This is a genomic window from Azoarcus sp. DD4, assembly GCF_006496635.1.
Taxonomy (GTDB): domain Bacteria; phylum Pseudomonadota; class Gammaproteobacteria; order Burkholderiales; family Rhodocyclaceae; genus Azoarcus.
In genome coordinates this window covers 112,943-165,148 of sequence record NZ_CP022958.1, presented here as the reverse complement: position 1 = coordinate 165,148, position 52,206 = coordinate 112,943, and the positions used below count along the sequence as shown (strand labels likewise).

73 protein-coding genes (2 of these 73 only partly in view) are annotated in these 52,206 nt (G+C 67.6%); 29 read left to right on the top strand and 44 right to left on the bottom strand.

Annotated features, from left to right (window positions below):
* The 29 genes from CJ010_RS00850 to CJ010_RS00710 all read right to left on the bottom strand — a co-directional run.
* Positions 1-55, bottom strand: partial view of a hypothetical protein gene (locus tag CJ010_RS00850; protein WP_141016280.1) — the 5' end (the start) only. It extends 185 nt beyond the left edge of the window; 55 of the gene's 240 nt are visible here — the first part of the coding sequence; the start codon lies at positions 53-55; its stop codon lies beyond the left edge, outside the window.
* 10 nt (positions 56-65) lie between these two features.
* Entirely contained in the window at positions 66-539 is a 474-nt protein-coding gene (locus CJ010_RS00845; RefSeq protein ID WP_141016279.1) for a hypothetical protein, read from the bottom strand.
* Positions 536-1,036 carry an HK97 gp10 family phage protein gene (locus CJ010_RS00840; protein WP_141016278.1) on the bottom strand — a complete coding sequence of 167 codons (501 nt, stop codon included), beginning with the start codon at positions 1,034-1,036 and terminating at the stop codon, positions 536-538. Before CJ010_RS00840 ends, CJ010_RS00845 begins: the two co-directional genes overlap by 4 nt.
* Positions 1,033-1,719: a hypothetical protein gene (locus CJ010_RS00835; RefSeq protein WP_141016277.1), complete on the bottom strand. Its 687-nt coding sequence runs from the start codon at positions 1,717-1,719 to the stop codon at positions 1,033-1,035. The genes CJ010_RS00840 and CJ010_RS00835 overlap by 4 nt, the downstream gene beginning before the upstream one ends.
* A 78-nt stretch (positions 1,720-1,797) precedes the next feature.
* Positions 1,798-2,106 (bottom strand): hypothetical protein, encoded by a 309-nt coding sequence (locus tag CJ010_RS00830; RefSeq protein WP_141016276.1) that lies wholly within the window; start codon positions 2,104-2,106, stop codon positions 1,798-1,800.
* The gene (locus CJ010_RS00825; protein WP_141016275.1) at positions 2,106-2,945 is read right to left on the bottom strand and encodes a hypothetical protein; all 840 of its coding nucleotides are present in this window, start codon (positions 2,943-2,945) and stop codon (positions 2,106-2,108) included. Before CJ010_RS00825 ends, CJ010_RS00830 begins: the two co-directional genes overlap by 1 nt.
* Before the next feature lie 179 nt (positions 2,946-3,124).
* Complete coding sequence (locus CJ010_RS00820) at positions 3,125-3,619, bottom strand: hypothetical protein (RefSeq protein WP_141016274.1); 495 nt, start codon at positions 3,617-3,619, stop codon at positions 3,125-3,127.
* A 1-nt stretch (position 3,620) separates the two neighbouring features.
* Entirely contained in the window at positions 3,621-4,460 is an 840-nt protein-coding gene (locus tag CJ010_RS00815; RefSeq protein WP_141016273.1) for a hypothetical protein, read from the bottom strand.
* Entirely contained in the window at positions 4,460-4,873 is a 414-nt protein-coding gene (locus CJ010_RS00810; protein WP_141016272.1) for a hypothetical protein, read from the bottom strand. The genes CJ010_RS00815 and CJ010_RS00810 overlap by 1 nt, the downstream gene beginning before the upstream one ends.
* A 2-nt stretch (positions 4,874-4,875) precedes the next feature.
* The gene (locus CJ010_RS00805; RefSeq protein ID WP_141016271.1) at positions 4,876-5,382 is read right to left on the bottom strand and encodes a hypothetical protein; all 507 of its coding nucleotides are present in this window, start codon (positions 5,380-5,382) and stop codon (positions 4,876-4,878) included.
* Between the two features lie 122 nt (positions 5,383-5,504).
* Positions 5,505-7,805, bottom strand: a complete 2,301-nt coding sequence (locus CJ010_RS00800; RefSeq protein WP_141016270.1) for a hypothetical protein — start codon at positions 7,803-7,805, stop codon at positions 5,505-5,507.
* Positions 7,802-8,038 carry a hypothetical protein gene (locus CJ010_RS00795; protein ID WP_141016269.1) on the bottom strand — a complete coding sequence of 79 codons (237 nt, stop codon included), beginning with the start codon at positions 8,036-8,038 and terminating at the stop codon, positions 7,802-7,804. Before CJ010_RS00795 ends, CJ010_RS00800 begins: the two co-directional genes overlap by 4 nt.
* 80 nt (positions 8,039-8,118) lie before the next feature.
* Complete coding sequence (locus CJ010_RS00790) at positions 8,119-8,982, bottom strand: phage minor head protein (protein ID WP_141016268.1); 864 nt, start codon at positions 8,980-8,982, stop codon at positions 8,119-8,121.
* Complete coding sequence (locus tag CJ010_RS00785) at positions 8,979-9,188, bottom strand: Lar family restriction alleviation protein (RefSeq protein ID WP_141016267.1); 210 nt, start codon at positions 9,186-9,188, stop codon at positions 8,979-8,981. Before CJ010_RS00785 ends, CJ010_RS00790 begins: the two co-directional genes overlap by 4 nt.
* Positions 9,185-10,663 carry a hypothetical protein gene (locus CJ010_RS00780; protein ID WP_205754865.1) on the bottom strand — a complete coding sequence of 493 codons (1,479 nt, stop codon included), beginning with the start codon at positions 10,661-10,663 and terminating at the stop codon, positions 9,185-9,187. The genes CJ010_RS00785 and CJ010_RS00780 overlap by 4 nt, the downstream gene beginning before the upstream one ends.
* Before the next feature lie 137 nt (positions 10,664-10,800).
* Entirely contained in the window at positions 10,801-11,058 is a 258-nt protein-coding gene (locus tag CJ010_RS00775; protein ID WP_141016266.1) for a hypothetical protein, read from the bottom strand.
* A 17-nt stretch (positions 11,059-11,075) separates the two neighbouring features.
* On the bottom strand, positions 11,076-12,614 hold the full coding sequence (locus CJ010_RS00770; RefSeq protein ID WP_141016265.1) for a terminase large subunit domain-containing protein: 1,539 nt from the start codon (positions 12,612-12,614) through the stop codon (positions 11,076-11,078).
* Between the two features lie 61 nt (positions 12,615-12,675).
* Positions 12,676-13,053 (bottom strand): hypothetical protein, encoded by a 378-nt coding sequence (locus CJ010_RS00765; RefSeq protein WP_141016264.1) that lies wholly within the window; start codon positions 13,051-13,053, stop codon positions 12,676-12,678.
* Positions 13,053-13,361, bottom strand: coding sequence for a hypothetical protein (locus tag CJ010_RS00760; RefSeq protein ID WP_141016263.1), 309 nt, complete (start codon positions 13,359-13,361; stop codon positions 13,053-13,055). The genes CJ010_RS00765 and CJ010_RS00760 overlap by 1 nt, the downstream gene beginning before the upstream one ends.
* The gene (locus CJ010_RS00755; RefSeq protein WP_141016262.1) at positions 13,361-13,900 is read right to left on the bottom strand and encodes a DUF3486 family protein; all 540 of its coding nucleotides are present in this window, start codon (positions 13,898-13,900) and stop codon (positions 13,361-13,363) included. The genes CJ010_RS00760 and CJ010_RS00755 overlap by 1 nt, the downstream gene beginning before the upstream one ends.
* Before the next feature lies 1 nt (position 13,901).
* Positions 13,902-14,213 carry a hypothetical protein gene (locus tag CJ010_RS00750; protein ID WP_141016261.1) on the bottom strand — a complete coding sequence of 104 codons (312 nt, stop codon included), beginning with the start codon at positions 14,211-14,213 and terminating at the stop codon, positions 13,902-13,904.
* The gene (locus CJ010_RS00745) at positions 14,210-14,596 is read right to left on the bottom strand and encodes a hypothetical protein (RefSeq protein WP_141016260.1); all 387 of its coding nucleotides are present in this window, start codon (positions 14,594-14,596) and stop codon (positions 14,210-14,212) included. Before CJ010_RS00745 ends, CJ010_RS00750 begins: the two co-directional genes overlap by 4 nt.
* Positions 14,593-15,165 carry a hypothetical protein gene (locus tag CJ010_RS00740; protein ID WP_141016259.1) on the bottom strand — a complete coding sequence of 191 codons (573 nt, stop codon included), beginning with the start codon at positions 15,163-15,165 and terminating at the stop codon, positions 14,593-14,595. Before CJ010_RS00740 ends, CJ010_RS00745 begins: the two co-directional genes overlap by 4 nt.
* On the bottom strand, positions 15,162-15,383 hold the full coding sequence (locus tag CJ010_RS00735; RefSeq protein ID WP_141016258.1) for a hypothetical protein: 222 nt from the start codon (positions 15,381-15,383) through the stop codon (positions 15,162-15,164). The genes CJ010_RS00740 and CJ010_RS00735 overlap by 4 nt, the downstream gene beginning before the upstream one ends.
* Positions 15,384-15,549: 166 nt before the next feature.
* Positions 15,550-15,903: a hypothetical protein gene (locus CJ010_RS00730; protein WP_141016257.1), complete on the bottom strand. Its 354-nt coding sequence runs from the start codon at positions 15,901-15,903 to the stop codon at positions 15,550-15,552.
* Positions 15,893-16,456: an N-acetylmuramoyl-L-alanine amidase gene (locus tag CJ010_RS00725; protein ID WP_141016256.1), complete on the bottom strand. Its 564-nt coding sequence runs from the start codon at positions 16,454-16,456 to the stop codon at positions 15,893-15,895. The genes CJ010_RS00730 and CJ010_RS00725 overlap by 11 nt, the downstream gene beginning before the upstream one ends.
* 77 nt (positions 16,457-16,533) lie before the next feature.
* Entirely contained in the window at positions 16,534-17,016 is a 483-nt protein-coding gene (locus CJ010_RS00720) for a DUF4124 domain-containing protein (protein WP_141016255.1), read from the bottom strand.
* A 427-nt stretch (positions 17,017-17,443) separates the two neighbouring features.
* On the bottom strand, positions 17,444-17,686 hold the full coding sequence (locus CJ010_RS00715; protein WP_141016254.1) for a hypothetical protein: 243 nt from the start codon (positions 17,684-17,686) through the stop codon (positions 17,444-17,446).
* 52 nt (positions 17,687-17,738) lie between these two features.
* Entirely contained in the window at positions 17,739-18,218 is a 480-nt protein-coding gene (locus CJ010_RS00710; RefSeq protein WP_141016253.1) for a helix-turn-helix domain-containing protein, read from the bottom strand.
* A gap of 130 nt (positions 18,219-18,348) precedes the next feature.
* Between CJ010_RS00710 and CJ010_RS00705 the strand changes: the two genes are divergently transcribed.
* A complete protein-coding gene (locus CJ010_RS00705; RefSeq protein ID WP_141016252.1) occupies positions 18,349-18,594 on the top strand; it encodes a DNA-binding protein in 246 nt (81 codons plus the stop codon).
* A 174-nt stretch (positions 18,595-18,768) separates the two neighbouring features.
* Here CJ010_RS00705 and CJ010_RS00700 read toward each other — a convergent pair whose 3' ends face one another.
* Positions 18,769-19,008 (bottom strand): hypothetical protein, encoded by a 240-nt coding sequence (locus CJ010_RS00700; protein WP_141016251.1) that lies wholly within the window; start codon positions 19,006-19,008, stop codon positions 18,769-18,771.
* Positions 19,009-19,117: 109 nt separating this feature from the next.
* On the opposite strand from CJ010_RS00700, the gene CJ010_RS00695 reads away from it, so the two are divergent.
* The 21 genes from CJ010_RS00695 to CJ010_RS00600 all read left to right on the top strand — a co-directional run bounded on the left by CJ010_RS00695 (position 19,118) and on the right by CJ010_RS00600 (position 32,110).
* Positions 19,118-19,582: a hypothetical protein gene (locus tag CJ010_RS00695; protein ID WP_141016250.1), complete on the top strand. Its 465-nt coding sequence runs from the start codon at positions 19,118-19,120 to the stop codon at positions 19,580-19,582.
* Positions 19,582-19,812, top strand: a complete 231-nt coding sequence (locus tag CJ010_RS00690; protein ID WP_141016249.1) for a hypothetical protein — start codon at positions 19,582-19,584, stop codon at positions 19,810-19,812. Before CJ010_RS00695 ends, CJ010_RS00690 begins: the two co-directional genes overlap by 1 nt.
* Positions 19,802-20,113 carry a helix-turn-helix domain-containing protein gene (locus CJ010_RS00685; RefSeq protein ID WP_141016248.1) on the top strand — a complete coding sequence of 104 codons (312 nt, stop codon included), beginning with the start codon at positions 19,802-19,804 and terminating at the stop codon, positions 20,111-20,113. Before CJ010_RS00690 ends, CJ010_RS00685 begins: the two co-directional genes overlap by 11 nt.
* A gap of 12 nt (positions 20,114-20,125) precedes the next feature.
* Positions 20,126-21,106 carry a hypothetical protein gene (locus CJ010_RS25240; RefSeq protein WP_205754864.1) on the top strand — a complete coding sequence of 327 codons (981 nt, stop codon included), beginning with the start codon at positions 20,126-20,128 and terminating at the stop codon, positions 21,104-21,106.
* A 10-nt stretch (positions 21,107-21,116) separates the two neighbouring features.
* On the top strand, positions 21,117-22,886 hold the full coding sequence (locus tag CJ010_RS00675; RefSeq protein ID WP_205754863.1) for a DDE-type integrase/transposase/recombinase: 1,770 nt from the start codon (positions 21,117-21,119) through the stop codon (positions 22,884-22,886).
* A gap of 98 nt (positions 22,887-22,984) precedes the next feature.
* A complete protein-coding gene (locus tag CJ010_RS00670; protein WP_141016247.1) occupies positions 22,985-23,233 on the top strand; it encodes a hypothetical protein in 249 nt (82 codons plus the stop codon).
* Positions 23,221-24,453, top strand: coding sequence for an ExeA family protein (locus CJ010_RS00665; protein WP_205754862.1), 1,233 nt, complete (start codon positions 23,221-23,223; stop codon positions 24,451-24,453). The genes CJ010_RS00670 and CJ010_RS00665 overlap by 13 nt, the downstream gene beginning before the upstream one ends.
* 2 nt (positions 24,454-24,455) lie before the next feature.
* On the top strand, positions 24,456-24,773 hold the full coding sequence (locus CJ010_RS00660; protein WP_141016246.1) for a hypothetical protein: 318 nt from the start codon (positions 24,456-24,458) through the stop codon (positions 24,771-24,773).
* Positions 24,770-25,189, top strand: a complete 420-nt coding sequence (locus CJ010_RS00655; RefSeq protein WP_141016245.1) for a hypothetical protein — start codon at positions 24,770-24,772, stop codon at positions 25,187-25,189. The genes CJ010_RS00660 and CJ010_RS00655 overlap by 4 nt, the downstream gene beginning before the upstream one ends.
* Positions 25,186-25,803, top strand: coding sequence for a DUF3164 family protein (locus CJ010_RS00650; RefSeq protein WP_141016244.1), 618 nt, complete (start codon positions 25,186-25,188; stop codon positions 25,801-25,803). The genes CJ010_RS00655 and CJ010_RS00650 overlap by 4 nt, the downstream gene beginning before the upstream one ends.
* Before the next feature lies 1 nt (position 25,804).
* Positions 25,805-26,233: a hypothetical protein gene (locus CJ010_RS00645; RefSeq protein ID WP_141016243.1), complete on the top strand. Its 429-nt coding sequence runs from the start codon at positions 25,805-25,807 to the stop codon at positions 26,231-26,233.
* On the top strand, positions 26,233-26,478 hold the full coding sequence (locus CJ010_RS00640) for a hypothetical protein (RefSeq protein ID WP_141016242.1): 246 nt from the start codon (positions 26,233-26,235) through the stop codon (positions 26,476-26,478). The genes CJ010_RS00645 and CJ010_RS00640 overlap by 1 nt, the downstream gene beginning before the upstream one ends.
* Positions 26,471-26,959, top strand: a complete 489-nt coding sequence (locus CJ010_RS00635) for a hypothetical protein (RefSeq protein WP_141016241.1) — start codon at positions 26,471-26,473, stop codon at positions 26,957-26,959. Before CJ010_RS00640 ends, CJ010_RS00635 begins: the two co-directional genes overlap by 8 nt.
* Entirely contained in the window at positions 26,956-27,168 is a 213-nt protein-coding gene (locus CJ010_RS00630) for a hypothetical protein (protein ID WP_141016240.1), read from the top strand. The genes CJ010_RS00635 and CJ010_RS00630 overlap by 4 nt, the downstream gene beginning before the upstream one ends.
* Before the next feature lie 13 nt (positions 27,169-27,181).
* Complete coding sequence (locus tag CJ010_RS25075) at positions 27,182-27,358, top strand: hypothetical protein (RefSeq protein WP_168224879.1); 177 nt, start codon at positions 27,182-27,184, stop codon at positions 27,356-27,358.
* 151 nt (positions 27,359-27,509) lie between these two features.
* On the top strand, positions 27,510-27,890 hold the full coding sequence (locus tag CJ010_RS00625; RefSeq protein ID WP_141016239.1) for a hypothetical protein: 381 nt from the start codon (positions 27,510-27,512) through the stop codon (positions 27,888-27,890).
* A gap of 5 nt (positions 27,891-27,895) precedes the next feature.
* Complete coding sequence (locus tag CJ010_RS00620; protein ID WP_141016238.1) at positions 27,896-28,912, top strand: DUF5131 family protein; 1,017 nt, start codon at positions 27,896-27,898, stop codon at positions 28,910-28,912.
* Complete coding sequence (locus CJ010_RS00615; RefSeq protein ID WP_141016237.1) at positions 28,899-29,417, top strand: hypothetical protein; 519 nt, start codon at positions 28,899-28,901, stop codon at positions 29,415-29,417. The genes CJ010_RS00620 and CJ010_RS00615 overlap by 14 nt, the downstream gene beginning before the upstream one ends.
* Positions 29,414-30,043: a regulatory protein GemA gene (locus CJ010_RS00610; RefSeq protein ID WP_141016236.1), complete on the top strand. Its 630-nt coding sequence runs from the start codon at positions 29,414-29,416 to the stop codon at positions 30,041-30,043. The genes CJ010_RS00615 and CJ010_RS00610 overlap by 4 nt, the downstream gene beginning before the upstream one ends.
* Positions 30,043-30,390, top strand: a complete 348-nt coding sequence (locus CJ010_RS00605; RefSeq protein ID WP_141016235.1) for a Mor transcription activator family protein — start codon at positions 30,043-30,045, stop codon at positions 30,388-30,390. Before CJ010_RS00610 ends, CJ010_RS00605 begins: the two co-directional genes overlap by 1 nt.
* A 220-nt stretch (positions 30,391-30,610) precedes the next feature.
* Entirely contained in the window at positions 30,611-32,110 is a 1,500-nt protein-coding gene (locus CJ010_RS00600) for an AMP nucleosidase (RefSeq protein WP_141016234.1), read from the top strand.
* Between the two features lie 28 nt (positions 32,111-32,138).
* Here CJ010_RS00600 and CJ010_RS00595 read toward each other — a convergent pair whose 3' ends face one another.
* The gene (locus CJ010_RS00595; RefSeq protein ID WP_141016233.1) at positions 32,139-33,137 is read right to left on the bottom strand and encodes a pyridoxamine 5'-phosphate oxidase family protein; all 999 of its coding nucleotides are present in this window, start codon (positions 33,135-33,137) and stop codon (positions 32,139-32,141) included.
* A 2-nt stretch (positions 33,138-33,139) separates the two neighbouring features.
* Positions 33,140-33,787 (bottom strand): glutathione S-transferase family protein, encoded by a 648-nt coding sequence (locus CJ010_RS00590; RefSeq protein ID WP_141016232.1) that lies wholly within the window; start codon positions 33,785-33,787, stop codon positions 33,140-33,142.
* 102 nt (positions 33,788-33,889) lie between these two features.
* Between CJ010_RS00590 and CJ010_RS00585 the strand changes: the two genes are divergently transcribed.
* Positions 33,890-34,786 carry a LysR family transcriptional regulator gene (locus CJ010_RS00585; RefSeq protein ID WP_141016231.1) on the top strand — a complete coding sequence of 299 codons (897 nt, stop codon included), beginning with the start codon at positions 33,890-33,892 and terminating at the stop codon, positions 34,784-34,786.
* A gap of 9 nt (positions 34,787-34,795) precedes the next feature.
* On the opposite strand, the gene CJ010_RS00580 is transcribed toward CJ010_RS00585, so the two are convergent.
* On the bottom strand, positions 34,796-35,782 hold the full coding sequence (locus tag CJ010_RS00580) for a zinc-dependent alcohol dehydrogenase family protein (RefSeq protein WP_141016230.1): 987 nt from the start codon (positions 35,780-35,782) through the stop codon (positions 34,796-34,798).
* Positions 35,783-35,975: 193 nt separating this feature from the next.
* Here CJ010_RS00580 and CJ010_RS00575 point away from each other — a divergent pair, with 193 nt between their 5' ends.
* Positions 35,976-36,854, top strand: coding sequence for a pirin family protein (locus tag CJ010_RS00575; protein ID WP_141016229.1), 879 nt, complete (start codon positions 35,976-35,978; stop codon positions 36,852-36,854).
* A gap of 12 nt (positions 36,855-36,866) precedes the next feature.
* Here CJ010_RS00575 and dtd read toward each other — a convergent pair whose 3' ends face one another.
* On the bottom strand, positions 36,867-37,322 hold the full coding sequence (gene dtd, locus CJ010_RS00570; RefSeq protein ID WP_141016228.1) for a D-aminoacyl-tRNA deacylase: 456 nt from the start codon (positions 37,320-37,322) through the stop codon (positions 36,867-36,869).
* A 74-nt stretch (positions 37,323-37,396) separates the two neighbouring features.
* A complete protein-coding gene (locus CJ010_RS00565) occupies positions 37,397-38,581 on the bottom strand; it encodes a glycoside hydrolase family 2 TIM barrel-domain containing protein (RefSeq protein ID WP_371415718.1) in 1,185 nt (394 codons plus the stop codon).
* 151 nt (positions 38,582-38,732) lie between these two features.
* Between CJ010_RS00565 and CJ010_RS00560 the strand changes: the two genes are divergently transcribed.
* Positions 38,733-39,449: a queuosine precursor transporter gene (locus tag CJ010_RS00560; protein ID WP_141016226.1), complete on the top strand. Its 717-nt coding sequence runs from the start codon at positions 38,733-38,735 to the stop codon at positions 39,447-39,449.
* Here CJ010_RS00560 and CJ010_RS00555 read toward each other — a convergent pair.
* The 8 genes from CJ010_RS00555 to def all read right to left on the bottom strand — a co-directional run bounded on the left by CJ010_RS00555 (position 39,404) and on the right by def (position 46,081).
* Positions 39,404-40,333 (bottom strand): DMT family transporter, encoded by a 930-nt coding sequence (locus tag CJ010_RS00555; RefSeq protein ID WP_141016225.1) that lies wholly within the window; start codon positions 40,331-40,333, stop codon positions 39,404-39,406. The two genes, CJ010_RS00560 and CJ010_RS00555, sit on opposite strands and share 46 nt — an antisense overlap.
* A 95-nt stretch (positions 40,334-40,428) precedes the next feature.
* On the bottom strand, positions 40,429-40,929 hold the full coding sequence (tpx, locus tag CJ010_RS00550) for a thiol peroxidase (protein WP_141016224.1): 501 nt from the start codon (positions 40,927-40,929) through the stop codon (positions 40,429-40,431).
* A 52-nt stretch (positions 40,930-40,981) separates the two neighbouring features.
* Positions 40,982-41,860, bottom strand: coding sequence for a cache domain-containing protein (locus CJ010_RS00545; protein ID WP_141016223.1), 879 nt, complete (start codon positions 41,858-41,860; stop codon positions 40,982-40,984).
* Positions 41,861-42,009: 149 nt separating this feature from the next.
* A complete protein-coding gene (locus CJ010_RS00540; protein ID WP_141016222.1) occupies positions 42,010-43,119 on the bottom strand; it encodes a transglutaminase family protein in 1,110 nt (369 codons plus the stop codon).
* Positions 43,116-43,640 (bottom strand): TlpA disulfide reductase family protein, encoded by a 525-nt coding sequence (locus CJ010_RS00535; protein ID WP_141016221.1) that lies wholly within the window; start codon positions 43,638-43,640, stop codon positions 43,116-43,118. Before CJ010_RS00535 ends, CJ010_RS00540 begins: the two co-directional genes overlap by 4 nt.
* A gap of 19 nt (positions 43,641-43,659) precedes the next feature.
* The gene (htpX, locus tag CJ010_RS00530) at positions 43,660-44,502 is read right to left on the bottom strand and encodes a zinc metalloprotease HtpX (protein ID WP_141016220.1); all 843 of its coding nucleotides are present in this window, start codon (positions 44,500-44,502) and stop codon (positions 43,660-43,662) included.
* 61 nt (positions 44,503-44,563) lie between these two features.
* Positions 44,564-45,520 (bottom strand): methionyl-tRNA formyltransferase, encoded by a 957-nt coding sequence (fmt, locus tag CJ010_RS00525; protein WP_141016219.1) that lies wholly within the window; start codon positions 45,518-45,520, stop codon positions 44,564-44,566.
* A gap of 57 nt (positions 45,521-45,577) precedes the next feature.
* A complete protein-coding gene (gene def, locus CJ010_RS00520; protein ID WP_141016218.1) occupies positions 45,578-46,081 on the bottom strand; it encodes a peptide deformylase in 504 nt (167 codons plus the stop codon).
* 185 nt (positions 46,082-46,266) lie between these two features.
* Here def and CJ010_RS00515 point away from each other — a divergent pair, with 185 nt between their 5' ends.
* The 4 genes from CJ010_RS00515 (at position 46,267) to CJ010_RS00500 (ending at position 51,681) form a co-directional block, all read left to right on the top strand.
* A complete protein-coding gene (locus CJ010_RS00515; RefSeq protein ID WP_168224878.1) occupies positions 46,267-47,292 on the top strand; it encodes a LysM peptidoglycan-binding domain-containing protein in 1,026 nt (341 codons plus the stop codon).
* Between the two features lie 3 nt (positions 47,293-47,295).
* Positions 47,296-48,453, top strand: coding sequence for a DNA-processing protein DprA (gene dprA / locus CJ010_RS00510; protein ID WP_141016217.1), 1,158 nt, complete (start codon positions 47,296-47,298; stop codon positions 48,451-48,453).
* An 82-nt stretch (positions 48,454-48,535) separates the two neighbouring features.
* Entirely contained in the window at positions 48,536-49,003 is a 468-nt protein-coding gene (locus tag CJ010_RS00505; protein ID WP_141016216.1) for a DUF494 family protein, read from the top strand.
* A 110-nt stretch (positions 49,004-49,113) separates the two neighbouring features.
* Positions 49,114-51,681: a DNA topoisomerase III gene (locus tag CJ010_RS00500; RefSeq protein WP_141016215.1), complete on the top strand. Its 2,568-nt coding sequence runs from the start codon at positions 49,114-49,116 to the stop codon at positions 51,679-51,681.
* Between the two features lie 70 nt (positions 51,682-51,751).
* Here CJ010_RS00500 and CJ010_RS00495 read toward each other — a convergent pair whose 3' ends face one another.
* Positions 51,752-52,206, bottom strand: the end of a protein-coding gene (locus tag CJ010_RS00495) for a hydrogen peroxide-inducible genes activator (RefSeq protein WP_141016214.1). 484 nt of this gene lie beyond the right edge of the window; 455 of the gene's 939 nt are visible here — the last part of the coding sequence; its start codon lies off the right edge, out of view; the stop codon is at positions 51,752-51,754.

The following is a 52,206-nucleotide window of genomic DNA, read 5'->3' as shown; positions in this document are numbered from 1 at the left end:
GTTCGGCGCCGGCGGGTGCCGGTGCCGGGGCTGCTGCCTTGGTCTTGCTGGCCATGGCGTCTCTCCTACTCAAGGGTTTCGGTGGTCAGGACGAGGTCGGCGCTGTGGCACAGCACGCCGGCAAACATCACCGGCCCGCTGGCCTGCAGCTGGGCGCCGGCCTCTTTTTCAAACAGGGTGCTCATCACCGCACCGTCCAGCGTCGGGTCTGCATAGATGGCGCGGCGCACGGCGTCGATCAGCCCGTCGAAGACGATCTCGGACTCGTCCGCGTCGGCCAGCGCCATGAAGCCGCGGATGTGCCAGCTGGTCTGCACCAGCGCGCGGCCCGCGCCGTTGCGCGTTATGCGGGCCGCCAGCCGGCGGACGAACCAGCCGCGCAGCTGGTCGCCGCCCGAGAGCTGCACGGTGTAGAGCCGGCGCATCCCCGCGGTGTCCTTCACGTAGCGCTCGTAGGGATGCACCACGCCGATTTCCGGCACGGCGCGCATCACGGCCACGAGCGCGGCGCGGGTGGTCTCGGTGTTCTGGGTCGTCATTGGATGGTCCCGATGCGGGTGGTGATGCGGCGGACGCACTCGCCGAACTGTTCCAGCAGCTGCTGGCGGTTGGCGGCGAGCGCGCGGTGGAACATGCCCACGCCCAGGGTGCCGCGCTTGGCGATGGCCTTGGCGATGCCCCAGGCGGCGGATTCGGCCTCTTTGCCGCGCACGCCCAGCTTCTGCTTGGCCCACTCCACCAGCGGCTCCACCGGCGGCATGTGCGGGCCGCTGCCCAGCTCCACCGGCACCGCGTAGGCCAGCGACGTACCCACCACGCCCTCGATGCCGATGCCGGGCAGCACCCGTACGTCGCCGATGACCGAGGCGCGCAGCGTGCCGTGGGTGGTGGGGGTGCGCTCCTGCACCTCGGCCTGCAGGTGCATCGTCGCCGCGCGCATGAAGCGGCCCAGCTCGTCCTCGACAATCTCGGGGGATTGCTCCATTGCCGCGGCCAGCTTGGCCACGTCGGTGGCGTCGAATTCGATGGAAATCACCGGCCTTGCCTCCGGTACATGCGGCCGCGGCCGTGCAGCGTCGGCAGCTCCAGATCCACCACCACGCCGGCGGCATCCATGCTGGGCTTCTCGATGCCCTGGGCGGTGATCTCAACCCCCAGTGTCGCGAAGTAGCGGTTGCGGTACTCCTTCGCGCGCTTGGCCCACTCCCGGGCGGGGTGGGCGTGGTCGACCGTATCGGCGGCGATTGTGGAATCCGACGTGCCCGCGTGCGCGGTGGCGATCTGCTCGGCCAGCAACGACGCGGCATAGCAGGCAACGGCTTCGCGGTGCGCGCGGGGGATGGTGTTGTCGGTGTCGGAAACGACGTGCGGGGCGGAGTATGTCAGGCGGGCCACGTCGCCCAGCATCAGCACGTAGCCCTGCAGGCGGATCTCCTCGCCCGATGGCGCGCGGTACATGCGCCAGGCGTCCGACGGCAGCGGATCGGCGCCGAGGGGCGTTTCGATGCTGCGCAAAGTGCTTTCGCCCGGTTCCCACTCCGTGGGCAGCGGCAGGGCGGCGCCGCCAGCGCTGGTTACATCCTCGACGACCTCGCGCGGGCGGTCCGCGCTGTAGCGCACCAGCGCCAGCCCGATCGCACGCTCCCGCTGCTCGGGCGTGGCCCATGTGGCGCCATCGCGCACCAGGTCATCGATCAGGTCTCGGAGTTCAGAAAGCACGGCGGCACCATTGCAGCGGGGAGTGCCGCAATGGTGCCGCGCGCGCGCGGAGGCGCTGGATTAAAGGGCTTTACTCTTTCAGCGCGGGTTTGCCACCAGCAGCAGTGCATCAAGCTGGAGCAGCTGGCCGTCGGACGTAGGCGCCAGCGCAGTCAGCAGGTACTGCACGCCATCCAGGCCGCCGACAATGCGCACCAGCACGTTGGTGCCGGACACGGCCGGCGCACCCTCCACGATGTTGGCCGCAGCGGCATCCACCCCTTTGCGGACGGCGACTGCCACCGTCGCGCCACTGGCGAGCGTCACACCCTCGGCCAGATCTCGTGCGAATCGGAACGTGACCGTGATCTGTTCAGCCGGGCGCTTCTCGGGCAGCTGCTTGAGCATCACACCTCCCAGCGGCGGCCGGCCGCGTCGACCTCGTAGCGGCGCCCCGCAGCGTCGACCGTCCAACGCGGATGTGAGATCAGCACCAGCGACTCGCCTTCGACCAAGAGCGCAGCTCCACCGGCCGCGGCGCTGCCGGCAGCCTGCAACGGCACCTGAATGACCAGCGCACCAGCCCCCATCGCCTGCGCGAAGCCGGTCGCGGTAACGGTAACCGTCGCCGACAAGCCCCCGGCGCCGGAAGCCACGGCGCCACCCGTCGCGGCCAGGTCAGCCGTGGACGACAAATCGGCCGTGGCGCTACCACCAGCAGCGGCGCCGCCGGTGGCCTGCAGCTGTACGGTGATGGCGAGCAGCGCCGATCCACCGGCCACGGCGCCACCGGCTGCCGCCAGGTCGGTCGCCTGCCCGGCAGAGAGCGTCGCCGACCCGCCCGCCTGTGCGCTACCCGCCGCCGCGGCACGCAGCTCGGCCGCGACGGCCGCCTGCCCCGCAGTGGCCGCAACACCCGCAGCGGCGAGCAGCACATCGGCGGAGACGCCCGCAGTGCCCGCTGCCTGGGCAAGGCCGGCTGCGGACAGAGTGACGCTCGCAGATGTAATCCCCGAGCCGCCAGCAATGGCGATGCCGGTAGCGGACAAAGGGACGGCAACCGAGGCAGCGGCCGATCCGCCCGCGAGCGCCACGCCCACGCCAGCCAGGCCGACAGTGAGCGCTGCGGCGGCACTGCCCCCAGCGGTGGCACTGTCGGTGGCCGATAGTGGGATGGCGATTGCAACATCTGCTTGACCGCTGGCAAGCCCGGCTCCGACGCCGGACAGGGCGATGTCGGCGTGCATGCCTGCGTTACCGGCGGCTGATGCTGCACCGGACGCCGCAAGGCCCGCCGTTGCGGACGGCGTGGCCGTCCCGGCCGCAGTAGCACCACCTGTTGCCGCGAGGTCAGGCGTCGATCCGCCAGCGCCCGTGCTCGACAGGGTGCCGAGCGGCAGGGTGCCGAGCGGTGACGTACCGAGGATCACAGCGGCCACCCTCCAGTGACGTCATATGCGGCAACTGCCTCGAACGTGGTCAGCGCATCGATCTCGTCGCGCAGCTTGCCGTCAGTCCCGGCGATCGCAGCACGCACGGCCTGATACTGCGCCGCGTTGCTTTCGATCTTCGCGACCAGGTCAGCCACCGGGATGCCGCGCGTCTGGGCCTCGATGCTGATTGCCGTTGTGATGGTGCCATCCGCGGCGTATGCGGCAGCGCCTTCCAACAGGACCGGCCATCCCGCCAGCTCTCCAGGGCTGATACCGGCGACCGCGAGGTCGTACTTTTCGCGGGCGATGGCGCGGACCTCCGCCTTCTTCGTTGCTTTGGCTGTCGCCAGGCTGTAGCCGTCGATGATCGCCTGCACGGCAGCGTCGTCGGTGGATATCCACACGCCGTCGACCTGTCTCAAGCGATGCCCGGCAGCCTCGATTGCGTGATGGAGCCCGATGCCTTTTTCGATGTAGCTGATGGTCATCTCAAGCTCCAACCAGCGCGATGGCGAAGTCGCCGTTTGCGTTGCCCATCGTGCCGGGCGACGTTATCTGTGCGGGCAGGTCAGTCCATCCCGGAATGGCCTTCGTTACTGATCTAACCGTCAGCCCAAGAGGCGTGTAATGCCTGTTCTGAGTCGTGGCCCACGCATAGAAGGACGGGTAGGCATTACCCTTTGACGCAAAGGCGGTGTAGTACCAACCCGGCGGAATCGTCACTGGCGTGATGGCGCCAACCTTCGAGCCGGTAGAAGACGCATCGATGTCCGCGGTTTGAGCGATTCGAGCATCCGGATAGCCGTCGCCGCCGCAGGCATACAGCCCGAGTCGAACCGTTGCCGCAGCGCCCGCAGAGCAGTACGCCGACAGGGCATCAACACGCATCCGCCCCAACAGCAGGAAAGGCTGCAAGGTAATGTACTCGTCGAGGCTGGGGGCCAGTCCTCTGTTCGGTGCGCCGCTGACTATGTTGTGCGAGGAGTACAACTCAAGATCGGCGATTACCCCCGGGAAGCCGTTGAACAGATTCCCTTTGTCCGGGGTGATGAATACCGTGGCACTGCCGGACAGGCTGATCCCTGTGGCCGGATACTCCGAATACGCACCACCATCCAGCTTTGACAAGATGACAGTGCGTTCCAGCGTATTGCCAGCCGCGACCTTGCCAAGCCCCGTCTCCCGGTTGTTGCCCTCTTCGATCGCATACGAGACTAGCTGCCCCGCAGCGAACTGGTCACTGACGCGTGCAAAGCCGGCTACGGCACTCAGCGTCATCGTGCCGGTGCCGGTCGTGGCTGTCGTCTCTTTGACGAAGTTGCCCAGCATCACGCAGCCCCACCATATTGATCAGCCAGCATCCCAGGGGTCCAGATCTCGGGCCGATGCAAGCCAAGGGCGGTAGCGCACCACTCGGAGCAATACCAGCGGCTGCGATCATCAAACGGCGTGCGCAGCACCTGCTGTGTGAGCAGGTCCAGCCATCCGTAGCCGGCACCCCTGGTGTCCGCGAACAGCTGCGTGATCGCGATCGGATTGACGTGCGGCAGGTCGATGACGTCCCAGTTGCCGCTATCAAGGTCGATCACTTTCGCGCGCACACCACCGTCGCGGATGCTCGACGAGTAGCAGCGCGCACCGACGACGAGCTCGCAGTGGGAATACGGCGAGCGCGTCCACCAGCGGATCAGCGCGTTGCCGACGGTGCCGCGACCCTTGTAGAGCGCCAGCCGGACGGTCATGGTCAGTTATCCACCTGGAACTGCAGCGTGCCGGCGTTGAACTTGACTGTGATGCCGGCGGCGGAGACGTTGTATGCGGTCGTGAGGTCGAGGCAGATCCAGGCGTTGCCGGCGGTGGTGGCGTCGTACCAGCGCACGGCCTGCAGGTTGCCCCACGACGCCGTCGACTCCGGGAACGTGATCACACCGTTGTTGCTCGTGGTGCCGCTGGTGCCCGAGCTGGCGACCGTGGTGCCGGCGCCTTGCGTGCCGGCCCAGTTGGCCAAGCTGCTGGCGACCGACACGCGGGCATAGGCGCCGCCACTGGGCTCGGTTCCGGCGCCGGCGTCGGTGCAGGTGTCGGTGGTGAGGCCGATGTACCAGGTGGCCGGCGCACCGAGCGACTGGCCGCGCAGCAGGGCGTCGAGGCTCTTGTTTTCGCCGTGGTCGGTGAGTGCGCCGGCAGCAGCGGGCAGCGACGTGACAAGCGCGCAGGCCGCAAGGGCCAGCGTGAAAAGCTTCTTCTTCATGGGGTTCTCCGGGGTTCCAAGCGTGGGCGGCGTTTTCGCCGGGAGTCCCCTGCAGGCCAGCGGTTCCGACCGCCCGACGGCGCCGGCCTGCAGGATCAGCCTCCCCTTCGGGGATGTGTCCCTTACGCCACCACGGCCTTGTAGAAGCCGCGGTAGTCCATCACCGCGCCGCTGTAGATGTGGCGGATCTTGTAGGTGATCTTGTCGTTGCTGAACATGCTGCCGACGTTGGGCATGTCCTGGACGAACAGCTCGGGCTCCTCGCGGCCATCCAGGAAGCCGATCTCGATCGTGGGGATGCGGCGCGGATCGGCCACGGCGGCCCAGTCGTTCGCGTCCGTCCAGTACGGCACCCCGATCACCTCGGGGTTGATTGTCTGGACGAAGGTCTTGTCCAGATTCTGGTTGCGGACGAAGAGGTTGTAGGCGGCCTCCTGCAGCTCGAACGGCACCAGCACGGTGGCCGGGCCGATGTTCAGGCGCTTGCTGGAGCCGGCCCGCACCTGCTTGATCATCGCCAGGCGTGCCGCGGCGAAGCTGGTGGCATCCAGCGCGGCCGCGCCCAGGTTGCCGTGGGTGGCGTGGAACAGCGCGACGGTGTCGTAGATGGTGGGGTTGGTGCGGATGAAGTCGAACACGAACTCATAGAGCGTGTTGCCCGCGGCCAGCGCCAGCTCGGTAGGGATGCGGCGGATGGAACCGACGTCGTCGTTGCGCACCATCTCCAGGGTGATGTCCTCGGTACCGCCGCGCTTGGTCACCGCATAGGTGGCCTTTTCATCGCTCGGACTGGTGAGGGCGGTGTAGGCGCCAGACTGCGCGACGGCCGGCAGATTGCCATAGCCGCCAATGCGGACGCGTTCCTGGGTGCGGAAGTCATTCACCGGCACGGCGCTGGCGATGCGGCGCCACGCCTGCAGCTCGGTCATGTCCGCGTACTCGGCAAGCATCCGGCGGGTGATGGAGTCGCCCAGCGTGTTGGCCCAGCTCGCCGAGGTCAGCGACTCGACGAAGCGCGCGCCGAGCGACTCGCGCAGTCGCGAGAGATCGACATCACGCAGATCGCCGGTCACGCGACGGTCGCCGGTAGTCTCGATGTAGCACTCCTTGAAGCTGTGCACACCGTTCTCGCCGGCGAAGAAGTTATCGAGCATCTCGTTGATCTTGACGCTGCGGTCCTCCACCTGGATGACGTCGTCGAAGTTGAGCGCCGGCTTGCCGCTCTCGGTGAAGCGCGCCAGGTAGGCACGCTCTCCGTCGATCGCCTTCTGTACGTCCTCACGGGTGAAGACTTCCTTGGCCTCGACGAAGCGCTCCAGCAGCTTGTCCTTGGCGGGCTGCGGCAGCTTGGCGGAGGCGATGACTTCGCGGGCCACCAGGCGGCACTCCACCAGGCGCACTTCGGTGAGGGCCGCGGCGCCGGCGCCCTGGGCTTCGGTCACCCGCGCGCTGGCGGTGATTGCGGCCTGGTAGGCGGTTTCGATCTGCTCGTCGGTCGCGGTGGCGCCGTCGAAGTTGGGGTTGTGGGCCTGGATGGCCTCGATCATGCGTTGGCGCAGTGCCATGTCTTCATCCTCCTGGGACGCTTGGGCTTCGGTGATGCGCAGCAGGGCCCCGCCCGCACCGGGTTCGACGATCAGGTCCACGGAATGGACCTTGGTGAATTCGGTGGCCTGGCGCACCTTGCGCCCGCCACGGGTGACGACCTTGGCCTTGGCGTCGGCGTCGATCGAGAAGCCGAACAGGTTCGACAGGCCGCGCGCATGGGCTTCTCGCACGCGCACGGCCACATCGCCATCGGGCTGGATAAGGTGCAGGTCGGCATGGACTTCGCCGGTGTCGGTGTCCGTACCCTCGACAAAGCGCGCGTTCTTCAGCGCGCCGATCAGGTTGCGGAAGCTCTTGCCCGGCACCGCGCCGCCCTTGCCGGCGGCGATGTGTTCGGCGTCGCTCTTCTCGAAGACGCGCGCGCCTTCGATCAGGCGCACGGCGTTGCGCAGCACGTCGTCGGGGTAGTAGTTGCCGTTGCCGGACTCGCCCGCCTTGATGACGCGGATGGTCCAGATGCCGGTTTCGGGTTCGCCGACGGATTCGATGAAGACGGCGTCGCCCGAGGCGTCGCCCGATTCGGCGGCGCCTCGGGCGGCTTCGACGAGGCGAACAGGGGTGTGCGTCTGAACCACTTCTTGACGCGGCGACAGCTGCACCTGGTTGTCGTCGGTCAGCGTGTAGGGGTAGGCGTAGAGTCGGCCGTTTTCGGCGATGACGAGGCGGTCGGGATACACGGCCTGGACTTGCACCCAGTCCTTTCCCAGCGCGGTGCCCACGGCCTTCCGCACCAGATCGACCACCTGCAGCACCTCGGTGGAGGCCGCCTCGATCATCCGGGCGCCGACGATGCCCGCGGCGGGGATGATCTTCACTTCTCGGCCTTCGCCGGCGGCACGCGGCCGGTCAGCTTCTGGCCGTCGATGGTGACAACGGTCAGGACGTCACCGCGCACCCGGTTGGCGAAGACTTCGGCGGCCTTGACCGCGACTTCCTCGTCCTTGCCGGTCGGCTTGCCGTCCTTGTCCACAGCGGGGACGAGCCGCTTGACCAGCTTGGCCGCCTCGGCCGCCGGCAAGTCCATCGGGTTCTGGGATACCTGTTCCATCTCGCGCTCCGTCGTGTCGTGTTTGGGTATTGACGGGGAGATGGTCCGCCCGCGCGCGACGGGCGCTGGATTAAAGGGTTTTACTCTTTCTTGATCGCAGCGCGGGCGCGGGCAGCTTCGGCCTTGTCGTTCTCTTCGATCGGATCTTTGACGGTCCGCTTCCACCCCGGCACCACCGGCACCGCGACGCAGCCGCAGTTGATGGTGTGGCGGGCGGGCGCCTTCGGGTCGTGCGGGTACATCATCGTCACGGCGCCGCCTTCCAGCACGAAGGGCTTGTCCACCGGCTGTTCCTGGCCGTGGATGGCCATGTGCGTCACGCGGGGTTCGCGCTTGCCACTCTTCACCCAGCGCTTCTTCAGGCCGGGCACTTCGGCGCCGGCCTGCTCCATGCGGATCTGGTTGGCGGTGGAGTAGGCGCGCGCGAGTTCGGTACGGGTGATGGTGGTGGCGCGCTTGAGGGTGTCGGCCTTCAGCACCTTCGAAATGCCTTTCATGGCGTCGAAAGGCGTCTGCGCGCCGATCACCACCAGGCCAAGCTGGTTGTTGATGCTGGTGAGCGCGTCCGCCGCTACGTCCTTCATCTTCTCGGTGAGAAAGGACCGCATGGCGGTGAGCTGCTGCACGTCGATGGTCGGCAGCACCAGGCGCAGGCCGGCGGCGGTGGCCACGTCATCCACCAGCGCAGCGCCCAGGCGCCACGCTTCCACCTGGCCGACATCCACCGCGGCGGCGACGTCGGCGCCGAGCGTGCCGAGCACGCGGGCGATCGCGGCGCGCAGCTGGGGCAGGTACCACTGCTGGTAGTCGCTGGGCGCGCCGGCCAGGATGACGAGGATCTGGCGGTCGGCCTCCTCGAGGAGCTTTTTCAGCTCGGCGCCGGTGGCGTTGATGAGCGCGGTGCGGCCTTTGAGGGCGGCCACCGCGGCTTGCGTCGGGGTCATGCGCGGGTGTTCCAGGCGCAGGCGGCGGCGTAGTGGGCTTCATCCCGGGCACCGTCGTCAGGGCCGGGGCGGAACTGCACTTCCTTGCCGTGGGCGCCGCAGTCCAGGCACAGGCCGCGGGCGATGCGCACGCCGAACACCCAGGGCTCGTCCTCGACGGTCGCGGCGCCGCCGCAGAAGGGGCAGGGCAAGGCGTCGGGGATCATGCTTCGGCCGGCTCGGTGGCGTCTTCCGGCGCGACGGCGCCGGGGTCGGCGCTGCCGGGGAAGGCGTCGTCTTCGGCTTCGTCCTCGGCGCGCTTCGCCGCGGCCTTGCGGGCAGCGGCCAGTTCCGTGACCGGGTCGATCTCCACGCCGAGCTGGCCGGCAATGGCGGCGACCAGGGCGACGGCGGTTTCATCGGTGATCAGGCGCTTCTCCACGGCGAACGCCGCGCCGGTCACCACTTGGGCCAGCGCCGCGGCGTATCGGGTGGTGTCGCGGGCGGTCATCTCGGGGAAGCGGGCTTCGACCTTGAGGCGCTCGTCGTCCCAGTCGGGTTCGCCCTCGCTTTCGGCCTTGAGCTTCTGGCGAATGACGTAGCGGCCCATCACCTCCAGGATGTGCTTCAGGTAGCGCTGGCGAAGCGAGAAGGTCTTGAAGGTGGGTTCGCCCATGCTGTCGCCGGTGGCGCGATTGACGTCGCCCCCGCCGCCAAACCAGTGTTCAGGAATGGTGGCGCCGCCCAGCACGTGGTTGCGGAACAGCCGCGCGCCCTCGGCGGTGTCGCCGGCCTTGATGTCCGGGCTCTCGGCCTTCCAGATCTCTGTTTCGTTGTGCACGCGCACGCTGCCGGGCTTAGGTGCCTTGATCTGACGCGCCTTCTCTTTCACCTTGGCCTCGTCGGCGCTGGTGAGCGTCACGTCCCACACGAAGGCCCGCAGGAAGTTGTAGCGCTCGATCTCGCCGAACAGGAACTGGTCGTAGGCATCCACCCAGTCCGCCGGCGCGCGCAGGTCGCTGCGGCCGCGGCGGCTTACCGAGAGGTCGTTGACGGTGAAGAAGAAGCACTCGCCGTCGGCGAAGGTCTCGCGGATCTGCTGGGTGCGCTGGGTGAAGAGTTCGCCTTCCGGCCCGTTGACGATCACCCGGTACCGGCGCGCCACGCCCTTCCTGTCCTTGACGGTGACAATCCCGATCGGCTGCTCCGGGTTGTCCGGATCGACCACCACGGTGGCGATCAGCGCCGGGTCCAGGTAGCCCAGGCGAACGTGGCCACTCGTCTCATTCACGAAGGTCGGCCAGCACTGTTCGCCGAACAGCGCCAGCTCGCGCACCTTCTTGGGCAGCTTGACGTCCATCTGGTTGATGGGGTCGTCCCAGAAGCGGGTAATGACGGGCTGCATGGCTTCGTCCGCCGCCTTCAGCTCTACCCCCTCGCCGAGCATGTAGGCCAGCGGCAGCTCGATGATGCGGTTGGCCAGCAGGTTCGCGTCCCACAGGTAGAGCGCCGTCTCGCGCATGCGGTCTTGCGAGAGCGGCGAGAGGTCGCGCGACACGTCGCCGGAGAGGCGGCGCCAGCCGTCCTCGTCGTCCGGGTCGACGGTGGCGCCGGCGGCTTCGACCAGGCGCACCGTCTGCCCGGCCACCGCGGCCGGTTCGGCCCATGGGTTCAGTTTGTGGAGGAATTCGCGGATACCCATGGGTCGCTCACTGATCGGCGTGGTTCGTAACACGTGTTACGCGCGTTACAAGGCGGGTAACGCCCGGTGCGCCGTACGTCGCAGCCCGGCAGGGGTGCGATAGGGGCGCTACGGGCCGGATTTCGGGTTTGGTCATTTCACAGACGCCGGGCACAACGGACGTTCTCATAGACGTCAAATGCGCGAGTGCGCTCCGCGCCCACCTCGCAAAGCCCTGCGTACTCGTACCAGGCTTTCACCGCCGCATCCAACGCGCGATGAGCAGCCTCCTTCGCGGCGGCGATCTGCTGCGCCTCCGTTGCGGCCGGCGGGTCGCTCGCCTTGCCGGTGCAATAGCCGTTGCAGGCGTCGTCCCCCTGGTGGCAATCCACGCCACACACCATCACCTTCTTCATCATCCTTCTCCTCTTGCTTACCGGCGGCCCAGAAACCCGCCGCCGAAGATCCGCCGCAGCAGGCCGCCGGATTGCGGCCGCTCCGCGGCGTAGGTGTTGTCGTCCGGCTCCACCGTCTCGCCGGCGGCCGGCTCGGCCTCGGCGCAGCTGGCGGCGTAGGCCAGCAGGATGGAGACGCCGGCGTCGCCGTGGCGCTGGCCGCCGTCGGCGCCCTTGCTGCGGCCTTCGGGGATGAGAGGCACGCCCTTGACCACCTGGAAGGCGCGCAGGTCATCGAGCACGTCGGCGTCGCGCGGCAGCAGGATGGTGCCGTCCTCGAAAGCGGCTTTCAGCGGCGCGGTGTTTTCCCGGTACCAGGTCTGGCTGAGCATCACGCATTCGATGCGCTGGGCGCCCCAGCGCTGGATGGCCTTCTCGGCCAGGTACTGACCGTTACCCCGGCCGTCGAGCTTGCCGGCGCGCAGCCGCGGCAAGCGGTCGCCGATGTAGAAGAGCGCCTCGCGCTGCTGGTCGAAGGGACAGTTGCGCAGCTCCAGCAGGAAGGGGAAGCGGCGGGTCAGGTCGCGCTGGATCTGGAAGGGCGAGATCACCGTAAGGTCACCCGTGCGGCCGAAGTCCTCGCCGAAGCCGCTGGCCAGCAGCGGGTCCAGCTCGGCCAGCAGCGGGCCGGCGTGCTCGTCCAACCAAGCGCGCATCTCGGCCGTGCGCTGCTCTTCGGACCACAGCACGAAGTCGTCGGCCGGCGGCGCCCAGCGCAGCACGGGGGCGTCGTACATGCGGGCCTCGATCAGCGTGCGGTTCAGCCACGCGCCGCCCGAGTTCTTGGGGATGCAGTCCAGTTCCTCGGCGGCGTTGTCGCGGTACTGGGCGCGGATGCCGGCCACCCAGGCCGCCTTGCCTTCCTCGGTGGCTTCCTTGCCGGTACGCAGGCACACCCGCTCGTACAGGCCATCGGCTACCGCGTCGTCGAAGGTGACGCGGTGCAGGCTGTAGGGCACCTTGCCGGCGCGGATGTCCTGGCACAGCTCGTTGAACGGGTTCTCGGCGCCGTCGTGGGTGGAGATGATGTGCACCTGCCCGCCCCAGATCAGCAGCGCCATCGCCGCCTTGAGCAGCTCGGCCAGATCGGTGTGGAAGGCAGCTTCGTCCAGGATCACCCGCCCCTGCTTGCCTCGCAGGTTGCGCGGGCTGGACGACAGCGCGGTGATGCGCCAGCCGCTGGCGAAGCGGATGGTGAAGGCGAGGATGCTTTGCTTCTCCTCGCCGTCGATGAAGACCTCTTCGCCTTCCTCGATCTCGCCTGCGGCCAGCCCGTAGGAGCGCGCCCAGTCCGCGCAGTCACGGATGAACTCCAGCGCCATGTCCTTGGTGTAGCCGATGTACCAGCTATCCATGCCCGAGGTGGAGGCGCCGAGCAGCGCGGTGTCGGCCGCCTCGCCCCAGGAGAGGCCGATACGGCGGCTCTTCTCGATGACCTTCACCGGAGTGGTGTCGGCGCACCAGCGCTGCTGGTAGGGCAGCAGCGCCATGGGGGTGCGGGCCTCGCGCGGTTCCATGGCGAGGCTGACGGCGCCGGAGACGGGGGCGGGGAGCGGCGGACGCTCAGCGGTAGTCAATTCAGCCCACCCTAGCGCGGATCAACATGATCTGGTCGTCGGTCAGCGCAGTGCCTTGCTTTTCGAGGGCGGAGCAGATCTGCGCCAGCGCCACCTCGGGATCGATAAAGTGGAAGTCGTTGGCCTTGATGTCTCGGACCTCTGGCGACTGGCGGGCATAGATCTGCCGGAGCATCATGCGGACGCTGCGCGCAGACACGACTTCGCCGTCGCGGTACGTCTCGGCGATGTCATTCGCGGCATCTGCCAGCTGATCGCGGATGCCGCGGTAGTACGCGGCAGCCTGGCTATCTCGATAGGCGGCCATTGCGATCAGCAGCACAGCGGCAACAACGATGAATGCGCAGAGCAAGCCGAACAGGGTGAAAGCGTCTTGCATCACACGCCCCCGCGCTCGTTGTTCGGGAACATTTCGTCCCACTCGGACTTCATCAGGAATTCGGATGACAATTCCAAGTCTTCGATGTCGCCCTCCTCGGCGTTCTTGCGGGCCAACGACAGAAGAAACTCCGCCGCACAGACGTACTCGTCCTCCTGGAAGTACTTGTATTTGATGTCGGTGTCGGAGACGACCCAGACCTTTCGCTTCGCCTCCTTGTTCTTCGCCTGGATCAGTTCATCGCACCGCCGGCGCGCGTACTGCAGCTGCCCGTAGTTCAGGCCTTTCAGGAACTCGTCCGTCGACATCACACCACCCCCAGAATCTTCTGCCGGATCAGCTCGGCCGCTTCGTCGGAGAGCCCCTGCGCCTTGGCCGTCTTCACCGCCTCGACGGCGGCCTTCTTCGCGGTCTCCTCGCGGATCTTGAGAATGCGCTGGGTGGTGAGCACGTCGGCGCTGGCCAGGTCCTTCATGGCCTTGGCCAGGAACATCACTTCCTGGGCCTCGGCCGATTCCTCGCGGTCGCCCATGCTGCCTAGGGTCTGGAAGGCGACCGAGCGCAGCATTTCGGGCAGCAGGCGGGCCACGTCGCCGTCGGGCTCGTTTTCGAACTTGTCGACCCACACCTTGGCGACCTCGCGGGCCTCGCGGTAGCGGCGCATCTGTTCCTCGGCGCGCTGGGCGTAGCGGCCCAAGGCCGAGCGGCTGACCGGCGCCTCGCCGCCGTTGAGCTTGGCGAGGTGGGCGACGATGTCGTCCAGCGTGTAGCGCCCTTCGCGGATCAGCTCGTCCACCGCGTCGCGCAGACGCGGGTCGAGCTGCTGGATGCTGCTCTTGCGGGCCATGTCAGGACGCCCAGTACTTCACCGGGCGGGCGATGCCCGGCTCGCAGTCGATGGTGTATTCGGCGATGTCGTGGCCGTAGCGGGTGAGCCCGGCCCACCACCGGCCGGAGGGTTCCTTGCGGACATCGACCAGCTTGCGGTCCGCCAGGTAGTCCAGCTGCTGGCGCACCTCGATAGGGGTCGCGTCCGGGAAGATGCCGGCGGCGATCATCTGCAGGTGCTCTTCGCACATGTCTTCCGGCCGGCTGTTGTACAGCGCCAGCAGCAGATACCAGCGCAGCGACTCGCGGCGCACCTTGGCGTGGTCGATCACGATTTCATCCCCTTGAGTTGTATGTTCTCGATCTTCAGCGCCACCGCATCGAGCTTGGCCTCGATCACCGTCTGATTGCGCACGTAGTCCTCGCGGCGGACGTAGAAGACCGGCAAGTCCGCCTTGAGCGTGAGCAGCTCGCGTTCCACGCGCTGCCACTGGGCGGACTCTTCGCGGCTGGCAATCTCCAGCGCGGCGAATCGGGTATCCCAGTGCGCCTGCTGCACCTTGCTGGCACTCGCCTGCGCTTCGAAGCGGGTGTCCAGGCGCTTCTCCACCTGGCCGAGCAAGACCTTTCCGGCGGCAAAGGCCGCGGCCAGGAAGGTCACCAGCAGCCCGACGAGGAAGGTGATGAGCGCCCACAGCTCGATCTGTATCGTCATCGTTCGTCGTGCCAGTCGATCAGGGCGCCGAGCCGGCGGGTGCACTCGCCGTACTCGCCGGCGGCGTGGAGGGCCCAGCGGGCGACGTCGGTGTCGGTGGCAGCGTCGCCTTCATCCCTAGCAGCGGGCTGCGCGGCAGGGGCGGCAGGGTGGGCGGCATCCGCTGCAGGAGCGACGCGGGCGGGCGCGGGCATTCGAGGGGCGGCGATGCCGGGGGCGCGGTCGAGCACGCGCAGAGCAGCGCCGCCAAGGCAAGGGCGGCCGGTAGTGACTTTCGAGAGGGCATCGTCGAGTTCCTTCTGCAGGGTGGCGGCGGATTCGTTGGCGGCGGCCAGCCGCACGGTGAGTTCGTCGCCGCGCGCCTGGGCGGCCTGCAGGCGCTCGCGCGCCAGGCGTTCGGCCTTCGTCACGCGCTCGGTCTGCTCGGTGCGCAGCTCTGCGAGCTCGCTGTTCTTCACCTGGGCAACGATCCACCCGCCCGCAGCCGCGCCCGCCGCGACGAGCGCGGCCAGCGCCAGCCAGCGCGGCACCGGGCCGAACTGGGCGGCGTATTGCGCGATGGGGCTCACAGCTTCAGCCCCTGGGCGGTGACCACCCGCAACATGGCGTTGCCAACCGGCAGCACCACGCACATCAGCGCATACACGTTGGCTGGCAGCAGCGGCTGCAGCTGGCCGGTGACGGCCTCCAGGGCGATCAGGCCGGCGCACACGACGTTGAACCACAGCGTGCGGCTCTTCCACCAGCACTTGCGGCAGGTGATTTCGGGGGTGTCGGCGGCGGTCATCGCTTGCTCCGGGCGCGGTTACGGCGGCGCTGCGCCTGGCGCTTCGCGGCCCGCACGCCAGTGCGGCGGGCCGTCGGGTAGAAAGAAGCCGGCGCTGCCGCGTAGGGCAGCAGCCGGCAAACCTGGGGCACGGCCCCAAGGAGGAGACTCAGTACAGTGCGCAGCATCAGTGGCCTCGCGCGGCGGGGGAGCGGGCCACCCGCGCCATGAAGGCGGGCAGATCCATCTCCCACAGGGAGTGTCGGCGGCCGACTTCGACCAGGCGGGCGCCGGGCATGCGGTGGCCGTTGGCGCGCCAGGCGCGCACCACGCGCACGCCGGCAGCCAGCAAGTCGGCGCCCATCTCTCGCATGTCCGCCCGGCTGAGCGGGCCAGACGCTGCCGAGAGCACCACGACGTCGCGATACTCGTAGGTGACAACCACGACGCCCAGGCGCGCGCTGGCGCCCACCAGGCCATCCCAGACCCGGATCACTTCAACGAGGGGGTCGCGGCTGATCGGCATGGTTTCAATCCGCAACCGGGCGCAGCACATGGCCATCCAGCGGCACCATGCCGCCCGCGAGCCAGTCGCGCACGGAAAAACCGGGGCAGGTCTTGAGCCATTCGAAGGGCTCGACGATGCCGTTGCCGTTGCCGTCCGGAGAGAGGTCGCGGTGGCCGCAGATGCCGCGCGCGCCGCGCCCCGCCCTGGGGATGTCGGCGAACTGCAGCGGCACGTTGTAGAGCTTGGCGAGGTGCGCCACCTGGTCGGCGAGCGCAGCCCACTGGTCGGGCGTGTAGCGGTCGGTGCCGATCAGGCAGATGCCGATGGAGTGGGTGTTCCACTGCGCGGCGTGCGCGCCGACTTCGTCGACGTGGCGGCCGGAAAAGCGCGCGCCGTTGAGGCCGATGACCCAGTGGTAGCCGATCGACGTCAGATCGGGGTTGAAACGCTGGCGGGCCGCAGCGGCGCGTTTGAAAAAACGGGGGGCGCTGCGGTGCCAGTGGTCGATATCCGCCAGCTGCGTCCACCGCCCATTGGGGGTGGCCGAGCAGTGGATGACGATGAGGGAGATCTGTCGCGTAGCCATGATGCGAGGCTACGCGCGCGGGCGAGGACGCCCGGATTAAAGGGTTTTACTGTTTGGGGCGCGTCTGCGCCCGTGCGTCACTGATCGAACACCGAAACCCGCTCGCCGGGGCCGCACTTGAAGAAGCTGTCGGACGCGGCCTTCTTCGCCTTCTCCTGCTCCCGCCGAATGTTCTCGGGGTGGTGGAACTCCTTCGACCAACGTTTGGCGTCGGCATGCTGCTGGCGCAGCCTGGCGCATTCATCCGGCTCGGCCGCTTCCTTTGCGCGCGCCATTTCGCGGCGCTCCTCCGCCTTGTCGCGGTACTTCTGGGCGGCGGCCTGCGCTTCCAGCCGGCGGGCCGTTTGCTGCTCGAGCACGGCGGCCGCGGCCGGGTCATAAGCGCCCGCGGCCGGTTTCACGTCCAGCGGTTTCGCCTCGGCGTGGCAGGGTCTGTCGGAGAACACTGTCTTGCCGCCTTCCTGGCATTTGAAGACCTGGGCGTGGGCCGGCAGGGCCGCCGCAAGTGCGGCCACGAATAGGATGTGCTTCATGCTTTGCCTCGCGTAGTGGACTTCCAACCAGGCACAACCGCTACCCAGCAACAAGCGCAGTCATCCCTCGAACACGGCGCCAGCTTCTCGAACAGCGGATCGTGAACATCCACAATTGCACCATCCAGTTGCCTACATTCACGCGGCGCACTCGCCGATGGACCAACCAAGAAACGGGCCCTAAATCCCGGCATGAGTTGCGCTGCCTGAAGCATGTTGCGGCGGCTCCGTTCTTGAGCCTGTTTGGCCGCTGCCCGATGCTGGGCGTGCTGGACTTCATACTGGGCACGCCACTGCCTCTCAATATCTTCTGCTTGCTCGGCAGTAACCAAACGCCTTACCGGATCACTCGGCGTCGACTTCACGAACACGAATTGTCCGCATGTTCGGCACTTCGCTTTGCGTGTCGGGAGCTTATCCAGGGGCGCCCGGCAGTAGGGGCAGTAGGCCACGATTAACCATTCCCCAGAGAGGTGCTGTCGTCTGATCCTGGCTTAAGGCCAGGCGCCAGCAGCAACGCCATACCTGATCCACTCACCGTCAGCCTGATATTGCCGAGCGTGACCCGCATTTCCGGCTCGGGCTCTGGCTCCGGTTTGCCGGCTGCTGCATCGCTGAAGAGTTTCCGCACGCGTTCGCGCGCCCATTCGCTTTCCACGCCTTGCACTCCCATGAGGTTCTGCAGTGCGGAGAGCATATCTGCCTGCCATAGGCGGCGTGCGCGTGCGCGGGCGGAGATGTGACGGCTGTCACACCATCGCTTCGATCTTCCGGCGGAGCTTTTCATTGTCCAGCTCTCCCTCTTCATCTAATCGGAGCACCACTAGAACCGCATCTACCAAATCTCGGAGCTTGCGTCCGCGAGGAACCTGGCGTCCGTGGTCGATCAGTGCATCGACCACGTACTCCAGCACCATCGGCCAAGCAGGATCAAGCGAGGTACCCCGGGCGAGATCCATGCGAGTAGGCGCCGCCGGCTCGGCCGCTGGCGTCCTGGCGGCATAAGCAACGACCGCTTCCGAAACACCCTGCGCTGCCCGATTCCCAGTTACGACATACAGGACGTCAACGCCGGCTTTTGATAGCGCGGATAACTGCACTGCCGTCGGTGACGACACGCCCTTTTCCCAATCGATGAGCGTGCGGCGCTTTCCGCCGGCCAGCGCAGAGAACGCGTCCTGCGTGAGCCCAAGACGCTCCCGCTCTTCTCTCAGCCTGTCACCGAGCATGTGCAAATTCCCACCAAAACAAGTTGACGTGCGCAGATATCCGCACAATAATTAACTCACACCATCACAAACCGAACAGCAGCTTAGTCGGCACTTTGCAGAGCGCCGACGCCGTTCCCAAGGAGCCGCCATGCCACTACGTACCGCAGACGACGCCCGGGCCGAACTTAAGGCCAAGGGCATCTCGATCACCCAATGGGCGATCGCCAACAAGTTCTCGCCCAACCTTGTCTTCGAAGTCCTGGGCGGCCGCAAGAAGTGCGTGCGCGGTCAGGCCCACGAGATCGCGGTGAAGCTCGGCATCAAGGCCGGCGAGATCTGCACCGACCCGGCCAAGGCCTTGGCTACCCCCACGCGCCAGCGCGCTGCCGCCTGAGGCCCGCCATGTTCCTGCGCTTCCAAACCGTCATCTACCTCACCGACCTGGCCCCCGCATTCATCGACGCGGGCATGCACGTCGGCGGCAGCGTCGAAGCCATCCACAACTACTGGGTTGGAGCCTGAGCCATGGCCGAGCGCGACCCATTCGGCTTCGACCCCGCCTGGCCCGTCATCGGTGACGCTGGTTACGTGCGTCCTCAAGCCGGTCCGCAATGTCCTGCAGCGTCCGCACCGAAGCGGCCGTGCCCGGATTGTCCGTATGCCGCTGCGCAGCCGACCGTCGCAGCCCCTGAACAAGGCGGGGGCCATCAATGACCGCCGCGTCTTCCAGCTCGGCCACCAGCGCGCCGAAGGCCATGTACACGGCATCGATTCTGCCGGCGAGTTCGTCGAACTGCGTGTTGTCCATGGCTGACTCCGGGCTTGGATTCGATGACCTGAATTTTAGCGATGAGCAAACCGTTTCCGCCGTTTAGAAACCGCTTTCTTTTTAGATCCGCACTTACTCACCACATCAAATGAGCACGAGACATTCGAAACCGATGCCGACCAGCCTGCGAGCCGCCTTCGAGGCCGACAAGGCACACGCCCTTGGGAAGCGACGACTGAGCACCGAACGCCTGGCCGAACTGATGGCCGTCACGCCGGCCGTCCTCTACAAGTGGCTAGAGAACGATTCCATGCCGGTCAACCGCATCCCGCTGTGGGAGCACATCACTGGCAGCGATTACGTGGTGCGCTACCTCACCGCCAACGCGCACCGCGTAGTGATCGAGATCCCCACCGGCCGGAACATCAATGCCGAGGACGTGCATGTGCTCCAGGCCACGTTGAACGGTTCCGTCGGTGCGCTGCTGGACTTCATGAAGGGCGACATGGAGCGCGATACGTGCGTCGCGAAGGTCAGCACCGGGCTGGAAAGCCTGGCCTGGCACCGCGAGAACGTCCGGAAGAACGATCAACCCGAACTGGATCTGGACTGATGGATACCGAACTGGAAAACGCCCGCGAGGCCGTGGCTCGCCTCGCCAGCTACCTGGAAGGCAGCAGCACGGTGCAGGAGGTGGCGCTGAAGCTGATCGCCGACACCGGCAGCCCCTTCTACAGCCGCGATGTGATCGCCCACACCACGCCGATGGAGAACGCGATCAGCGGCTTACTGGAGCGCATCTGGGGTGTTTTTGACGACGGGGAGGCCGGCCATGACGCCTGAACTCTACGGCAAGAGCGAGCAGGTAACCCGCGTGTGCCGCCTGATGGTGGTGCTGGCCGGGCACACGGTGAATGGCCTGCCGCCGGGCGAACTGGCCAAGGCGCTGGACACCACGCCTTCGACCATGACGCGGATGCTGGCCCAGCTGAAAAACGAGGGCTTCGTGGAGGAAACCAAGGTCGGCGGCCGCTGGCGGCTGGGGCCGAAGGTGCTGCAGATCACCCGCGCCTACGAAGTCGACATTGCCCGCCAGGAAGGCGAGCTGAACCAGATCAAGCAGCGCTACAGCTGCACCGTGTAAGAGGGCATGACCATGGCACGCAAAGCGAAAGAGTACGTGGAGACGAATCCGGCCGTCCTGATGCCGGACGAAGCGCTGCAGGCGGCGCATGCGGTGACGCTGACGAATGAGGCGGAGCTGCACGCGATCAAGGATGCCTACAGCGACGAGCGCGACCTGCTGAATCAGTTGCTCGGGCAGGCGCAGATGGCAGATGCATTCGCTAAGTTTTCGGTGACGGTCACCACTTCCAAACTGGCATTCGTCAAAGAAAACAAGCTCTATCGCACCCTGAGTGGCAAAAAAAGTGGTGACGGTCACCAGTTTTCAGGGACGTGGGACGAGTTCTGCTCGTTGCTGGGGCGTTCGCGTGAACAGGTCGATGAAGATATCCGCAACCTCAAGACGCTCGGTGAAGAAGCCCTCGAATCCATGTCCCGCATGGGCATTGGCTACCGCGAACTCCGCCAGTACCGCCGGCTCCCCGAAGACCAGAAAACCGCCCTGATCGAAGCCGCCAAGGTGGGCGACAAGGACACCTTCCTTGAACTCGCCGAGGACATGATCGCCAAGCACGCAAAGGAGAAAGAGGCGCTGGCGAAACTGGTGGAAGAGCTGAAGGCGGACGGCGAGGCGAGCGCGCGGCTGCTGTCGGACAAGAACGCCAAGATCGACGAGCTGACGAAGATCAAGTCGACCATCTCCCCCTGGGATGAAAAGGTGGGGCAGGTTAAAACCGAGATCGTCGCCGGCTTCGACCTGATCGACACCACGGTGGCGAAGATGGACCTGATCCACGGCGCCATCCTCGACGAGACGGTGACCTGGGGCGACACCGAGGAGGCCGAGCGGCTGATCCTGCGGCAGTTCGCGGTGTCGTTCGGCGACCGCCTGAAGCGCACGGCGCAGCAGCTGGCCGAGCTGTGCGACCGCTACGACGCGACGCTGGCCGGCTGGGCCGAGGAACTCGACGGCCGCACGCTGCCGGGCGACGACTCGGGCGCCGAGGGGTAAGGGGACCACCATGGCGACCATGCCCAACCCCACCCGCGAATACCTGCAGGGGTTTGCCTGCCGGCTGGATGCGGCCGCGCACGGCTGCAAGCGCGCCCTGCTGGAAGAGGCGCGCACCCTGTATGGCTGGAGCGTGAGCAAGCTCTACGCCGAGCTCGAACGCCAGGTGGGCTGGACGAGCGGCCGCAAGGTGCGTGCGGACAAGGGCGCGACGAAGGCGAATGGCGAGTCGCTGGAGATGATCGCCGCCCTGCAGCGCGGCAGCGTCCGCGCCAACGACAAGAAGACCATGTTCACCCCGGTGGCAAGCAGTGTAGCGGCCAACAACGGCTGCGAGATCACCTTGTCCGCGCGGCAGATCAACCGCCTGGTCAAGAGCCGCCGCCTGGGCGTGGCGCAGCAGGCCGAAGCGCGCGCGCCGGTGACGCTGCGCAGCCTGCACCCCAACCACGTGCATCAGGTCGACCCGTCGCTGTGCCTGGTCTATTACATGCGCGGCCAGCAGCGAATCATCCGCGACGACGAGTTCTACAAAAACAAGCTGGAAAAGCTGGCGAAGGTGAAGTTCAAGGTGTGGCGCTACGTGCTGTGGGACCACGCCAGCGGGCTGGTGCTGCCCTGGTACGTGGAGGCCGCGGGCGAGAGCCCGGTGAACCTGTACAAGTTCCTGATGTTCGCCTGGGGCGAGCAGCCCGGACGGCGCTTCCACGGCGTGCCGAAGATCCTGATGTGGGACAAGGGCAGCGCCAACACCGCGGCGGCCGTGCAAAACCTGTTGGCGGCGCTGGAGGTGAAGAGCATCACCCACGCGCCGGGAAACGCCCGCGCCAAGGGTGGCGTGGAAGGTGGCAACAACCTGGTGGAAACCCAGTTTGAAAGCCGCCTGCGCTTCGACCCGGTGCACAGCGTGGAAGAGCTGAACGCCGCCGCCGCGGCCTGGGCGGAGGCCTACTGCGCCAACGCCATCCCCCACCAGGACACCCGGCTGCGCCGCAAGGGCCTGAAGACGCCGACGGCCCGCTACGACCTGTGGATGAAGATCCGCCAGGACGAACTGCGCCTGCTGCCGCCGGAGCCCGTGTGTCAAGTCTTCCTGGAAGGCCGCAAGGTGACCCGCAAGGTCGCCCGCGACCTGACGATTTCCTACGCCCACCCGCGCGCCGATGCGCCGCGCACCTACGACGTGGCCGGCCTGGCCGGCGTGTGCGCCGGCGACGTGCTGGAGATTTCTCCGCTGCTGTTCGGCAACTGCGCGATCAGCCTGCGGGTGCCGCGCTACGACGGCGAGGACGTGATCTACCGGCTGGAGCCGGAGGCCGACGAGCGCGACGACTACGGCCGGCCGATGACGGCCCCGATCATCGGCGAAAGCTATGCGTCCCGCCCGATGACGGATGCGGACCGCAGCGCCCAGGCGCTGGACGGCCTGCTGTACCCGGGCATGACGGCCGAAGAGATGGACAAGGCACGCCGCAGCAATGCCGCGCTGATGGGCGGCACGGTGGATGCCGTGCGCCACCTCGCGCAGATCGAGATTCCGGCGGCGCTGCCGCGGCGCGGTACCGACATCGCCATCCAGGCGTCGCAGTTTGAAACCGTACCCATGACCCACTTCGAAGCGGCCAAAGCGCTGCGCGGCATGGGTGTGGATCGGCAGGACCTGCACCCGTGGCTGGTGGCGACGTACCCGGATGGTGTGAAGGAAGAAGCCCTGGCGGAGATTGCCGCGGGGTTGAAGGGCAACACCGAACCGCGCCTGCGCGCGGTCGGCGGGGCCTGACAAGGATCGGCCCGGCGTGTAGGGCACGTCGGGCCGAAGGTGGGCAAGCGGTTGGCGCCGCGCAGCCCGGTGCAATGGAGATTGCGATGGAGATTGTAATGGGTATCTGGAACGCGAAACCGAACATCCGCCGCCTGTGGCGTGTGCGCAAGCCGGCCCGGCGGGTGTTTGGCCGGGGCATGAAGCAGGTGGTGCTGTACCGCCGGGGGAGATTGACGCAGGGCAGCGAGCTGGCCCGCTGGTCCGCGCGGGCGAAGGAACAGGACCGCCGCAGCGGTGTGCTGAACCCCGACCGCGACTTCTACTACCGGCCGTGCTTCGAACGGAGGCTGCCATGCAACGCGTGAGCGAAACCGAGCGGCCGATGCCGCTGCGGCTGAAGTCGGTGCTGCTGCACTACGGCATCCGGCACGAGGACGTTGCCGCGCGCCTGATCCAGCGCGGTGGCCACCACGAGGGCAAGCCGCTCTCCCGCGTGGGGATCACCCGGATGCTGAACAACACCTGGCGGCCGTCTCACACGCCGTGGGAGGACATCACGACGTCTATCGAGGCCATGCTCGCCGAGCACGGCGTGCCGAAGGACGAGATCGCCACGGTGTGGGACGAAGACCGCATCCGCAACCACAGCACCAAGCCGTATTCCAGCCGCGAGCAGCGGCCCGCCGACAACAACGTCTCTATCGACCTGGAAACCGAAATGCTTTCTGCGCAAGCCAAACGCCACTTTGCCCTGTTCCGCGACCCGTTCGTCGATGACGTGCAGGGGCCGGAGGATTTGTTCCTCTCGGCGGATCAGCGCTATGTGCGCGAAGCGATGTACCAGGCCGCGCGCACCGGGGGGTGGTTCATTGCCGTGGTGGGCGAATCCGGCAGCGGCAAGACCACGCTGCGCCGCGAAACGCTGGACCGCATCGGCCGCGAGGCGCTTCCGGTGGCGGTGATCCAGCCGAAGAGCTTCGACAAGACGGCGCTGAAGACGGCCCACATCTGCCAGGCGATCCTCGCCGACGTTAAGCCGTCCGAGGCGCCCAAGCGCAGCCTGGAGGCGCTCGCCCGGCAGGTGGAAAAGGCGCTGACCGAATCGAGCCGCAGCGGGCAAAGCCACGTGCTGATGATCGAGGAAGCCCACGACCTCAACGTGCAAACCCTCAAGTACCTCAAGCGCTTTTGGGAGATGGAGGACGGCTTCAAGAAGCTGCTTTCCATCGTGCTGATCGGCCAGCCCGAGCTGAAGGAAAAGCTGAACGAGCGGCAGTACTTCGAGGCCCGGGAGGTGATTCGCCGTTGCGAGGTGGTGGAGCTGTTTCCGCTGGACAACCAGCTGGGCGAATACATCACGCTGAAGTTCAAGCGCCTGCAGCGCGACATGCGCGAGCTGGTAGACGACGGCGCGGTCGACGCGATCCGCGCCCGGCTGACCTACGCCGGCAAGGGCGCACAGCGCAACCAGACGGTGAGCATGTGCTACCCGCTGGTGGTGAACAACCTGGTTACTCGCGCGCTGAACCACGCCGCCGAAGTGGGCGCACCCAAGGTGACGGCCGACATCGTGAGGGGGTGCTGATCATGGGCGCGAGCAACCCGATCCAGACCCGCGCCCTGCGCTCCGCCAAGCCCATGAACGAGGTCGTCAAGGAAGCGATGCTGCAGGCGCTGGAAGAGGTCTGCCGGCTGGCCAACGAGGGGCACACCATCATCTCGGCGGACGTGGCGTTCGGCCGGCCGCGCATCCAGCTAGCGGCATCGCCGCTGCTGGCGCACCTGGTGGAGACCGGCAAGGCCGCGTACTACACCTATGCGATCCGCGAGGGCAAGCGCACCCGCCAGGGCCAGCTGCACAACCGCAGCTGCACCGTGGTGTGGGCCGAGGAGGATGCAGCGTGATCGCCATGCCTTCCATCTTCTCCCAGCTCGAGCAGGCCGCGCCGCGGCAGCGGCCGGCCTTCATCCCGCGCATTCCGTCGATGGCCGAGCAGATCCGCGCCGCGGCCGACGAGGCGACGCTGCGGCTGTACGTCATGGCGCCGCCCAAGCGCGCCACCAACAAGGCGCGGGCGGCCAGCGCCGAACGCCTGCGCCACCTCTGCCTGCGCGCGCTGGCCGAGAGCGACACCGTGACCATTGCACTGCTGCTCGAACGCTACCCCGACGTGACGGTGCAGAGCTGGTCGTGGGTGGTCCGCACGCTGATCCAGCGCGGCTTGGCCGAGCGCGTGGAAACCCGCCTGCGCACGCTGCGCATCCGCATCACCGACGCCGGCCGCGAGGCGGCGGCTGACCTTACCCAGGAGCAGCAATGAACGATACCGCACTGCCAAATGGCTACATGCGCAACGCCGCAGGCCACCTGGTGCCGCGCGAACAGGTGCGCGAGCAGGATCTGCTGCGCGACCAGGTCGCCAGCCAACACGCTGCCAGGGCGATCGCACTGAGCAAGATGCTGGCCGACTTCAAGGCCGATGTGCTCGGCGACATGGCCGATCTGGTGAAGATCGCCGGCGAGCGCTACGGCGCCAAGCTCGGCGGCGCCAAGGGCAACGTCAGCATCACCACCTACGACGGCGCCTACAAGATCCAGCGCGCCACCGCCGAGCGCATCACCTTCACCGAGGAGCTGGAAGCGGCCAAGGCGCTGATCAACGCCTGCATCGACCGCTGGAGCCAGGGCGCCAACCCGCACATCCGCGCGCTCGTCGACCGCGCCTTCCGGACCGACAGCAAGGGCCAGATCAAGATGGCCGCGGTACTCGACCTGCTGCGCCTGGAGATCGAGGACGACGAGTGGAAGCGCGCCATGGAGGCCATCAAGGACAGCATCCAGGCGACCGGCACGGCGGTGTATGTGCGGGTGTACAAGCGGGTGGGGATGACGGATCAGTACGTCGCCGTGCCGCTGGATATTGCGGGGGTGTGAGATGGGATGCTTCCTCGACCCTAATCAAGACCTCGAATTCGACCCCGAGGACACTGACAGCGTCTATGTCAATGACGTCGATCCAGACCGATACGAAGTTGGTTTGATTCACGGTGTTGGCCCGTATGTGAAGGACAAGCACACCGACCTGGTCTTTAGCTTCGAGTGGGAAGAGCTGGTCGCTCAGGCGCTGGATGCGGGAATGAGTGGAAGTGACGTGTGGTCGCGCTGCGACGAGCGCACCTACACCACTTTGCTACTTGTCGGTGGGCATTGCGTTCCGGAACAGGTCGTTTCGACCTGGTCGGACAAGCAGTGCATGGAAGCGGAGGAATGGGCCCTTTCGGTTCACCTCAGCGCCAGCGACAACGACGGCATCGAGGTACCGCCCATGCCGGAACACGTTGCCGCCTACCCGGAGGCGTGCTGATGGCCTCCCTCGAAATCACCGTCCGCAAGGTCGGCGACGCCTACAAGACCGACGTGGTCGACGGCAAGCAGGGCGCGAGCAGCACCTCGCCCGCGCGTGCTGCCGAACGCCTCGCCGAGCACCTGTGGGGCGTCACCGACCTCGACACCGCGCGCCGCATCGGCCCGCGCGACCCGAAGCGCCCGTTCGTGACGCGCTGGCGCATTACCGACGCGGCCTTGCGCAAGGGAGACAACCATGTCTGATCGCACCAATCTCGCGGTGCAGTGCTGCCGCTGCCGCAACAAGCACACCGAGTCCGATCGGATCATGCGGCCGCGGCCGCGCCGTTCGGCCTCGGAACTCCAGATTCAGGACAGCTGCTGCCCGCGCTGTGGCTCGACGACCTACTACGACATCACCCCCTGGGTGGCGTGGTGCTGGGCGTCTGGACTGATCGAGATGGGCGACGCGGTGCCCGCCAAGCAGCCTGATGGAAGCGGCCCCATCGTCATCGCGCGCGGTCCGAAATCGTCGCTGAAAGCGGTTGTCGAGGCAGTGGCACGGCATGGCTACGGCGCGAGCGAAGGCCAGCTGCTCGTGCCGGGAATTCCGGAGGCGCAGATCACAGGGGCAGACCCCGTGAAGGTACTAGCTGACTTCGTGGATTGGTGCGCCAAGAGCAATGGCCGAAGGGGCCGGCACGGCGTCGTGTTTGCGCGTGAAGCCGACGGGAGAGCGTCATGACCACCCGCCACCTCAAGGCCAACTCCCGCGGCAGCTGGGCCAACGTGCTGAGCTTCGACGAAGCCAACGGGCACGAGGTTCGGCAGGCCTGCGAAATCCTGATGTGGGCGTCCGGCGCCACGGTGAGCTTCAAGATCACCGACGACGCCGGCGTCACCCTCGCATCGCTCGACGCCCGGCAGCGCCCGGCCGTCTGGCAAATCCGCTGAACCGGAGGCGACCATGGACAAGCATCCGAACATGCAACAACACGGCGCCCGCACCGACTGGTCGATGCGCCAGTTCGTCGACGAGATCAAGGCCGCCAAAGCGGCCGGCACCGACCGCCGCGAGCTGCGCGTCCGCATGTACCAGCGCGGCGTCCCCAACGATGTCCGCTTCCGCATCCTCGGGTGCTGACCATGGCCGCCGCGTCCTACGCGCTGCTCATCGTCGCCGGCATCGTCCAGCCGGGCCCGCTCAGCTGGGCGATGTTGGCCCTGGGCGTCACGGGCCTCGCCACGCTGCGCCCCGGCGGTTGATCCGTCATCGAAATTCATTGGGAGTGAATATGCCCATCTTCAACTTCAAGGCTCGCTTCGCCGAGGCTGTCCGCTCCGGCGCCAAGCGCCAGACCATCCGCGCCCGAGGCAAGCGCCCGCCGCCGAAGGAAGGCTCGGTCGCATACCTCTATTCCGGCCTCCGAACAAAACAGGTGAGCAAGCTCGGCGAGCATCGCATCACATCGGTGACGCTGATCTCCATTGGCGCCGCGCAGCGCATCGTAAGCATGCCGCGCGGTACCGGCGCCACTGCCCGCTGGGACAACCTCGATCCCGCAGAAGTCGAGCAGCTCGCACGCGCCGACGGCTTCGCGAGCGCCGGCGAGTTCTTCGACTTCTTCCAGTCCGAGTACGGCGGCACGTTCTCGGGCTACCTGGTCAAGTGGTGATGACAATGGGAGATAACACCAAGATCGAATGGACGGATGCCACGTGGAATCCGGTATCTGGCTGCAGCAAGGTGTCGGCCGGCTGCAAGCATTGCTACGCCGAACGCGACTGGGCGCGGCTTTCCGCCAACCCGGAAACGCGGTACTTCAATCGCCTCTTCACCGACGTGCAGGTGCACGGCGACATGCTTTCCCTGCCTGTGCGCTGGGCGAAGCCGCGCCGCATCTTCGTCAACTCGATGTCCGACCTGTTCCATGTGGAGGTTTCGGACGGATTCATCGCCAACGTGTTCGCCGTCATGGCGGCCTGCCCGCAGCACACGTTCCAGGTGCTGACGAAACGCCCCGAACGGATGCTCGACCTGCTCGGCGGCAAAGACGCGCGGTGGATCGCCCAGGCACAGCAGCGGATGACCGAGGCCGGTGTCATCCCGGCCGGGGCATATACCGTGCGGTGGCCGCTGCCGAACGTGTGGATTGGCGTGAGCGTGGAGGATCAAGAGGCGGCGGACGAGCGCATCCCGCTGCTACTGCGGACTCCGGCGGCGGTGCGGTGGATCTCGGCCGAGCCGCTGCTGGGGCATGTCGACCTCGGCCGCTGGATCGGTGATGAGGACTGCTATGTATGTGGCGCGCGCTTCTTCGGCGATGAGATCCGTTTGCGCCTACCTGCGGGGCCTGAGCAGGTGCGAGTGGTCGATTTTGAGGACGAGCCAGACGACGAGAACGACATCCGCCGCGTGTGTCCGGCATGCGGTCAGCGGGACGACTGCGGAGAGGTTGGGCCAGTTGAAGAGGAGGATCTGGGGGGCGGCCTGAACTGGGTCATCGTCGGCGGCGAGTCTGGACCCAAGGCGCGACCGATGCATCCGGACTTGGTGCGGAGCCTGCGCGACCAGTGCGCCGCGGCCGGCGTGCCGTTCTTCATGAAACAACTGGGCGGCACCCGAGACAAGCGAGGCGCGCTCGAAGACCTACCGGAGGACCTGCGTGTACGGGAGATGCCGAATGCTGCAGCCTAATCCGACCACGCTGGCTTACCTCGCCGGGATGATCGACGGGGACGGCTACATCACCATCAATCGCAGCGCGCGGGGCGGCAAGGTCTATCACGCCCCGCAAGTCGGCATCGCTGGCACGCGGCGCGAGCCGCACGACTTGGCTGCATCGCTGTGGGGCGGCAACGTCTCCTGCTACGCGCCAGTGAACCCGAACCATCGACCTCAATTTCAGTGGTCCCGCCAGGGCTCCCAGGCAGCTTCAATCATCCGCGCCATCCAGCCTTACCTGCTCGTGAAGCGCGAGCATGCCGATCTCGCATTGGAACTGTGGGAGCACATCGAAGAGGGGCGCGCGGAAGACCCCTTCCCTTGGTATGGGCCTCACTTCAACCCGTCGCGCGAAAGGGACGAGATGCGCTCGATGATGATCGGCCTGAACCAGTCACGTAACCGCATCGGCAAGAATGCAGCCGGCCGCCTGCTCGACGGCAAGCTGCACAACGGCTACCCGGAGGTATCGCCATGACCAGCGCCGCCTTCGCCTCGGCCCGCGCCGCGCAGCGCGCCCGGCTGATCAAGACCGTCCAGACCGGCCGCAACCGGCTCGGCCTGGACGAGGACACCTACCGCGACATTCTCGCCGCCCACTCCGGTGGCAAACGCTCGGCGAAGGATCTGGATGTGTTCGAGCTGGAAGCGGTGGTGAAACACCTGCGCAAGGCCGGCTTCACGCCGACCAAGCCCACCAGCGCCGCACCGCGCGAACGCCGCACCCTGGACACCTCGGCCGAGGCCAGCAAGGCCCGCGCGCTGTGGCTGTGGCTGCACCAGGTGGGCATCGTCCGCGACCCCAGCGAGGCCGCGCTCGCGGCCTTCGTGCGCCGGACCAACGGCGTGGATGACCTGCGCTGGGCGCGCCGGAAGGACTGGACCATCGAAGGCCTCAAGGCCTGGGCCGCCCGCCAGCTGCCCGCCAAGATCGAGGAGCGCCTGCCGCGCTACAAGGCCGCCGGCAAGCTCCATCCGCTGGCCACCGTCGGCACGCTGGCCGCCCGGCTGCGGCCGACGCTCAACCCGACGACCTTCGATGCCCTGCAGGCTGTGTCGGACTACCTCGACGGCCTCGACAAGGCCATGGCGGAGGCCGGTTGATGTCGCTGATGCTCGACGACGACTACCCCGAAGCGCTCGGGCTGATCGCGACCGCAGCCTACGCCTGGCTCACCACCAGGCTGAAGCTCGATCACCAGCCCGCCGCAGAGGCGGCGCTGTCGATCGCCGAGGCCGCCCGCAAGGAACTCGGCGGTGGGATGCTGTACATACCCAAGGGCACCGCGTGGGAGCTGTCGGCCCGCGATCGCGAGATCTACGCCAGGTTCCGCGGCGACAATTACGACCAACTGGCCCGCGAGTTCCAGCTGACCGAAATGCGCATCCGCCAGATCGTCGACCGCTGCCGACGTACCGACCTCAAGGACCGCCAAGCCGGCCTTTTCTGACCGCGCCCGCCGCGCCGCCGGCTTTGCGCCCTCTGCAAACGCCTTTCGCCGTCCGTCCCGTTTCCTCCCCCCCTGTCCCGCCCGGTCCCGGACTTTTCTTGCCTTACCCCCGGTAGTTTTCTTGTCCCGTCTCAGTATTGGCCGTCGCCACGGCACCGGCGCCGCGTGGGGCTGCGTGTAACATGGCATGCGTACGTTCCGACAACACACGGGAGACGCCATGAGCCCGGACGCGCCCTACTTCGCCCCCGAACGCTTCGAGGATCCCGCCGCCGCGCTGGCGCGGGTGATCGAAATCTACGATGCCAGCATCGGCCACCTGCGCGACGCGCTGCACCGCTTCGTCGCCGGCGAGGACATCGGTCGCCATGTGCGCGCCTGCTACCCCTTCGTGCGGGTGCGGACCGACACCGTGGCGCGCGCCGATTCGCGCCTGTCCTACGGTTTCGTCGCCGGCCCGGGCGCCTACGAGACCACGCTGACGCGGCCCGACCTGTTTGCCGACTACTACCTCGAACAGTTCCGTCTGCTGCTGCAGAACCACGGCGTGGCGCTGGAGATCGGCACCGGCCACCAGCCGATTCCGCTGCACTTCTCGGTGAGCGAGCACGACCACGTCGAAGGGGAACTCAGCGTCGAACGCCGCCAGCACCTGCGCGACGTGTTCGACCTGCCCGACCTCAACGCCATGGACGACGGCATCGCCAACGGCACCTTCGAACCGCGCCCGGGCGAGGCCCACCCGCTTGCGCTGTTCACCGCGCCGCGGGTGGATTACTCGCTGCACCGGCTGCGCCACTACACCGGCACGGTGCCCGAACACTTCCAGAACTTCATCCTGTTCACCAACTACCAGTTCTACATCGACGAGTTCATCAGGCTCGGCCACACGCTGATGGCCGACGGCGGCGGCGCGCACGGCTACAGCGCCTTCGTCGAGCCGGGCAACGTCATCACCCGCCGCGCCGGCGAGGCGCCGCGCCCGGGTGACGAACTTGGCAGCCCGCCGCCGCGCCTGCCGCAGATGTCGGCCTATCATCTGGTGCGCGAGGACCGCGCCGGCATCACCATGGTGAACATCGGCGTGGGTCCGGCCAACGCCAAGACCATCACCGATCACATCGCGGTACTGCGCCCGCATGCCTGGATCATGCTCGGCCACTGCGCCGGGCTGCGCAACACCCAGCAGCTGGGCGACTACGTGCTGGCCCACGGCTACGTGCGCGAGGACCACGTGCTCGACGAGGAACTGCCGCTGTGGGTGCCGATTCCGCCGCTGGCCGAGGTGCAGCTGGCGCTGGAGGCCGCGGTGGAAGACGTCACCCAACTATCGGGCTACGAGCTGAAGCGGCTGATGCGCACCGGCACCGTGGCCAGCACGGACAACCGCAACTGGGAACTGCTGCCCTCGCACGGCATGGCGACCTCGCCGGAGCGGCGCTTCAGCCAGAGTCGCGCGATCGCGCTCGACATGGAATCGGCCACCATCGCCGCCAACGGCTTCCGCTTCCGCGTGCCCTACGGCACCCTGCTGTGCGTCAGCGACAAGCCGCTGCACGGCGAGATCAAGCTGCCCGGCATGGCCAACCACTTCTACCGCGAACGGGTGGATCAACACCTGCGCATCGGCATCCGCGCCATCGAGCGCCTGCGCGAACAGGGTGTGGACCGGCTGCACAGCCGCAAGCTGCGCAGCTTCGCCGAGGTCGCCTTCCAGTAGCCCTGGCCACCGCCGACCGGACGGGCAGCTACCACGTGCCCGTCCCTTCGAGGAAGGGCGACGGTTCGGTCTCCTTGCCCCAGCGCAGTGGCAATGCCCGCCGCCGCAGCGCTGCGCGCTCGACATGGATGCGCAGCAGGCGCTGGGCGCCGGCGAAGGCGGCCACCTCCGGCCCATCCTCCACGATCTCCGCCATGCCGGCAAAGTGGATGAGGTCGGCGACACCGTCCCCGCCCGCGCCGTCGACATCGACGAAGAGCAGGCCCACCCGCGGGTCGAGCACGATATTGCCCAGGGTGTTGAAAAAGTTGTTGCCGGCGAAATCCGGCAGGGTCAGCGTCACGCCGCCGTCTGCCGCCTGCGACCAGCGCACGAAGCCTGGCTTGCCACCGCGGTGGGAAACGTCCGCGCCGTAGATCGCCGCCGTATCGTCCGCAGCGGCCGGATGGGCGGTGGCGATGAAGAGCGTGTCGGCGGCGCCGACCACGCGCCGCAACAGCGGATCGGCCGGGTCGATCGGCACCGGCGCGGCCGGCTCGACCCCGCCCCCGACGAATTCCGCGCTGCGCGCCTGGATGTACTTCGGGCAGTTACCGAAGCTCTCGCGCACCTCCACGCTGAAACCGCCTTCATCCACCGCGCTCACCCTGCCGTTCATGCGGTTGCGCCGCCGTGTCGGCGGTTCCAGCCCGAGCAGGCCCACCATGGCGCCGACGCGGATCGCACCGGCCAGCGGATCGGTGTCGCCGGGCAGGGCGGCGATGCGCAGGCTGCGGCTGTCGGGCGAAGAAACGAAGCCCGGCACGCCGGCGAGCAGGGTCGCGCAGGGCCGGCCCTGCGCATCGGCGGCGGCGAGTACGACAAAGGGCAGCTGGGCGAAAAAGCTGCGGTGCTGCTCCGGCATATGGTCGCGAATGACACGGGCGCCGATCTCGGCCATCTGCCCGGCCTTGCCGACGCGTTCCTGCAGCAGCCGCTCGCCGGCATGGAAGGCAGCGGCGCGGACAGTGGGTTCGACCTGCGCCATGATCATTCCCCCTTCGGTATGGGCGAGCGCGGCATGCCGACGAAACCCGGCAACGCCTCGATGCGGGCCAGCCAGTCACGGATGTGCGGATAAGGCTGCAGCGAGATGCCGCCTTCCGGCGCATGCGCGGTGTAACTGTAGAGCGCGATGTCGGCCAGCGTGGGGGTTTCGGCAGCGAGGAAGGGCCGGCGGCTCAGTTCGCCCTCCATCACCGGCAGCAGGCGGGCGGCGAGTTCGAGCGCGCCAGCCAGGTCCACCGGCGCGCCGAATACATGCTTGAGCCGGGCGCGCGCCGGGCCGAAGGCGAGCAGGCCGGCGGCGGCGGAAAGCCAGCGCTGGACCTCGGCGGCACCGACCGGATCGGCCGGCAGCCAGGCGATCTCCTGGTCGCGGCCGTAGCGGCCGGCGAGGTACACCAGGATGGCGTTGGAGTCGGCCAGCACCACCTCGCCGTCCTTCAGCACCGGCACCTGGCCGAAGGGGTTGAGCGCCAGGAATGCGGCCTGCCGATGCGCGCCGCCGGCCAGGTCCACCGGCTCGTAGCGGTAGGGCAGGCCCAGCAGCGACATGAAGAGGGCGACGCGGTGGCAGTGGCCGGACAGCGGCACGCCGTAGAGGACGAGTTCCTGGGCGGGGGCGTTGCGGGTCATGGGAGTCTCCTTGGGCTGTGGGAAACTCATTGTCGGTACTTCCATCAGCGCAATAAATGACGCGGGAGGATTAGACTCATTCCATTTCTGCAGTAATTGCCCATGGACAAGCTCAAGGCCATGCAGATCGCGGTGGCGATCGCCGACGGCGGCAGCCTGACCGCTGCCGCCGACAGCCTGGACATCTCGCTGCCGGTGGTGGTGCGCACGCTCGCTGCGCTGGAAGCCGGACTCGGCGCGCGGCTCTTCAACCGCAGCACCCGCCGCCTGTCGCTCACCGACGAGGGGCGTGACTATCTCGCCCGCTGCCGCCAGATCCTGGCCGACATCCACGACGCCGAAGCCGCACTGGCCAGCGACGCGGTGGTACCGAGCGGCCGCGTGGTGGTGACCGCGCCGGTGTTGTTCGGCCAGAAGCATGTCGCCCCGGCGATCACCCGCTTCGTCCAGCACTACGCGCAAATGCGGGTGGAGCTGCGGCTCCACGACCGGGTGGTGAACTTGCTGGAAGAGCACATCGACGTCGCGGTGCGCATCGGCGAGCTGGAGGACCAGTCGCTGGTCGCCCACGCGCTCGGCAAGCTGCGCCGCATCGTCGTCGCCGCGCCGGCCTACCTCGCCGCGCGCGGCACACCCCGCCATCCGCGCGAACTCGCCGGCCACGAGTGTGTCGTTTTCAACAACAGCACCGCCGGCTGGTGGCGTTTCATCGAGGACGGCAAGGAATTCGGCGTGACGGTGGACGGCCGCCTCAGCTACAACCACGTGGCGCCGGCGACCGACGCCTGCCGCGCCGGCATGGGCCTGGGCTGCTTCATTTCCTACCAAGTGGCGGACGACCTGCGCGCCGGCCGGCTGCTGCCGGTGCTGGAGGCCTTCGAACTGCCGCCGCGGCCGGTGCACGTGGTGTATCCGCACGCCCGCCTGCTGCCGACGCGGACACGGGTGCTGGTGGACTGGATACGGCGCGACCTTTCCGGACAGCTCGCCGCGCTGTGAGCCTCCGGTTCAGCCTGGCACCAGCACCGCCGCCCCCTCGATCCGCCCCTGGCGCAGCGCCAGCAGCGCCTCGTTGGCCTGTTCCAGCGGATACAGCTGCACCTGGGTGCGCACCGGGCTGTCGGCGACGATGCGCAGGAAAGCCTCGCCGTCGGCGCGGGTCAGGTTGGCCACCGAGCGCAGCACCCGTTCGCCCCACAGCAGGTCGTAGGGAAAAGCGGGAATCTCGCTCATGTGGATGCCGGCGCAGACCACCGTACCGCCCTTTCTGACCTGGCGCAGCGCGGCCGGCACCAGTTCGCCGGCAGGGGCGAAGATCAGCGCCGCATCCAGCGGCACCGGCGGCGCATCGCCGCTGTTGCCGGCCCAGGCGGCGCCGAGGCGGCGAGCGAAATCCTGCCCGGCGAGATCGCCCTTGCGGGTGAAGGCGAAGAAGGGCCGGCGCTGGTGCACCAACACCTGGGCGATGATGTGGGCGGCCGCACCGAAGCCGTAGATGCCGACGCGATGCGCGTCGCCCGCCATCGCCAGCGCGCGGTAGCCGATCAGGCCAGCGCACAGCAGCGGCGCGAGGTCGGCCGCGGGCAGCGGATCGGGCAGGGCGAAGCAGTAGCGCTGGTCGGCCACGGTGTAGTCGGCATAGCCGCCATCCACCGTGTAGCCGGTGAAGCGCGCCGCATCGCACAGGTTTTCCTGGCCGGCGGTGCAGTAGCGGCAGGTGCCGCAGGTCCAGCCCAGCCAGGGCACGCCGACGCGCTGGCCGGGAGCGAAGGCGGTCACCCACTCGCCGACCTCGACCACCCGGCCGACGATCTCATGGCCCGGGATCACCGGCAGCTTCGGCCGGGGCAGTTCGCCATCGACCAGGTGCAGATCGGTGCGGCACACCCCGCAGGCTTCCACCTGGAGCAGGATCTGCCCGGTGCCGGGTTGCGGGACCGGCCGTTCTTCCAGCCGCAGCGGTTGCCGCGGCGCATCGAGCACCATCGCACGCATCTCGCTCTCCCTTTTCCGGGCCTGCGCATCGGGCATGACGCGACGCAGAAAACCTTACGCTGCGCCCGCTTGCCGGGCAAGCGCCATGATGCGGTGGCGAAAGCGCCTGCCAGCGGCCATAGTGGATCAAACCGTCCCCGCGCCGGGCGACCATCCGCCCCGGCCCCCTACCCGGTCCGCAAAGGAGGCTGCCATGCCCGACATGCTCATCGAGCCGCGCCGTGCCGATCTCGGCCACGGCCTGGTGGTGCAGCGCATCCTGCCGTATTCGAAACGGCGGATGATCGGCCCCTTCATCTTCCTCGACCACGCCGGCCCGGTGCAGTTGCCGCCGGCACTCGCCCGCCTGGCCGACGTGCGCCCGCATCCGCACATCGGGCTGTCGACGGTGAGCTACCTGCTGGGCGGCGAGATCACCCACCGCGACAGCCTGGGCGTGGAGCAGGCGATACGGCCGGGCGAGGTGAACTGGATGACAGCGGGCAGCGGCATCTCCCACTCCGAGCGCTTCGAAAGCCCCGATGCCTTCGCCGGCCGCGGGCTGGAACTGCTGCAATCCTGGGTGGCGCTGCCGGTCGAGCACGAAGAAGCGCCGCCGGCCTTCGACAACTACCCGGCCGCCGCGCTGCCGACGGCGCAGGAGGGCGGCCTGTGGCTGCGGCTGATCGCGGGCACCGCGTTCGGGCTGAGCAGCCCAGTGCGCACCCATTCACCGCTGTTCTACCTGCATGTGGTGCTGCAGCCGGGCGCGGCGATCGCCCCACCGCAAGGCTACCCCGAACGGGCTGCCTATCTGGTGAGCGGCCGCGTCGCGATCGGCGACGAAGTCTTCGAACCGGGCCGCATGCTGGTATTCGGCAAGACGGAAATGCCGACACTACGGGCACTCGACACCGCCACCGTGATGCTGCTGGGCGGCGAACCGGTGGGCGAACGCCACATCTGGTGGAACTTCGTGTCCTCGCGCAAGGAGCGCATCGAGCAGGCCAAGGCCGACTGGCGCGCCGGCCGCATCGCGCTGCCGCCCAACGACAGCGCCGAATTCATCCCGCTGCCGGAAACCCAGGCTTAGATAGCGCCCGCCTCAGCCCGCACCCGCCGGCGCGATGCGCAACGGTATCGTCACCGGCCCGTCATTGACCAGCTCGACCTGCATCATGGCGCCGAAGCGGCCGCTGGCCACCGTCGCATGGGCAGCCTGCGCCTGCGCGACGAAATGCTCGTAGAGCGCGCGGCCGTCGTCCGGTGCGGCGGCATTGGTGAAGCTGGGGCGGTTGCCGCCTGCGGTGTCGGCCGCCAGGGTGAACTGGCTGACCACCAGCAGGCCGCCGCCGACATCCTGCAGCGAGCGGTTCATGCGCCCCGCCTCGTCGGCGAAGATGCGCAGCTTGAGCATCTTCGCGAGCAGCTTGTCCGCCTCCGCCTTGCCGTCGCCGCGCTCGGCGCACACCAGCGCGAGCAGGCCGGCGCCAATCTCGCCTACGGTTTCACCATCGATCACCACCCGTGCGCATGCGACGCGCTGCAACAAGGCCAACATGCCGAAAGTGCTCCCGCTGTCCGAACGGACGGCAAGGCTACGCAGCCCCGCCTACGCTGGCAAGGACGACGTCCCTAGCGCACCAGGAAGGGCAGGTTGGCGGTCGCAACCTTGCCGTGGCGATCGCGCACGGTGATGAACAGCCGGTAGGCGCCGGGCTGCCGAGGGCCGGTGAAGCGCACGCCGGCGGCATCGGCATGACGGATGACGACAGGAACGCGCGGCGGCGACGTCTCGGCGTCGCCGCCCTTCCTCAGGTCGGTGGCTTCGGCCAGCACCTTCCATTCGGTGACGAGCGGCGAGCCGTCGTGGGCGACGGCATCGACTCCGGCGGAAATCTCGGCGCCCGGCGCGAACACGTCGGCGGCAATGCCGATGCCGCGTATCACCGGTGCCGGCGCTGCCACCGGCCGCCCCCACGCAGCGGCAAGCGCATCGCTCATCGCGGTCGGGCTGCCGTCGGCCAGCAGCAGACCGTGCCAGGTTTCGGTCTGCTCCTGCTTGGCGCCCCACAGGAAGGGAAAAACGCCGGCAATCTGCGGCTGGCCGCGCAGGAAGCCGAGCGCGTCGCGGAAGAACACCGCCTTCTGGCTGCTGGTGAGCTCCACCGGCGCGCCCCAGGGCTTGCGCCCGGCCTGCCACTGGCCGAGCGGACCGAGTTCGCTCACCACCACCGGCTTGGCGATGCCGGCATCTGACAGCCGCTGCGGCAGGTCGAACACCGCGCCGGCATAGACATTGATGCCCAGCATGTCGACATTGGCGCAGCAGTCGGCAAGCTGCTTGAGTTGATCCATGCCGGTGTCCGCCACCACCATCAGCGTGGGATGCCCGGGGTCGGCCGCCTTGACCACGCCGGCCAGCCTGTCGATCACCTTCCACACCGCGAGATGGTCGGGCGTGCCGGTTTCGACCTCATTGCCCACACCCCACGCGAGCAGCGCCGGATGGTCGCGGTAGCGCAGCACGAAAGCGCGCAGCGCCCGCTCGTGCGCACGCAGCGTGGCCTCTTCATCCAGCCGCACGCCGTGGCGCGGATGGCCGACCCACAGGCCCATCACCACCTTGAGGCCCAGCTGATGCGCCGCGTCCAGCACCCAGGCGTCGGATTCGCGATAGACGCGGATCACCCTGGCGCCGGCCTGCGCCAGCCTTTCCAGTGCGGCACGGTCGCCCTCGAAGGCCGCACCCTGCCATTGCGACGCCGCCGCTGCGGTGGCGGCGAGCGACAAGGCCGTAGCAGCGACCATGCGGCGCATCCCGGAAAACGACATGACTTGCTCCCTGCGAAGAACGAGCGTTTGTGACCGGGCCGGCCCGCAGACGTTCGCCCGCGTTGAATCTTGCCGCCGGCACTGCGACACTGGCATGGCTGCTGCACCGCGGCAAGCCGCCCCCAACGGAACCCACATGGACACGACCACGCAGCCGGCACGGCAGTATCGCTACTACGAATTCGTGATGGCCGCCTTCGTCGCCGTCTATCTCTGCTCCAACCTCATCGGCCCGGCCAAGGCGGCACAGATCGAACTGCCGCTGATCGGCGCGGTGACCTTCGGCGCCGGCGTGCTGTTCTTCCCCATCTCCTACATCTTCGGCGACATCCTCACCGAGGTGTACGGCTACGCCCGCGCCCGCCGGGTGATCTGGGCCGGCTTCGGTGCAATGGTATTCGCCTCGGTGATGGCCTGGGTGGTGGTGCAGCTGCCGCCGGCGCCGGGCTGGCAGAACCAGGCAGCCTACGAGATCGCCTATGGGTCGACCTGGCGCATCGTGGCGGCCTCGCTGATCGCCTTCTTCTGCGGCGAATTCGTCAATTCCTTCATCCTCGCCAAGATGAAGATCTGGACCGAGGGCCGCCACCTGTGGACCCGCACGATAGGTTCGACGATCTTCGGCGAGGGCGTAGACTCGCTGCTCTTCTATCCGCTGGCGTTCTGGAACTCGGGCCTGATACCCAACGAGCTGCTGCCGGCCATCATGCTCGGCCAGTTCGTCTCCAAGGTGATGGTGGAGGTCGTCTTCACCCCTGTGACCTATCGCATCGTGGCTTTCCTCAAGCACGCCGAGCGCGAGGACTACTACGACCGCGAAACCGACTTCACGCCTTTCTCCATCAAGCCCTGAGCCGGGGCCCGCCCGGCACGCCGCGGCAGCAGGGTGGCGCCGAGCGCGAGCAGGATCAGCCCGGCGGCGACCAGGTCCTGCGGATAGGGGCGTTCGCCGGTGATCCACATCGCCGACCCCAGCCCGACCACCGGAATCATCATGATGGACAGCCCGCTCGCCACCGGCGGCAGACTGCGCGCGATAGAGAACCAGATGATCTGCGCGGCGGCGGCATTGATGACGATGCTGTAGCCGAGCACGCCCCACATCGCCGGGCTGAACGAGAAGTCCGGCAGCGGTTCGGTCAGCCCCGCGACCAGCCACAGCACCGGCACCGCCAGTGCCAGCATCCACACCGTCAACGCCTCGGTCGGCACCGCGGCAGGCAGGCGCTTCAACAGCAGGGTGCCGGTGGCCCAGGAGGCCGCGGCGGCCAGCATCCAGGCGGTGCCAGCGGGCTTGCCCGAGATCGCGCCGAGTTCGTGCCACAGCAGCAGCGTCACCGCGCCGGCAGCACAGGCGGTGGCGAGCCACAGCCGGGAATTCATTTTTTCGCGGAAGAACAGCACACCGAGCAGCACCGTCCAGATCGGCATGGTGAAGCCGAGGATGGCAGCGCGGCCGGACGCCAACGCCTGCACGCCGAAGATGGAAAAGCCGTGCCACATCAGGATATTGGGCAAGGCCAGCAGCGCCACCCGGCCGAACTGGGCACGCGGCACGCGCAGGCGGGCACCCTGGCTGCGATACCAGGCGACCAGCAGAGCCAGCCCGCCGGTCAAGGTCAGCGCGCGGAAGTAGAGCGGCGTCATGTCGCGCATCGCGAGCTTCATGACAGGCCAATTGACGCCCCAGAACAGGGTCAACAGCGCGAGCGCCAGCAGTTTGCGGGCAGGGACCACATCCGTCTCCGGCAAAAAGGAAAACCGCGACGGACCTTGCGATCCGTCGCGGTGCAAGCGGCATTGCGGGCGAAGCGCCCGCCGCCGAGGGCGTCTTACTTCAGCGCGGCGAGCGCGGCCGAATAGTCCGGCTCGTCCTTGATCTCCGGCACGAGCTGGGCGTGCAGCACCTTGTCGCTCTCGTCGAGCACCACCACCGCGCGCGCAGTGAGGCCGGCGAGCGGGCCGGAGCTGATCGCCACGCCGTAGTCGCGGGCGAAGGCCGGGTTGCGGAAGGTGGACAGGGTCTGCACGTTGTCCAGGCCTTCGGTGGCGCAGAAGCGCTTGGCGGCGAAGGGCAGGTCGGCCGACACCACCAGCACCACGGTGTTGGCCAGGCTGCCGGCCTCGGCGTTGAACTTGCGCGTGGAAGTAGCGCAGGTCGGCGTGTCGAGGCTGGGAACGATGTTCAGCACCTTGCGCTTGCCGGCAAAGGCTTCCAGGCCGACATCGGCGAGATCGCCGGCGGTGAGCTTGAGTGCGGGTGCAGCCTCGCCCGGCTGCGGAAAACGACCGGCAAGCGAAATCGCGTTGCCGCCCAGGGTCACGGTGGTCATGGGCATATCTCCTCTGTAGGGGTGCGTGCCGCCGGGCTCTGAGGGGCTCCGGTCAGCGCGTGTAGTAGCCTACACCAAGCAGCTTGCCGTCGACCGCACGGAAGTAGGTGTGCTTGCTTTCCAGCTTGGCGGTGGTGGGGTTATGCCAGGCGTAATCGAGTTCGCCGCCGCCCTTCTTCCTGGCGACGCTGATCATGTCGGTGATCACCGCCTTGCCTTTGGGGTCGCGCAGTTCGCGGCCGTCGCGACCGACCAGGGCGGGGGTGGCGCCGTGGGCGAGAAAGCGGCCGTCCGCCATATCGACCACGAAGACGTAGAGATCGTCCTGGATGTAGCGGCCGCCGACCTTCTGGAACTCGGCCAGCGCAGCCTTGCCGTCCTTCGCCAGCATCGCCGCGGCCTCGTCCAGCATGGACTTGGCCTGGGCAGCCGTGGCCCTCGGGGCGTAGAAGCCGACCGCGACGATGACGTCGCCGACCTTGCGGAACAGCGTCACCTTGGGTTCCTCGCGCTGGTCGGCGGGATTGAGCCAGCGGTACTCGACCCTGCCTTCGCCCTTGGCCGCGGCCATTTCCAGCATCTCGCGGAAGAAGGGCTTGCCGGCGGCGTCGGTGGTGGCGTTGACGTTCTGCCCGATCAAGGCCGCGGACGAGCCGCCGCTGGCGAGGAAACGGCCGTCGGCCGCCACCGCATAGACGTAGAGATCGCGATCGACATAGGGCCCCTGGCGGCTGAAATCGGCCAGTCCCGCCTCACCTTTCTCCTGGACATGCTTTACCGCGCGGTCGAGCAGCCTGGCGGCGCGCTTCTCGTCCCAGCGTTCCGACAGGCGTGCCGGCTCGGCGGCATGGAGCGGGAGCGGCTGGAACAAAGCGGCGCCGCAGCTGATGGCGAGGACAAGGCCGAGGGCACGGCGGAGCGGGAAGGGCATGATCAGTCTCCTGTCTTTTTGAACGAATGTACAAAAAGATAGAAACTTTTGCCCGCCTTGTCGAGTGCCGCATTGCATGCCGGCAAGCTGCCCCGCAACCATCGGCGATTTCTCGGATATCTGGCCCCGCCTCACGAGGCCGGACGGGTTCAGGCGTAGGCCAGTTCGCGCGCCGTGAGCGTGTAGCGGAAGGCGTCCGGATCGAGGCTGTCGAAACGCCCCTTGGGATTCTCGCCCTGCGGATACATCAGGAAGGGCACCGCCGCGCCGTCACTGCCGGGCAGGCGCAGGTCGTGGGCGACGTTGTAGGCCAGCCAGTTCATCTCCCAGGCGCCGAAGAGCTGCTTGCGCGCCGCCGCGACCTTGCCGTCGTCGAGCGCAAGGTTGCCCGGCGGTTCTTCCAGCACGACCTTGCGCACGTCGGCCGGATCCACCGGCACCCAGCCGAAGCGCGCCAGGAAGACTTCGGCACGGCAATGCTGGGCCTTGGAGATGTTGCCGCTCTTGCCCAGGCTCTTGTAGCCGAAGCGCGAGTCGGCGACGCGCACGCCATAGACGTCGCGCGCCGGCAGGCCGGCGGCACGGGCGAGACCGACGTAGAGCGCGTTGAGGTCGGCGCACTTGCCCGACAGGTTGCCGGTTTCCAGCATGGACTTGATGTCGCCGATGCCGCAGCCGCGCGTCTTGGGGTTGCGGAAGGTGTTGTCCACCACCCAGTCGTAGATCGCGCGCGCCTTGTCCTCGTCGGTCCTGGCGCCGGCGGTGATCTGCAGCGCGGTTTCGCGCACGATGCCGTCGGTGGGCAGCAGCTCGGTGGCGCGGGTGTAGAGCGCCTGTTCGTCGGCCGACAAGGCCAGTGGCCGTGCCGCCGGGCGGCTGAAATCGACCGCACGGTCGCGGGTTGCGAAGCGGCTGACGATCTCGAGCTCCGGCACCGCGGTGCCGGCGGCCCATTCGGCGTAGAGCATGGCCGCACCGTATTCCGGATCGCGCATCACCCGCATCAGGCTTGCATTGCCCTGCCAGATGTTGCCCATTGGCCGGAACCAGTCACTCTCTTCAGTGAAGGGCAGCGGCACCCAGGCGCGCACCAGACCATCGGCCTGTACCGGTTCGACATGGGTGGTGACCTCGAACTGGCGCCAGCCGGACGCGGGATTGGGCGCAAACAGCGGCGCGGCGTCGGCGGCACGTGCCCAGGTGGGCAGGGCCAGGCCAGCGGCCAGGGCGGAGGTCTTGAGGAAGTCGCGGCGTTTCACGGTTTCTTTCCTTTCGGTAAGGATGCGGATTCGGGTCTGGCCAGGGCACGCAGCCTGGCCTTGAGTTCCGGCGCGCGCCAGTCGGCCTCGCCGCGCAAGCGGTAGCGCGGGCGGTGGGCGGCGTCGAGCACGTAGGTGGTGGGCAGCATGCGCGCGCTCCACGCACGCGCGATCGCCTGGTCGGGATCGGCGATCACCACCACATTGTCGAGCAGGTAGTCGTCGAGGAAGCGCCGGGTATCTGCGGCGCGGTCGGCCACGGCGACGGTGACGAGCGCGATGCCCGCTTCCTGCTCGTCGAGTTCGACCAGCGCCGGCATCTCGTCGCGGCAGGGCTCGCACCAGCTCGCCCAGAAATTGATCAGCACCGCCTTGCCTTGCAGCTTGCCGAGTTCCGCCTGCAGCGCGGGCGGCGTCGGCGGCAGGCTGTCGAGCGGTTCGAGGTCAACGGCAAACGCGCTTGCCGGCATCAAGCACACGGCAAGCGCGTCGAGCAGCAGACGCCGGAAGCGCGGCGTCATCGCGAAACGGCCACGGCGATCATCGCATCGCGCGCAGGCGGGCGACGCGCTCCTCGGTCGAGGGGTGGGTGGAGAACAAGCTGCGCAGGCCGCCGCCGGAGAGCGGGTTCATGATCATCATCTGCGCCGTCTCCGGATGTGCATCCGCGGTATGCATCGGAATGCCGCGGGCATAGGCGTCGATCTTCGCAAGCGCGCCGGCGAGTGCCTGCGGATCGCCGGAGATTTCCGCACCGCCGCGGTCGGCACCGAACTCGCGGGTGCGGCTGATCGCCATCTGGATCAGCATGCCGGCGATGGGCGCGAGGATCATCACCGCGATCGAAACGATGGGGTTGGGGCGGTCCTCGCCGTCACGCGAACCACCGAAGAACATGCCGAAGTTGGCGAGCATCGAGATCGCACCGGCCACGGTGGCCGAGATCGTCGAGATCAGGATGTCGCGGTTCTTCACATGGGCAAGTTCGTGCGCCATGACGCCGCGCAGTTCGCGCTCGGACAGCATGCGCATGATCCCGGTGGTGGCGGCGACCGCGGCGTTGTCAGGGTTGCGCCCGGTGGCAAAGGCGTTGGGCTGGTCCTCGTCGATGATGTAGACCTTGGGCATCGGCAGCTGCGCGCGGTGGGCGAGTTCGCGCACCATGTTGTAGAGGTAGGGCGAGGTGGTCTCGTCGACCTGGCGGGCGTTGTACATCTTCAACACCGCCTTATCGGAGAACCAGTAGGCCCAGAAATTCATCGCACCGCCGACCACCAGCGCGATCAGCATGCCCTGCTGGCCGCCGATGGCTGCGCCCATCGCGCCGAACAGCGCGACGATGCCGGCCATCAGTATCGAAGTCTTGATCCAGTTTCCGAACATGAGTCGTAATCCTTGCTAGTTGAGTCTCTTGCACCGCAGATGGGGGCCACGGCCCGCCATTTCAATCGGCCTGCAGCCCGCCCGTTGCGAACCGCTCACCGGCACAGACCGGGAATCCGCGCAGGAATTCCCCCACCGCCATGCGCCGGCTGCCGGGGCGCTGCAACTCGACGAGACGGAGCGCCTGGTCGCCGCAGGCCACGATGACGCTGGTGTCGTCGACCGCCAGCACCGTGCCGGGTTCGCCACTGCGGGCCACGACCTCGGCCGACCAGACCTTGATCACGGTGTCGCGCAGCGTGCCGGTGGCGACAGGGAAAGGATTGAAGGCGCGGATCGCACACTCGATCTGCCGCGCCGGCCGCGACCAGGCGATGGCCGCCTCGCCGCGGCTGATCTTGCTGGCGTAGGTCACGCCTTCGGCCGGCTGCGCCACCGGCTGCAGGGCGCCCGCCGGCAGCTGCGCGAGCGCCTCGACGACACACGCCGCGCCCAGGGTCGCGAGCTTGTCGTGCAGGCTTGCGGTGGTATCGGCGGCGGCGATGGGGATCGCCCGGCGCAGCAGCATGGCACCGGTGTCCAGACCTTCGTCCATCTGCATGATGGTGATGCCGGTCTCGCTGTCGCCGGCCTCGATCGCACGATGAATGGGCGCCGCACCACGCCAGCGCGGCAGCAGCGAGGCGTGGATGTTGATGCAACCCAGGCGCGGCAGCGTGAGCACCGCCTGCGGCAGGATCAGGCCATAGGCAGCGACCACCAGCACGTCGGGCGCACAGGCGGCCAGGCGCCGGCGCTGGTCCTCGGTGCGCAGCTTCTCCGGCTGGTCGACCTCGATGCCGCGCGCCAGCGCGACCTGCTTGACCGGGCTGGCCGTCAGCTTCATGCCGCGGCCGGCCGGCCGGTCGGGTTGGGTGAGGACGAGCGGCACGTCGTAGCCGGCGTCGAGGATGGCTTCGAGCGCGCAGGCGGCAAATTCGGGCGTGCCGGCAAAGGCAACGCGTAGGGGAGCTGGCATCGGCAGGGCGGGAAAGGATGGAACAGGACGGGGCGGCAAGGCAGCCGCCCGTGGAGATCAGGCGGTGATGCGCGCCTTCTTGGCGAGCCGGGTCTTGATGCGGCCGAGCTTGAGCGGCGACAGGTATTCGACGAAGACCTTGCCGTCGAGATGATCGATCTCGTGCTGGATACACACCGCCAGCAGCCCTTCGGCCTCGAGCTCGAAGGGCCGTCCGTCGCGGCCGAGGGCACGCACCCGCACACGTTCGGCACGGGTGACCTTCTCGTACACGCCGGGCACGGACAGGCAGCCTTCCTCGCACACCTGCTCACCCGAGCGCTCGAGGATTTCCGGATTGATGAAGGCGGTCAGCCCGCTCTTATCCTCGGACACGTCGATGACCACGATGCGGCGATGAACGTCCACCTGGGTCGCGGCCAGGCCGATGCCCGGCGCCTCGTACATCGTCTCGGCCATGTCGTCGATGAGCTTGCGGATGACGTCATCGACCTCGTCGACCGGCGCAGCGCGCTTGTGAAGGCGGGGATCGGGGTAGCGAAGGATAGGTAGGAGAGCCATAAATGCTTGCCGGGTTAAGCCTTTAAGTGCAGAATTTCAAGCGATTTGACATGCATGCCCATGTGCTGCGCCGGGCAGGGAAGCCGGTATCGTCGAGTTTGTTGCCGAACTCCGCGATTCGACCCCCGTCGGCCGGCGGCGTTCCGGGATGGCGCGAGCCTTCCCGCACCAACCGGAAGCGAGCAATGATCCGAATTATATTCCCTCTCATCGTCAGCATCGCGACCCTGTTTGCCGGAGCCGCCGTCGCACAGGGCGTGCAACTCGCCGACGATGCACCCGACTCCTACACCGTGGTGAAGGGGGACACCCTGTGGGGCATCTCCGGCCGCTTCCTCAAGCAGCCGTGGCGCTGGCCGGAAGTCTGGCGCTTCAATCGCGACCAGATCCGCAACCCCCACCTGATCTACCCCGGCCAGGTCATCCTGCTGGATCGCAGTGGCCCGTGGCTGACCGTCGGGCGCCGTGTGGGCGTGCGCGACGAGAAGCTCTTCCCGCAGGTGTATACCGATAGCGGCCATGCGGTTCCTAGCATTCCGCTGCACATCATCGACCCCTTCCTGACCCAGCCGCTGATCGTCGACCAGGCACGCCTGGCCGGTTCGGCCACGGTCATCGCCACCGACACCAGCCGTGTGTATACCGGCACCGGCGACAGCGTCTTCGCCAAGAACGTGCGCGAGGGTGTAGCCAACTGGCAGATCTATCGCCCGACCCGCCCGCTGGAAGACCCGCTGACCCACGAGATCCTCGGCTACGAAGCGCAGTACCTCGGCAGCGCCCGCGTCACCGAACACGGCAACCCGAGCACGCTGGAAATCGTCAACGCCAACGAGGAAATCGGCGTCGGCGACCTGATGATGCCGACCGAACCGCCCACCGTGTTCTCCTACGCCCCGCACGCGCCGGAACAGGCGGTCGAGGGTCGCCTGGTGTCGATCTACCGTGGCGTCAGCGAAACCGGCCGACTCAACGTGGTGGCGCTCAGCGCCGGTACCCAGGCCGGCGTCGAACGCGGCCATGTGCTGGCGCTTTACCGCAACCGCGGCGTCGCCGAGTACAAGGACGAGGATGGCCGCGAGTCCTTCCAGTTGCCGGAAAAACGCTACGGCCTGGTTTTCGTGTTCCGCGTCTTCGACAAGGTCTCCTACGGCCTGGTGATGGAAACCGAAGGCCCGGTGGCAATCGGCGACAGCGTCCGCAAGCCCTGAGCCTTGGCGGCGGCCGACGACCTCGCCGCCTGGCTGCGGCTGACGCTGGTCCCCGGGCTGGGAGGGGAGCGCCAGCGCCAGCTGCTCGCCGCCTTCGGTCTGCCCGGCAAACTGTTCGATGCCGGTCGCAGCGCAGTCGCCGGGGTGGTCGGAGGCGAGTTGGCCGATCGCCTGCTTGCCCCACCCGATCAGGCCGCAATCGACGCGGCACTGGCCTGGGCCGACCAACCGGGCAACCACATCCTGACGCTGGCCGACAGTGCCTATCCGCAAAGCCTGCTCGACAGTGCCGATCCGCCGGTGCTGCTCTACCTCAAGGGCGATCCCGCCCTGCTCGCGCGTCCCTCGCTCGCGGTCGTCGGCGCACGTTCGGCCACCGCCACCGGCGAGACCAACGCCGAAGCCTTCTCCCGCAGCCTGTGCGCAGCCGGCCTCACCATCGTCAGTGGCCTGGCGCTGGGCATCGACGCCGCTGCCCACCGCGGCGCGCTCGACGCCCACGGTGCCGGTACGGTGGCGGTGATCGGCACCGGCGCCGACCGCATCTACCCGGCGCGCAACGGCGCACTTGCGCGCGAGATCGCGAGCGCCGGCGCCATCGTCAGCGAATTCCCGCTCGGCATGATGGCGCTGCGCCACAACTTCCCGCGCCGCAACCGCATCATCGCCGGTCTGTCGCTCGGCGTGCTGGTGGTGGAAGCGGCGGTCGGCAGCGGCTCGCTGATCACCGCACGGCTGGCGACTGAGAACGGCCGCGAGGTCTTTGCCATCCCGGGCTCCATCCATTCGCCGCTGTCCCGCGGCTGCCACCGCCTGATCCGCGACGGCGCCAAGCTGGTCGAAACCGCTGAAGACGTGCTCGAAGAGCTGCGCGGTCGTCTCGCCGACCCGCTGCAGCCGGTGTCGCGGCCGCTACGCAGCGCCGGTCAGGCCACACGGCCACTGCCTATCGGCGTCAATACACCACCACCGCAATCCGAACTGCCGCTGGATACCGATGCTGCGCGCGTGCTCGCGCTGATCGGCCACGATCCGGTCGACGTCGATACCCTGGTGCAGTGCAGCGGCTTGACGGTGGATGCGCTCTACGCCATTCTCCTTCCCATGGAACTGGAAGGCCGCATCTCCCGCACCGCGGGCAACCGGTTCCTGCACCGCTGACAGGCGGCGCGCACAGGCAACAGACACGGGCGCCGGCCATGCCGGCAGTCGACACCCGCCGTGGTCATTCCGGGAGGTTCCTTTGTTCGACATTCTTGTATACCTCTTCGAAAGCTACATCCACGCCAACGCCTGCCCCGAGTCCGACCAGCTCGCCCGCAAGCTTTCCGCCGCCGGGTTCGAGGACGAGGAAATCACCGAAGCGCTCGAATGGCTGGCCGGCCTGCGCAAGCTCGCCGCCAGCGCGCGTCCCTGCATCACGCCGGCCGCCGACTCCATCCGGCTCTACGCTGACGAGGAATGCGGCCGGCTGAACGCCGAATGCCGCGGCTTCCTCGCCTTCCTCGAGAGCGCTGGTGTCCTCGACGCCGCCAGGCGCGAGTTCATCATCGAACGGGCGATGGCACTGGACAACTTCACTATCAACCTGAACCGCCTCAAGGTCATCGTGCTGATGGTGCTGTGGCAGCAGGAACAGCCGGTGGATACGCTCATCATCGACGAGCTGCTGTCCGGCGACGACGACGATTTCGAACCGCTGCTGCACTAGCCCCCATCCACCCGGCTTGCACGCCAGGCAGGCGGCTCTTTATCATCCGCCGCTTCACAACCCTATCGGACGGATAGCCGGCAACGGCGCTCCGCATCTGCCCCAACGGCATGAGCAAGCAACTGATCATCGCGGAGAAGCCCTCCGTCGCGCAGGACATCGCCCGTGCGCTGGGCGGCTTCACCAAGGAGAAGGACTACTTCGAGTCCGACGACTACGTGTTGTCGTCGGCCGTCGGCCACCTTCTCGAGCTTGCCGTCCCCGAGGAATTCGAGGTCAAGCGCGGCAAGTGGACCTTCGCCCACCTGCCGGTCATCCCACCGCACTTCGCGCTGAAGCCGATCGAGAAGACGGACGACCGCCTCAAGCTGCTCACCCGGCTGATCAAGCGCAAGGACGTCACCGGCCTGATCAACGCCTGTGACGCGGGCCGCGAGGGCGAGCTGATCTTCAACTTCATCGCCCAGCACGCCGGCACCAGCAAGCCGATGCAGCGGCTGTGGCTGCAGTCGATGACGCCGGCGGCAATCCGCGACGGCTTCGCCCATCTGCGCGCCGCGCGCGAGGTCGAAGGCCTGCGCAATGCGGCGATCTGCCGCGCCGAGTCCGACTGGCTGATCGGCATCAACGGCACGCGGGCGATGACCGCGTTCAACTCCAAGACCGGCGGTTTCCATCTCACCACCGTCGGCCGGGTGCAGACGCCGACGCTCGCCATCGTGGTCGAGCGCGAGGACCGCATCCGCAAGTTCAAGCCTCGCGACTACTGGGAACTCGAGGCCACCTTCGGCTGCGCCGCCGGCGAGTACACCGGGCGCTGGCTGGACGAGAACTTCAAGAAGCCCGAAGGCGACGAGCACGCCAACGCCCACCGCCTGTGGGAACAGGCCAGGGCGGAGGCCATCCGTGCCCGGTGCGAGGGCAAGCCCGGCACGGTGAGCGAGGAGTCCAAGCCTTCCACCCAGCTGTCGCCGCTGCTGTTCGACCTCACCAGCCTGCAGCGCGAGGCCAACGGCCGCTTCGGCTTCTCCGCCCGCGTCACCCTGCAGCTGGCGCAGGCGCTGTACGAGAAGCACAAGGTGCTGACCTATCCGCGTACCGACGCCCGCGCGCTGCCGGAGGACTACCTCGGCACCGTCAAGGACGTGATGCGCGGCCTGCCCGACGAATACGCACCCTTCGCCAACGAGATCGCCAAGCAGGGCTGGGTCAAGCCCAACAAACGCATCTTCAACAACGCCAAGATTTCCGACCACTTCGCCATCATCCCCACCGGGACGCTGCCGAAGAGCCTGTCGGAAGCCGAGCACAAGATCTACGACCTGGTCACCAAGCGCTTTCTGGCGGTGTTCTACCCGGCCGCCGAGTACCAGATCACCACCCGCATCACCCGCGTCGAGGGCGAAGCCTTCAAGACCGAGGGCAAGGTGCTGGTCAATGCCGGCTGGCTGGCGGTGTACGGCAAGGAAGCGGCGAACGAGGATGGCGATGCCAAGGAAGGCAGCGGCCGTCAGCTGGTTGCGGTGAAGCCGGGCGAGACGGTGTCCACCGAGGACATCCTGGTCAAGGCGCTGCAGACCAAGCCGCCGGCGCGCTTCAACGAAGCCACGCTGCTGTCGGCAATGGAAGGTGCCGGCAAGATGGTGGACGACGAGGAACTGCGCGCCGCCATGGCCGAGCGCGGACTCGGCACCCCGGCGACGCGGGCGCAGATCATCGAAGGCCTGATCGCCGAACAGTACATCCATCGCGAAGGCCGCGAGCTCATCCCCAGCGCCAAGGCCTTCTCGCTGATCACCCTGCTCACCGGCCTCGGCGTCACCGCACTGACCTCGCCGGAACTCACCGGCGGCTGGGAATACAAGCTGTCGCGCATGGAGCGCGGCGAACTCTCGCGCGAAGCCTTCATGCACGAAATCGCCGAGATGGCGCGCGAGGTGGTCGAGCGCGCCAAGCGCTACGAATCCGACACCGTACCGGGCGAGTTCGTCGCACTGCAGACGCCCTGTCCCAAGTGCGGCGGCACGGTGAAGGAGAACTACAAGAAGTTCGCCTGCCAGGCCTGCGACTGGAGCACCTGGAAGATCGTCGCCGGCCGCCAGTTCGAGATCGACGAGATCGAGACCCTGCTGCGCGAGGGCAAGGTCGGCCCGCTGCTCGGCTTCCGCAACAAGATGGGGCGGCTGTTCAACGCCGAGATCAAGCTCAACGACGACAAACAGCCGGAATTCGACTTTGGCCAGCCCAAGGAAGGCGAGGAGGGCGGCGAAGCGGTCGATTTCTCCGGCCAGCAGTCGATCGGCGCCTGCCCAAAGTGCGGCGGCGGCGTGTTCGAACACGGACTGGCCTACGTCTGCGAGAAATCGGTGGGCCCCGGCAAGAGCTGCGACTTCCGTTCCGGCAAGATCATCCTGCAGCAGCCGATCGAGCGCGAGCAGATGGCCAAGCTGCTCACCGACGGCAAGACCGAGCTGCTGAAGGGCTTCGTCTCGGCACGCACGCGGCGCAAGTTCTCCGCCTTCCTGGTACGCGGCAAGGATGGCAAGGTCGGCTTCGAGTTCGAAGCCAAGGCGCCCAAGGCCGGCGCCAAGACCGCCACCGCCAAGGCGGCGGCAGCCGGCGACGACGCCGACAAGCCGGCGACGCGCAAGCGTGCCGCCGGCAAGCGCGCCGGCTGATCCCCTGCCCGCTCCGAAACGACGCGCCCCCTTGCGGGGCCGTCGTCTTTTGCACCGCCGGAAGAAAGGCTCAGGCGGTTTCGAGCGCCGGGCTGCGGCCGATCGGGCGCACACCGGGCAGTTCGCTTTCGAGGATGGCGGTGCGCAGGATGTCGATCGCGCCGCTGCGCGGATAGGTTACCCGCCAGGCCAGCGCCACCCGGCGCGAGGGCTCCGGCGACGTGAAGGGTCGCACCGCCACCAGCGGGTTCTGCACGACGAGCTCATCGGCCGCCGAACTCGGCAGCACGGTGACGCCCAGCCCGGTGGCCACCATGTGGCGGATGGTTTCGAGCGAGCTGCCCTCCAGCGTGCGCTGCAGGCCGCCGACGTTGCGGCAGTGTGGACAGACCTCCAGCACCTGGTCGCGGAAACAGTTGCCCGAACCGAGCAGCAGCAGCTGGTCTTCGGCGAGATGTTCCGGATCGATGGCGGTTTCTGCGGTCCACGGATGGGCCGCCGGCAGCAGCACGCGGAAGGGTTCGT

Coding starts and splice junctions, on each gene's coding strand:
- CJ010_RS00845 (WP_141016279.1), bottom strand. CDS start 539: ATGACGACCCAGAACACCGAGACCACCCGCGCCGCGCTCGTGGCCGTG.
- CJ010_RS00830 (WP_141016276.1), bottom strand. CDS start 2,106: ATGCTCAAGCAGCTGCCCGAGAAGCGCCCGGCTGAACAGATCACGGTC.
- CJ010_RS00825 (WP_141016275.1), bottom strand. CDS start 2,945: ATGCACGCCGACATCGCCCTGTCCGGCGTCGGAGCCGGGCTTGCCAGC.
- CJ010_RS00820 (WP_141016274.1), bottom strand. CDS start 3,619: ATGACCATCAGCTACATCGAAAAAGGCATCGGGCTCCATCACGCAATC.
- CJ010_RS00815 (WP_141016273.1), bottom strand. CDS start 4,460: ATGCTGGGCAACTTCGTCAAAGAGACGACAGCCACGACCGGCACCGGC.
- CJ010_RS00810 (WP_141016272.1), bottom strand. CDS start 4,873: ATGACCGTCCGGCTGGCGCTCTACAAGGGTCGCGGCACCGTCGGCAAC.
- CJ010_RS00805 (WP_141016271.1), bottom strand. CDS start 5,382: ATGAAGAAGAAGCTTTTCACGCTGGCCCTTGCGGCCTGCGCGCTTGTC.
- CJ010_RS00795 (WP_141016269.1), bottom strand. CDS start 8,038: ATGGAACAGGTATCCCAGAACCCGATGGACTTGCCGGCGGCCGAGGCG.
- CJ010_RS00790 (WP_141016268.1), bottom strand. CDS start 8,982: ATGACCCCGACGCAAGCCGCGGTGGCCGCCCTCAAAGGCCGCACCGCG.
- CJ010_RS00785 (WP_141016267.1), bottom strand. CDS start 9,188: ATGATCCCCGACGCCTTGCCCTGCCCCTTCTGCGGCGGCGCCGCGACC.
- CJ010_RS00780 (WP_205754865.1), bottom strand. CDS start 10,663: ATGGGTATCCGCGAATTCCTCCACAAACTGAACCCATGGGCCGAACCG.
- CJ010_RS00775 (WP_141016266.1), bottom strand. CDS start 11,058: ATGAAGAAGGTGATGGTGTGTGGCGTGGATTGCCACCAGGGGGACGAC.
- CJ010_RS00770 (WP_141016265.1), bottom strand. CDS start 12,614: ATGGAACCGCGCGAGGCCCGCACCCCCATGGCGCTGCTGCCCTACCAG.
- CJ010_RS00765 (WP_141016264.1), bottom strand. CDS start 13,053: ATGCAAGACGCTTTCACCCTGTTCGGCTTGCTCTGCGCATTCATCGTT.
- CJ010_RS00760 (WP_141016263.1), bottom strand. CDS start 13,361: ATGTCGACGGACGAGTTCCTGAAAGGCCTGAACTACGGGCAGCTGCAG.
- CJ010_RS00755 (WP_141016262.1), bottom strand. CDS start 13,900: ATGGCCCGCAAGAGCAGCATCCAGCAGCTCGACCCGCGTCTGCGCGAC.
- CJ010_RS00745 (WP_141016260.1), bottom strand. CDS start 14,596: ATGACGATACAGATCGAGCTGTGGGCGCTCATCACCTTCCTCGTCGGG.
- CJ010_RS00735 (WP_141016258.1), bottom strand. CDS start 15,383: ATGACCGCCGCCGACACCCCCGAAATCACCTGCCGCAAGTGCTGGTGG.
- CJ010_RS00725 (WP_141016256.1), bottom strand. CDS start 16,456: ATGGCTACGCGACAGATCTCCCTCATCGTCATCCACTGCTCGGCCACC.
- CJ010_RS00715 (WP_141016254.1), bottom strand. CDS start 17,686: ATGCTCTCCGCACTGCAGAACCTCATGGGAGTGCAAGGCGTGGAAAGC.
- CJ010_RS00710 (WP_141016253.1), bottom strand. CDS start 18,218: ATGCTCGGTGACAGGCTGAGAGAAGAGCGGGAGCGTCTTGGGCTCACG.
- CJ010_RS00705 (WP_141016252.1), top strand. CDS start 18,349: ATGCCACTACGTACCGCAGACGACGCCCGGGCCGAACTTAAGGCCAAG.
- CJ010_RS00700 (WP_141016251.1), bottom strand. CDS start 19,008: ATGGACAACACGCAGTTCGACGAACTCGCCGGCAGAATCGATGCCGTG.
- CJ010_RS00695 (WP_141016250.1), top strand. CDS start 19,118: ATGAGCACGAGACATTCGAAACCGATGCCGACCAGCCTGCGAGCCGCC.
- CJ010_RS00690 (WP_141016249.1), top strand. CDS start 19,582: ATGGATACCGAACTGGAAAACGCCCGCGAGGCCGTGGCTCGCCTCGCC.
- CJ010_RS00685 (WP_141016248.1), top strand. CDS start 19,802: ATGACGCCTGAACTCTACGGCAAGAGCGAGCAGGTAACCCGCGTGTGC.
- CJ010_RS25240 (WP_205754864.1), top strand. CDS start 20,126: ATGGCACGCAAAGCGAAAGAGTACGTGGAGACGAATCCGGCCGTCCTG.
- CJ010_RS00675 (WP_205754863.1), top strand. CDS start 21,117: ATGGCGACCATGCCCAACCCCACCCGCGAATACCTGCAGGGGTTTGCC.
- CJ010_RS00670 (WP_141016247.1), top strand. CDS start 22,985: ATGGGTATCTGGAACGCGAAACCGAACATCCGCCGCCTGTGGCGTGTG.
- CJ010_RS00665 (WP_205754862.1), top strand. CDS start 23,221: ATGCAACGCGTGAGCGAAACCGAGCGGCCGATGCCGCTGCGGCTGAAG.
- CJ010_RS00660 (WP_141016246.1), top strand. CDS start 24,456: ATGGGCGCGAGCAACCCGATCCAGACCCGCGCCCTGCGCTCCGCCAAG.
- CJ010_RS00650 (WP_141016244.1), top strand. CDS start 25,186: ATGAACGATACCGCACTGCCAAATGGCTACATGCGCAACGCCGCAGGC.
- CJ010_RS00645 (WP_141016243.1), top strand. CDS start 25,805: ATGGGATGCTTCCTCGACCCTAATCAAGACCTCGAATTCGACCCCGAG.
- CJ010_RS00640 (WP_141016242.1), top strand. CDS start 26,233: ATGGCCTCCCTCGAAATCACCGTCCGCAAGGTCGGCGACGCCTACAAG.
- CJ010_RS00635 (WP_141016241.1), top strand. CDS start 26,471: ATGTCTGATCGCACCAATCTCGCGGTGCAGTGCTGCCGCTGCCGCAAC.
- CJ010_RS00630 (WP_141016240.1), top strand. CDS start 26,956: ATGACCACCCGCCACCTCAAGGCCAACTCCCGCGGCAGCTGGGCCAAC.
- CJ010_RS25075 (WP_168224879.1), top strand. CDS start 27,182: ATGGACAAGCATCCGAACATGCAACAACACGGCGCCCGCACCGACTGG.
- CJ010_RS00625 (WP_141016239.1), top strand. CDS start 27,510: ATGCCCATCTTCAACTTCAAGGCTCGCTTCGCCGAGGCTGTCCGCTCC.
- CJ010_RS00620 (WP_141016238.1), top strand. CDS start 27,896: ATGGGAGATAACACCAAGATCGAATGGACGGATGCCACGTGGAATCCG.
- CJ010_RS00615 (WP_141016237.1), top strand. CDS start 28,899: ATGCTGCAGCCTAATCCGACCACGCTGGCTTACCTCGCCGGGATGATC.
- CJ010_RS00610 (WP_141016236.1), top strand. CDS start 29,414: ATGACCAGCGCCGCCTTCGCCTCGGCCCGCGCCGCGCAGCGCGCCCGG.
- CJ010_RS00605 (WP_141016235.1), top strand. CDS start 30,043: ATGTCGCTGATGCTCGACGACGACTACCCCGAAGCGCTCGGGCTGATC.
- CJ010_RS00600 (WP_141016234.1), top strand. CDS start 30,611: ATGAGCCCGGACGCGCCCTACTTCGCCCCCGAACGCTTCGAGGATCCC.
- CJ010_RS00595 (WP_141016233.1), bottom strand. CDS start 33,137: ATGGCGCAGGTCGAACCCACTGTCCGCGCCGCTGCCTTCCATGCCGGC.
- CJ010_RS00590 (WP_141016232.1), bottom strand. CDS start 33,787: ATGACCCGCAACGCCCCCGCCCAGGAACTCGTCCTCTACGGCGTGCCG.
- CJ010_RS00585 (WP_141016231.1), top strand. CDS start 33,890: ATGGACAAGCTCAAGGCCATGCAGATCGCGGTGGCGATCGCCGACGGC.
- CJ010_RS00580 (WP_141016230.1), bottom strand. CDS start 35,782: ATGCGTGCGATGGTGCTCGATGCGCCGCGGCAACCGCTGCGGCTGGAA.
- CJ010_RS00575 (WP_141016229.1), top strand. CDS start 35,976: ATGCCCGACATGCTCATCGAGCCGCGCCGTGCCGATCTCGGCCACGGC.
- dtd (WP_141016228.1), bottom strand. CDS start 37,322: ATGTTGGCCTTGTTGCAGCGCGTCGCATGCGCACGGGTGGTGATCGAT.
- CJ010_RS00565 (WP_371415718.1), bottom strand. CDS start 38,581: ATGCGCCGCATGGTCGCTGCTACGGCCTTGTCGCTCGCCGCCACCGCA.
- CJ010_RS00560 (WP_141016226.1), top strand. CDS start 38,733: ATGGACACGACCACGCAGCCGGCACGGCAGTATCGCTACTACGAATTC.
- tpx (WP_141016224.1), bottom strand. CDS start 40,929: ATGACCACCGTGACCCTGGGCGGCAACGCGATTTCGCTTGCCGGTCGT.
- CJ010_RS00545 (WP_141016223.1), bottom strand. CDS start 41,860: ATGCCCTTCCCGCTCCGCCGTGCCCTCGGCCTTGTCCTCGCCATCAGC.
- CJ010_RS00535 (WP_141016221.1), bottom strand. CDS start 43,640: ATGACGCCGCGCTTCCGGCGTCTGCTGCTCGACGCGCTTGCCGTGTGC.
- htpX (WP_141016220.1), bottom strand. CDS start 44,502: ATGTTCGGAAACTGGATCAAGACTTCGATACTGATGGCCGGCATCGTC.
- fmt (WP_141016219.1), bottom strand. CDS start 45,520: ATGCCAGCTCCCCTACGCGTTGCCTTTGCCGGCACGCCCGAATTTGCC.
- def (WP_141016218.1), bottom strand. CDS start 46,081: ATGGCTCTCCTACCTATCCTTCGCTACCCCGATCCCCGCCTTCACAAG.
- CJ010_RS00515 (WP_168224878.1), top strand. CDS start 46,267: ATGATCCGAATTATATTCCCTCTCATCGTCAGCATCGCGACCCTGTTT.
- CJ010_RS00500 (WP_141016215.1), top strand. CDS start 49,114: ATGAGCAAGCAACTGATCATCGCGGAGAAGCCCTCCGTCGCGCAGGAC.